This is a genomic window from Acinetobacter sp. YH12052 (assembly GCF_013419835.1).
In the GTDB taxonomy this organism is placed as follows: domain Bacteria; phylum Pseudomonadota; class Gammaproteobacteria; order Pseudomonadales; family Moraxellaceae; genus Acinetobacter; species Acinetobacter amyesii.
Genome location: NZ_VOZI01000021.1, coordinates 1 through 43224, shown reverse-complemented (window position 1 = coordinate 43224; position 43224 = coordinate 1). Strand labels below are relative to the sequence as shown.

Sequence of the window (43224 nt, the reverse complement as noted above, 5' to 3'; positions counted from 1 at the left end):
AGGAATTGCCACAAGATACGATAAGCTAAAACGTAACTATCAAAGCGCTGTTGCTTTAGCTTGTATATTTATATGGTTGCCTCTTTAGCTCAATTTATCGGCTGTAAATGTCAACACACCCTAGTGTTTTTAGTCATTAAACATAAGCGGTTGTTTGTAATAAATCGCTGTTTACGGATTGAAGTAAGGTGCCGACATCGTACAAGCCTTGATTGAGAGCTGTGGTACTTTCACCGACCACTTGAACGAGATCACCGACCACAGGAAGTTCAGTGGCAATCGATGTAATCGGTGCAATGTCATCCAGTAAGGCATCTAAAGTGCCTGAAACATCTTGCACGACACCACCCACACTTGCTAAAGGATCGTTCAGGACGGATGTTAATAATTCGGTAGGATCAATACTGGCTACATAGTCGCCCGTTTCAGCCAACAAGCCAGTTAAATTACCCGTAGTTTCGCCTACTGCATTCAATAGCCCGCCAAGCAATGGCAGGTCAGAAAGTGCGTCTGTGATTGGTGCAGCAACACCACCTATATGATCAACCAAACCTGCAACTTCAGTCACAGTTTGACCGACCACACCAGTTACGCCATTGAGAGCGGTCTGTACACCGCCGAGAAGATCACCTGTCGCTAGTTGATCAGCTACAGCATGTAAGCCGTCACCTAAGGTGCCGACCAACTGATTTTCAACCGTGAGTACTTTTTCGATGGTCCCGCCAATGAGTGGTAGTTCAGTCAGTGCATCTGTTAAGGGCGCTGTTAAGCTATTCACGGTCTCTAAAACGCTGTCTACAGTATCCAAAACAGTATTTAAAACCAGTCCAACCGCTTTACTGATCCCTTGTAAAGTCAGGCTGAGTACACCGCTGATTTTTCCTGTAAATAAGTTCAACATGTCAGGTTCTCCAAGTTTTTAAATTATGATGTGTTATGTATTTGGCAGATTTGTTTTAGCAAAAGGGGACTGATGAAAACAAATTATGAAAGTATAGAAAGAATGAGATAAATCATGTAATTCTGCTAGAAAATCTAGAGAGATCAAAACCTTAGTCGAATAAAAATATAAATGTGTATTAATGTAATTAAAATGAGTTAAATCAAAGATATAAATGTACTTAAAAGGTGCGATTTTATTTTTTTAGACTGTGCAGTGACTATTTTTAAGGCAATAAGGTACTGTTCAAATCTTTAGCGCAAATAAACTGCAAATTCATTGGCACTCTTCAGCCGATCTTTGCACTTGGTCATGCCATAGATTGGGGCAATATCCAGTTACAGAGCGGTTACATCGCTGAATATAATTTAAATCATTAAAATAATTAAGGGTTTATAATTTCATGTGCGGACGAATTCTTAGTTTGAGGGAGGTATTGGGAATGGTTTTAGGTAATAAGCCACGTTGTAATAATTCTTCAAAGACCAAAACAGGGGCATAAGCATCGGCAGCGGCATAACGAATTTGCTCCGGACTTATGCGCTTTTTGGCCCAATTGGAGGTGCTGACCGATTTAGATTTTGGAAAATTCACACGAAAAAGCAGTGCCATGGCATTTTTTAAACCGACGGGTTGGCTTAAGCCAAAAGAAGCAAAGCACTTGGAGAGTTCCAATACACTATTCAGTTCGATGCCTTTTTTACGAAATAAATGCGCATCATTTTTTAAGCCAAAACCCACTTTAATTTGATCACGATTACTCAAGATTGGTCTTAAAAAATCCCAAGTGCATTCGTTCATTTGAAACAACCACGCCTGTTGCGCCGTCGCAAGTTGGATTAAATGTGGACCGGTAGAGACCTCACCTTTACGAAAAGTCGGCTTAGATTCAGAGTCGAAACCGAATAAGGCAGTCGTCTGCAATTCATCGGCCCAGTGTTGGCATTGTTCTGCATTGTGAATGACATGGATCTGCTCTGGCACTAAATTTTGGAACAATGGAAAATTTTTAATCTGTTCTTTTGTTGGCAAAATAGGTGTCGGTAGAGCATCAGTCATTGTGATTTAATTCAAAGGCTTGTTGTTGCAGCCTAGAGCGTTTAGTAGGGAAATGCAAATACCGAGATGCGGCGTTGAGCATGAGCCTTTGACTCACCTGCCTGTCATAGCGCGTTGCTATGACAGTGACGAGGGCACTTAAACACAGTGACCAAGAGGTTTAAAGACAGTAACTTAAAACAGAAAACGCGCAGTAAATAATACATTTACCAAGATCAGTAAGAATAAACCGATAAAGAGAAAGGCGAGAACCACCTCCCATGTTTTGGATGCACGTGGCTCACCATATTGATTGGCATTTGCAGACCCGGGGATGAGCATCAGCGCAATGCACATGACGATATTGAGCAACGGAATCAGCTCTAAGAGTGCAAACCAGCCTGAGAGATTAAAGTCATGCAAACGACGCACTGAAAAAATCATCAAAGGGATCAGCATTAAAATATTTAGGATCAATCCAATCACTTGCGTCATTGGATTTTCAGCATGAGCTATTAGGGCATTGAGGGTATTGGGCATCATGCTGACGATCAGTAGCATCAATATGCTCAGCATGAGGCCATAGAAGACATTCCAACCGATAAAAGACATGCGATTAAAACGACCGTCACGGTTCCAACCAGAGTTTATATTGGGTGAATTATTCATATTAAATGATCTTAAATTATCGTAAAAAGTATAGTTATCATTCATTTTTAGCCGCAAAAAAATTGAGCTAAAAACGACATAAAAATGTGAAAAAGTACAGGATTTGATCCTGAACATAAAAAGCGCGTTGATTATAAAGGTAAAGTACAAAAAAAGCCCACATGTGTGAGCTTGTTTGAGTAGATGTATTGCTGTTTAGAGCGATCTAGGCGGCATTTAATGATTTATCATTATTGTTGTTGAATCGTGGTTTGCTGAGAGCGGATCACATAGTTTTGGTAAGACGGAATCATGATCGCAGCAAGTATCCCGACTATAAACACCACGATATACAAAACAGCCAGCACGGTTTCCCAGCCTTTGGTCGGGCGTGGTTGTCCAAAGCTATTACTACCGCTATTACCCGGTGCAAATAACACATAGAGCGCAAATAATATATTCACTACAGGAACTAAGATCAGCAGTGCAAGCCATCCAGAATGGTCTCGGTCATGTAAACGACGGATTAAGAAAATGACGCTGTAATAAATGACGATGGCATACATGATAAAGAAAATAATCATGAGTGGCGTCGACATAGCACCCTCAGTCAGCGCATTTTGCGCGCCGGGTATGAGCAGGCCGACTACAACAGCAATTAGCGTAAAAATAATGCCGAGAAGTAGATTCCATGCAAGATATGCGCGCCGGCTAAAGCGACCACTGGCTTGGGTCGGTGAGTCAGATGTGAAGGTATTCATTATTATTCCTAGGCTTTGGTATTTTTATAAGTAGGCAAATTCTAAAATGAATATGTAGAAAATAAAAGGATGAAAAATAAACAGTACAAAAAGGCCCGCAAGGAGCGGGCTTTTTTGCGGTGAAGGAATTTTAAATATCCCATTCCACAAAGTTTTTCAGCAATTGCAGACCGGCTGTATGACTTTTTTCTGGGTGAAATTGTGTCGCAAACAAGTTTTCCTTGTGAATTGCGGTACAAAATTCCAAACCATAGTCACAGGTAGCAGCGACAATGCTTGAATCTTGCGGCTCTACATAGAAGCTATGTACGAAATAGAAACGAGCATCTTGCTCAATGTTTTTCCACATCGGGTGGCTAGGGTCTGCCTGATGCACTTGGTTCCAGCCCATGTGCGGCACTTTTAATCCCTCTACATCAGGAAAGCGTTTAACCGAACCTTCAAAAATACCCAATGCATCTGCACCGCCATTTTCTTCGGAATGCTGCATTAAAGCTTGCATGCCGACACAGATCGCAAGCACAGGTTTATTAAATGCCGCTTTACGGACCACATCATCAATGCCTGCATCATGCATGCCTTGCATACAGTCACGCATTGCTCCCACACCGGGGAACACAATTTTATCTGCTTGTGCAATCAGCTTAGGATCATTGGTGACATCAACAGTTGCACCCACGTGTTCGAGGGCTTTTGCTGCTGAGTGAAGATTTCCCATGCCATAGTCAAGAAGGGCAATACGGGTCATTACAATGTTCCTTTGGTAGACGCAACAGTATTTTCGGCACGCGGGTCAACTTCACACGCCATACGTAATGCACGGGCAAAGGCTTTAAATACGCTTTCAATTTGGTGGTGGCTGTTTTTACCTTTTAGGTTGTCGATGTGCAGCGTCATTAACGCATGGTTCACAAAACCTTGGAAAAATTCAGAGAAAAGATCCACATCAAAAGTCCCGATGCGCGCGCGAGTGAATGGAATATCCATCCAAAGACCCGGACGGCCAGATAAATCCACCACAACACGACTCAGTGATTCATCGAGCGGCGCATAGAAGTGACCGTAGCGACGTAAGCCTTTTTTATTGCCCAGTGCTTGAGCAAAGGCTTGGCCCAGTGTAATCCCACAGTCTTCTACGGTATGATGATCGTCAATTTCAAGATCGCCATCACAATGAATATCAATATCAAACAGACCATGTCGCTTGATTTGATCAATCATATGATCTAAAAATGGAACACCAGTGTTTAAAGTGCCTTGACCAGTACCATCAAGATTCACACGAACTCGAATTTTGGTTTCGTTGGTGTTTCTTACCACTTCACTGATACGATCTGTCATAGACACGTTCCTCAAATACGTCAAAATGATTGATGTAAAAATATTTTCGCTGTGACGAAAAGTCACCGCATATTAGATTGCTCAGGAGGGTTTATCAATGCCTATTACCGTACATGCCTATACTTCTTTAGAAAATGATGAAGTGCGTAGCCAGCTTGAGCGACTGTATGACACCAGCCCTGAGTTTAGCGACGGTTCCGATGCGATTGAACAACTTGAGCAGAACTTAGCTCAGTATACCTTAGTTTATACTGCAGAATTTAATACAAAATTGATTGGTGCGATTTGGTGTACAGGCCAAGGTGAAAGCAAAACCCTTGAATATATTGTGGTACACCCTGCAAATCGTGGGCGTGGTGTTGCAGAGCGCTTGGTCAGTGAGACCACCCGTATGGAAGAAGAAAAAGGGGTGAAAACTTTTGAACCAGGTTGTGGCGCGATCCACCGCTGTTTGGCACACATTGGAAAAATTACTGCGGCTGAATAACCTGCCCTCCAATAATAAAGCAGCCATTGAGCTGCTTTTTTGTTGGATAAATACAGTTTCGTCACTGTAATTTCAGCTGTGGAAATTTGAAATCACTCAAAAAATAAGCAAATAGTGTGAAATATTGATTTAAAAATAAACATTTGCACAAAAAAGCGCAACGGATGCTTGACGCCATGAGACTGAAATTGTTTAATACGCCCCATCGGCGTGATAGCTCAGTAGGTAGAGCAACGGATTGAAAATCCGTGTGTCCCCAGTTCGATCCTGGGTCTCGCCACCATATTCAAAACTGATTTTTCAGTTTATCAATCCCTGATCCCATCAGGGATTTTTTTTGCCTAAAAAATATGCATACGAAAAATATTTTTATAAATATGATTGACTAATTAACTGAGATGCGGCTTAATACACCGCATCGGCGTGATAGCTCAGTAGGTAGAGCAACGGATTGAAAATCCGTGTGTCCCCAGTTCGATCCTGGGTCTCGCCACCATATTCGAAAAAACCTCAAACCATTGTTTGAGGTTTTTTTTCGTCTGCTGTTTTTCAGGTGTTGATATTTCGCACAGTTTAACTGCTACAATCCATGCCAGATGATGAGCCCAATGGCTATAAGAAAATTATTAAAAAATAAGGGTTAAGGTTGTGAAGAAAATATTATTTCCTGTTTTGATCGGTATGAGTGTCTTGCTGAGCGCATGTGGTGGCGGGGGCGGCAGTAATGTCGATTCTTCCTATTCTAAAACCATTATTCAAAATGGTGTGACCTATGAATGTAAAAGTGAAAATGCAGCAGCGCTTTGTGATAATGGCAATTGTTCTTCTTGTGAATCATCGCTCGATAAAATAATCACAGCATCATGCAGCACCAGTATTTCCGCAGGGCAAACAATTTTTGCCGTGACCAAAACGGGCTGTGTATCCAATATGAAATCGGGCAGCAGAATAACTGCAGCATGTGATAATGGTCTGCTTAAATTAAAAGTTGGATCTAACTTTAGCTTAAATCAGGTGATTAACACGGGTACGACGATGAGCTCTGGTGAATATATTGTCGGCACAGAAGTGCTCCGCTGTAGGCTTTAATCAAATGAACATAGATTCGTGGAGTGACAGTTGAAGCGACTTCAATATGCGGCGATTGGACTGCTCTGTTTTGCACTGGGCTATATTGCGGCATCGTGGAATGACCAACCAAGCTTGACGTCGCCGCCACCTGAGCACTCGCTTGTAACTTTGGCGACGAGTAATCCTGTGGCACTCTTGGCTTTAGATCAAGATGCCTCGGATCAACCTCATTCTAAAGATATACAGCAACAACTCAAAAGCCAACATCGTCAGCTAAAGAGCATTATTCAGCAGACTTCAGATCAACAATTGGGGCGATATTTACAGCAGGCATTTCCCAATTACAGTTTTGCAGGGATTCAAAATAAGCAACAGTTTGCGCAGCAGATGTTAGACGAGTTTCTGCAAGCTAAAAATGATCCGCAGCAGCGATTGGCAGGGCAGGCCTATGTGACAGAACAATCACAGTTAGATGTAGATCAGGTTTTACCTCGTGAAATCTATGTCACACAGCCGCTATATGCACATTTTGATACCTTGGGTAAAGTTCCAAACAATACGCAAGTCATGGTGCGTTGGATGCATCGTGATAGCGGTGAAGTGCTGCTCTTTACGCCACGCAAAGTCAGTGAGCAACAGCAACAAAACTGGGTGAGTTTCTATCCTATGACTGGATGGAAAACTGGTCATTATGATGTGAAATATTATCAAATGAATGATCAATTAAGCCCGATTGCGCAGACCAGTTTTTATATACAGCATGTGATTGAGTAAATATTTGAAGCTCAAATTTTATCGCTGAAGCTATGACTTAAGTGCTAGTTTCCGACCCTAAAAATTCGATTAAAGTGATAAAAAAACAACCAATGAATCCCCGCAATGAAAGATCTTTTCTCTACAGGGAGTGCGCTGTATCAACAAGCACGTCCAAGTTACTCTGCTGAAGTCGTTGATAGCATCTTGCAGCATGTTGCCGTGCGTGAACTGGCATGGGACTGCGGTGCAGGTTCAGGTCAATTTACCAAAGGTTTGGCACCCTATTTTCAACAGGTTTTAGCGGCAGATCTGAGTGCTGAGCAATTGGCACAAGCACCCAATTTAGATAATGTGCGTTATGAGCAAGCTAGCGCCGAACATTGTCCGCTTACCGACCATTCAGCGGATTTAATCACAGTCGCGCAAGCGATTCATTGGTTCGATTTTGCTGCATTTTATGCAGAAGTACGACGCGTATTGAAACCCCAAGGTCATATCGCCATTGTGGGTTATGGTCTGATTCAATTTGAACACGCGGAATTGAACCAGCTTTTACAGGATCTGTATTTTGTCACGTTAAAAGGCTATTGGGATGCTGAACGTCGTTACATCGACGAAGAATATCGTAGTATTCCGTTTCCATTTCAGGAGTTAGCAGTCCCTCAGCTGTTTTTAAATTACAGGTGGAGTGCACAGCAAATTTTGGACTATTTGCAAACGTGGTCTGGGCTTAAACACTATCAACAGCGGCATCCGACACTTCAGCCGTGTGCAGCTTTGCAGGATTTCTTTAGCCGACATCCGCAGCAAGAGTTTGCTTTGTCATTTCCTGTACTATTAAGAATTGGAACAGTATAAAAGAGAAAAAGCAGCGGCAATGCAGATAGGTAAAGGATGATATCTCAAGTCCAGAATGAGCAAAGTGAGGTTTAAATAAGCTGTGCTCTCCTGCCGTTTGTCGGGGTTAAATCTGGTAAATTGATTAATTGTTGTACAATAATAGCAGTGTAAATTTTTTCAATTTTCAATTTTTAAATCTCTCGGAATGAACATGATAAATCTCCCTAAATCTGTTTCCGTTTTGGTTTTTGTTAGTGCAGCAATGACGGCTATGAGTACATTGGCTGCGGAAAAAGCCACTACAAAAGCTGATGAAACCGAACAACAAGCTATTCAGATGCCTGCTTTAACCATTATGGCAGAGCGTGAAATGCGTGCAGAGACGGGCATTGTTGAGTATCAAGAGCAGGTGGATCGCCGTAAAGCCTTACAGCAACGGGTGATGCAACTTGAGCGTGATACTCAAAACAAAGGTGTCGATGCAACAATCGTGTCAAATATTGATATCTTACCTGCCACAGCAGTGCCAGATATGTCGAATTTATCGCCTTTGATGCAACAGCATGTTTTAAATATTGCCGCAGGTTTGCAGTCTTCTGACCCACGCAATGGTTTATATATTATGTTGCAACCCTTTGGGATTGACCGTAATGCGACCAATGTGCAAATCAGTCGTGAGCAAATCAATCTCGGAAACATCGACCGTCAGTTAAATACCAATCCGATCAAGACCCCATAATCGAATACACCTCTACAGCAAATTGAATGCGAAAATTCATGCTTTATCCATGAATTTTCGTTTTGATGGCATGCGTAATTTAGGTCTTTCTACATTGATGAAGTTAAATAGCATCGCTAAAAAACATGGCTATTTTATCGTCAATCTTCAAACTTTTCGTTAAACTGAATAAAAGAGGGTTCGGAGCTCATTATGCCGCGTATCTTTGTTGTCTTGGCCAGTGCTACGGTATTGGTCTTTGGATGGATGTTTTATCAATATTCAGTACAGCAAAAAGAAGCTGTGCAACTCTCGACCTATGAAACGGTTTTGCGCGAAAAAACCGAGCAAATTTTTCAGCAAGCTCAGCACTGGGAAGAACCGATACAACTTAATGTGACAGATGCACGGCTAACGGGTGATTATAAAATCATGTCGGATTTTATTTTGAGCCAAATGCTGCAGCGTGCAGAAGCGCGAAATCAATATATTCGTGATCTTAAAGCACTGAATTGGGATAAATTTCTCGACATCGATCGCTTGTTGCAAGATAAAAAAAACCAATATCAAGAGACTGAGCAAATGCTGCAACAGGTGCATGCAGTGGTCGATGCTTATGAGCAAAAAACCACACAGCAAGAGGAAAATGGTTTAGCTCAGGCCAAACAGTTGACGGTCAAACAGGTGTTTCGTCAGCAAATTGCCCAGAGTTTAAGAGACAGTCGTGATAGTGATGAGTCGCATGCTTTATTTGAGTTAGAAAAGCAAAGCTTGGCGAAGGCTGATGAGCTCTTTGCTGTGCTGAAAGCCAATAAATGGGAAAAGAAAAATAAATTATTTATGTTCTATGAAGATGCGCCTTTAAAGCAGTTTAATCAGCTTTATACAGAGATGTTAGCGCTCAATGCGCAAATGGATGAGATCCGCCAAAAGAACCGTTCAGAGTTGAAACAAAAGCTTTAACTGACTGTCATCTCTCTTTCAAAATTGCGCGATAAAGTGGCTTATAGCAAGGTTTTACATCATATAGAGGTCCATGCTCATGCGAGCTATTCAGATTTTTGATGATATTCAGCAGGTCTATATCGACTTTATCGCGAACCGCCAATATCCACGTTTGGAAAGTTTAAACAATTGGGGCAAGAACCGTTTTTTCTTCAGTCAGTATTTTCGCATGATTGAAGATTGGCATCTGACTGAACAGATTGTGATTGAATTTAATCAACAATTTTATAGTTTGGATACAGGGACGGCGCCTGACTTTATGGATCAAGACAAATACATGGCTTGGTTGATGGAACAATTACAAATATTAAAATAAGTCCTTTTCATTCAAATTATTCAGCACAGCTTCGAGATATGTTATGCAATTCAAAGCCATCCTTTAGCGGATGGCTTTTTTTGTTGCTAGCGAACTTAATTGGGGGGAGCGTGGTCTGAGCTAGTATGAATGGCGCAGAAAACGTGAGCCCTAAAATTGTCCTGAGGCATTGGATTTGCAAATTTAATACAACTATCAACCAATAGTGTGACTTAAATCACTTAAAATACGCCGAAAATTTAAACATAAATTTTTAGCCAGCAGCCCATAACTCATAAGAAGCTGAGCTGTATTGAACTTGCAAAAATTCTAACCTTAGACCGATTGGCTTTGAATGAAAGGTTTATCGCCATTTTTAGAGACGATTTTTTTAGCGTATGAAAAAATTAATACTGCTATGGCTTGCCATATGTGCGGTTTCATTGGTGTCGATAGGCTATACCTATGAATTATTCATTAGCCCTGTTTGGGTGGTAAATGCATTCGCTGCCTATGGCATGGTTTTAATGCGAAAGCATTTAAGTCACGATTTACTGATCGTGCTCTATGCTTTTAGTGCGATCTTTGTGGCCTCGCTGATGGTCGATCCCGCCAAAACTTTAGAAGATAAATTTCTCCTGTGTGCGATTTCGGCATTTCAAATTTGGGTATTTATTAAAGCCTATTTGGCACTGAGCCATTTAAAAAAGCGCCGCTTTAAACGAACCTTGATGCTAACTGTTCCGAGTATCGTGAGTGCTTTTGCAGGCAGTCTGTTGTTCGTGGCATGCTTTCAGATGGACAACCAATACTTTGCCTTTGTTGATTATTTTCTAGAGCAATTTGCAACAAGTTTGGCTGTGGTGTGTTTATTATTTGGTGTTCAGCGCTGGATGAATGTACCGTGGATAGATTATGGCTATCTGATCGTGGCATTGGCCGTGCAATATGTGATCTCAAATGATCAGATCTTCTATGCCTGCATGGTCTTGCCTTTATTGATGTGTTATTACGCGATCAAATACGACCTCAAAACCTTTTGCTGGCTGATTGGCTTAATGACGCTGATCTGTGGCTGGTATGGTGCCATGCCATTGGCTGGGGAATATTGGTCGGATGCACAAGTACATATGCTCTCGCGGATCAGTTCTTATCGTTTGGCATTGGGTATTTATCTGATCATTTTTCTATTTATTTGTGAGCTATATGCACGAAATAAACGCCTGTATTTGGCTTTGCAACGTGTAAGTTTTTGCGATGAGTTTACGGGGCTGAAAAATCGCCATGCTTTTAAAGAACAAATATTTATAGAGGGTGCGGTTGATAAAGGCTGTGTCATTTTGCTCGATGTCGATAATTTTAAAAAAATTAATGACCAATATGGACACCAAATGGGGGACAGTGTTTTGGTGCATTTAGCAAAAATCTTAAAAAATTGTAGTCCACGCGCGAGTTTTATCAGTCGCTGGGGCGGTGAAGAATTTTTAATTTTGCTCGAAGGTGCCGATTTGGAGCAGGGTAAAATGTTGTGTGAAACAATTTTGGAACGCTGCGAACATGTACCGTTTCGAAAAGATCAATTAAGGCTAGATGTCAGCTTTAGTATGGGCTTGGCCGAGTTTCAACAGTTGAGTTTGTCTAATTACTCCACGACTCTACAGCATGTCGATGCCTGCCTATATCAGGCGAAATCACAAGGGAAAAATCAGTTTGTTTATCAAAAGATTATTCCGTTGTCAGAAAGCAGTATTGCAGTCTAAATGGGCAAAAAAAAGATGCCGTGAAGGCATCTTTTTTTTGCATTTAATCAACGATTAAGCTGCTTTTTTGAACCAAGAAAAGAAACCTTTTTTCTCAGCTTTAGCTGCTTCAGCTTTTTTCTCTGCACATTTTTTAGCGCAGTCTTTTTTCGCTTCAGCTTTTACTTCTTCAGTTTTAGTTTCAACAGCTTCTTTTGCATCAGTTGCTTTTTCTACAGCTGCATCTTTTGCTTCAACAGTTTTTGCAACGACAGCATCTTTAGTTGCTACAGTTTTTGCTACAGTCGCGTCTTTTGCTGCAACAGTGTTCGCAACAACAGCGTCTTTAGCCGCTACAGTTTTTGCTACAGTTGCATCTTTTGCTGCAACTGCAGTTTCTTTAGTTGCTGCTGCTTTTTCTACAACTGCTTTTTTCATGTCAGCAGTTTTTGCTTTAGTGGTTTCTTTCACTGTTAAAGTTTTAGTTTGAGTCGCTTTTTCTGCAACAGCCACTTGAGTTTTAGCAGCATCTTTAGTTGCTTGAGCAGCAGCTACAGTTGCAGTTTTCGCTTGTGCAGCTTGAGCTTTTACAGCTTCAACAGCAGTCGCAGGTTTTTGTTCTACAGCAGTAGTTGCCATAGCAGAAGTTGTAGCAGCAACTAAAGCAACAGCTAAAGTAGTTTTGATCGCGTTCATAGTCATCACTCTATAAAACTTAGTTAAAATAAGGCATTGTAAATTTTATGCCTTATCAACAGCGCTTAGGTTACACGGCACAGAGTGAGGGATTTGATTGTGTGAATATTCCACTAATGTTGCAAACGGATAACATGGTGTTACGCAGAAAAACAAACAAAAACAGCGTGCATTGCACAGCATTCGAAATTTTCAATTTAAAGCTGATTTAAAATCACTATTAAAGCCGTTATGGTGAATATACATTTCCGCCATTGGTATGGCATAAAAATAAAGTCGCATGAGGGATAACATCAGATGCAGCAGCTTATTTGTTATAAACAGCTCCCTGTGTGGACGCAGCAGTCGATTCCACAAGGTTTTAAACAACAGCACAATACCAAAGCAGGCACTTGGGCAAAACTCACCGTACTGCAAGGTGAAGTGAACTTTGCCATGTTAGATGCGTCTGGAAATATCCTTTCCACGCATGTATTTAGCCCAGATCAGCCACCGCCGTTTATCGAACCGCAGGCGTGGCACAAGATTGTGTCTGCGAGTGACGATGTGCAATGTCAGTTGAGTTTTTATTGCTTAGCACAGGACTATTTTTATAAGAAGTATCAGCTCAGTCCAACACATTCAGAAATTTTGGCAGCAACACCATATTTGCAAGGTGGTCGTGCTTTGGATGTCGGCTGTGGGCAGGGGCGTAATTCGCTGTACTTAAGTCAGCTGTCTGAGCAGCGCTTTGAGGTGGATGCATGGGATGTCAATCCACACAGTTTGCACAAGCTGCAAGAGGTGATCGCTGCGGAAGGTATTGAAAATATTCATGTACAGCAGCGTGATTTAAATGCAGACCAAAGCATTACGGGGAAATATGATTTTATTTGCTGTACCGTGGTGATGATGTTTTTAGAGGCCAAGACAGTGAAGCCACTGATTCAGCAGATGCAGCAAGCGACAAGTGTAAATGGCTATAACCTGATAGTTTGCGCTATGGATACACCTGATTTACCTGCGCAGCCTGACTTTCCATTTAGCTTTAAAGCAGGAGAGTTAAGTGCGTTGTATGAAGGCTGGAATATTGTGAAATACAATGAAAATGTCGGTGAGCTGCATCGGGTGGATGCTGAAGGGCAGCGGATTCAACAGCATTTTGCGACTTTGTTGGCGCAGAAAATTTAAGCCAAGAATTGTAGGATGTTGAGTTGAAGGATTGGTGATCAACTCAACACTTACTTTACTTAAATTGGAAAAAGGGAACCATTTTTGAGCTAGTCAGGGTGTATGTGTACTTAGAAAATTCAACCAATTGAATATGATCATACTCTGATTTAAGGCTGATAAATAAAGCCTAAAGCTTTTAAAGGCAATTGAATGATGTCGATTGTGAGTGTTAAAGGCAATAGTGGTAATTCTGCCAATTTTTCCTGCCCTGACTTTTTGACATAGCCACTTTGGTCTTCGTAATGCTGGATACGGATCTTATAGGGATGGCTTAAGGGCTTTAAATCTGCGGCATTCGCAACTTTTGGGTAAACCGTACCTGCAATTTCTAAGTTAAAGAGATGATCTTGCTGTTCTGCCTTTGAACAATCACATGGTGCTACGCCATATTGGTTGAATAATGCCCTTTCCGTAGGACTTAGTGTTCCATTGGGAGGCGCATAATAAAATTTAAAGCTTCCGCTAAATTTAGTGCTGTTCGGGCTCGGAGAATTAAAGTCAAGTTCTCGATGGAGACGAATATATTGTGGATTGAGTTGGCTAATCAGTTGAATAAAATCAGCACCGCCTTTATTAATCACATAGCTGTATTTATTGCCTGCGACTACGATGCTATCGATTGGTTCATTGGGTATTGCTTTAGCGGGTTTGCCAAATGCGATCACATCATCTTCAAGGATTGTTCTCCATGCATATTTTGTTTCGTATTTTTGAAACAGATCACGGGAGAGTTCACCGATTTGATTATTTGTAACGCAAGCTGTAAGAAAAATAAAAGTGCTTAGGCAGCTCATCTTTAAGAGGTAGTGAAGTCGTTTATTTATCATTATTATGCATATTTAAGTTTTGGTTCAGGCCTTACCATAATTCAAAAATCGCTGAAAATCGAGAATTAACGTATTAACTTTAAAAATATGCTGAGGCGTTTTTACGGTTTGTTTAGCACGGTTTTTTGTTGAAGATTTTTGAACAAAATTTATTGCACTATGAAATTTCCCTCTCCTTTTAAGGAGACTTGCGCAGAATACCGCTCAGGGATAGGATTTATATGAAAAATTTCCCCTCATCCTCTTGTGGTGCATGCTGCTCACCCCAGAGGGAGAAGGGGCTTCTAGTATTATTCATGCGAGTTTAGTTAACAAATAAAAAACCCCGCACTAAACGGGGTTTCTTTTATCTCAGTATTTAACTAAATATTAAACACGTTCGATAATGGTCGCGATACCTTGACCCAAACCGATACACATAGTCGCAAGACCGATTTGCGTATCTTGCTGTTCCATTACGTTCAACAATGTTGTTGTGATACGCGCACCAGAACAACCCAATGGGTGACCCAATGCAATTGCACCACCGTTCAAGTTCACACGGTCTTGTTGATCATAAATGCCTAAGCCTTTAAGAACAGACAAACCTTGTGCTGCGAACGCTTCGTTCAATTCAAAAGTTTGAATATCAGCAATCGATAAGCCAGCACGTTTAAGTGCTTTTTGCGTTGCTGGTACAGGACCATAACCCATGATCGCAGCATCACAGCCTGCAACTGCCATAGAGCGGATGACAGCACGTGGCTTAAGACCTAAAGCTTGAGCACGTTCAGCAGACATCAGCAACATTGCAGACGCACCATCAGACAACGCTGAAGATGTTGCAGCAGTTACTGTACCGCCTTTCGGATCGAATACTGGACGTAAAGCTTGGAATGCTTCAAGGTTTGCATCAGGACGAATCACTTCATCAATATCGCACAGAATTTTGAAGCCATTTGCATCGTGACCTTCAACGCCCACGATTTCATTTTTGAAACGACCTTCTTGTGTTGCAGCCCAAGCACGGCGGTGTGATTCAACACCAAACGCATCTTGTTCTTCACGAGAAATACCGTTCATACGACCTAACATTTCAGCCGTTAAGCCCATCATGTTAGACGCTTTTGCATAGTGCTTAGACGCTTCAGGGTTGATGTCGATGCCGTGCATCATGCCAACGTGACCCATGTGTTCTACACCACCAATGATGAAGATATCACCTTGGTTGGTTGCAATTTGCGCAGCCGCTGTGTGGATTGCTTGCATAGAAGAACCACAAAGACGGTTCACTGTTTGACCTGCAACAGTACGTGGTAGGTCTGCTAACAATGCAATGTTACGACCAATGTTCATACCTTGCTCTAGGGTTTGGTTTACACAGCCCCAGATAACGTCTTCAACTTCATTGGTATCAAACTGGTTACGAGCAACAAGCGCGCGTACTAATTCAGCAGATAAGCTGTCAGCACGTACGTTACGGAACATACCATTTTTGGTTTTACCCATTGCTGAACGTACGCCATCAACGATGACAACGTCACGTGGATTTAAAGTAGCCATTCACGTTGCTCCTTAACCGTAGAATTTTTTGTTGTTAGCAGCCATGTCACGCAACATTTGTGGCGCTTCATAAGCCTTACCTAAATACGCATATTTGTCGCAAAGCGCTACGTATTCAGCGACACCTGTTTGGTCGATGTAACGGCATGGACCACCACGGAATGGAGGGAAACCTACACCCATGATCATCGCCATATCTGCTTCAGCAGCAGTCGCTACGATGTTGTCTTCTAGGCAACGAACAGTTTCGTTACAGAAAGTCAGCATCATACGGTCAATGATTTCTTGAGCGTCAAATTCACGTTTTTCCGCAGTTGCAACAGAAGCCACAAGTTCGTAAGCCACAGGATCAACCACTTTGGCTTTCTTACCTTTACGGTCAAGTTCGTATTTGTAGAAACCAACGTCGTTCTTTTGACCAAGACGTTTGTTTTCGTACATGGTTAAAGTTGCGCCTTTGTAGTCTGGCTTCATGCGGTCAGGGAAACCTTCTGCCATTACTTCCGCACCGTGTACGCCTGTGTCGATACCCACAACGTCGATGAGGTAAGCAGGACCCATTGGCCAGCCGAATTTTTCCATGACTTTGTCGACTTGCTGGAAGTCAGCACCGTCTTTCAGTAGAAGGTCAAATGCACCGAAGTAAGGGAATAGTACGCGGTTTACCAAGAAGCCTGGGCAGTCGTTAACCACGATTGGTGTTTTACCCATTTTCTGAGCAAGAACCACAGTTGTCGCGATTGCTTCAGCAGATGTTTTCTCACCGCGGATCACTTCTACCAATGGCATCATGTGAACAGGGTTAAAGAAGTGCATACCTACGAAGTTTTCAGGACGTTGTAGGTTTTCAGCCAAACGTGTGATTGAAATTGTTGAAGTATTTGAAGCAATGATCGTATTGTCACGAACATTTTTCTCAGTTTCAGCAAGTACAATGCCTTTTACTTTTGGATTTTCAGTCACCGCTTCAATCACGATGTCCACTTCTTTAAACTCGTCATAGCTTAAAGTTGGACGGATGCGCGCAAGAGTTTCACCCATTTGAGCAGGTTTCATCTTCTTACGTTCAACTTGTTTGGTCAGTAAGCCATTTGCTTCTTTCATACCCAAAGCAAGTTGTGGATTACCAATGTCTTTCATGATGATCGGTGTGCCTTTGCTTGCCGCTTGGTAAGCAATACCACCACCCATGATACCCGCGCCTAATACAGCTGCTTGGTTGACAGGGTGTGCACCTTTTTCATATTTCTTCGAAGTTTTCTTCACAATTTGGTCGTTAAGGAATAAACCAATTAACGCACCTGCTTGTGGAGTCACAGCCGCTTTAGCAAAACCTTGCGCTTCGATTTTCAATGCTTCATCACGTGGAAGGCTTGCACCTGCTTGTAATGAGTCTAGAAGAAGTTTTGGCGCTGGGTATTGAGCAGGATTTGCTTTTGCAAGAACTGCACCTTTCGCTGTATTGAATGCCATCATTTGTTCAAGCATGTTCAATTTAACAGGATCTAATTTTTCTTGACGTTTTGCTTTCCAGTCTACACGGCCAGCAATCGCTTGTTTTACAAGGTCAATTGCAGCGTCTTGTAGTTTGTCTGCAGCAACAACTGCATCAACAGCACCGTCTTTGAGCGCAGCAGCTGGCTTTTTCGGTGCAGCCATTGCCATCCATTCAACCGCATTGTCGATACCAATCACGCGGCTTAAACGAACCGTACCACCAAAACCAGGGTAGATACCCAGTTTGATTTCTGGAAGGCCAACTTGTGCAGCATCTGACATCACACGATAGTCACACACTAAGCACATTTCAAAACCGCCGCCCAATGCCATACCATTGATTGCAGCAACTTTAGGAACGTTTAGATCTTCAAACGCATTGAAGATGTCGTGAACAGGCAATGCCCAATCCACAATCGCTTGTTCGCCTTGAGCGAAGTTGTCACCGAATTCAGTGATATCTGCACCCACGATAAATGTAGATTTACCTGAAGTAACGATTAAACCTTTGATGTCACCGTTTGCTTTAACAGCGTCAATTGCAGCTTTAAAATCTTCAATTGTTGCGCGGTTAAATTTGTTGACCGACTCACCTTGTAAGTCAAAGCGGAATTCTGCAATTCCGTCCGAAAGCATTTGGACGGTAATGGCATTGCCAGCGTGGATCATGCCTGATCTCCTTTATTTTGGAGGACTTCTAAGTTGATGTTGTGAAGCGAGTACGCGGTTCCTGCGTACACTTTATGCCTCGCTAATCTTACGATAACTATATCTAAAAAGAACATAACAAGTTGTATCAAGCCGTGACGCTAGGGTCATCAAAATTTCTTTTGGAAATAGCCTTTGGATCTGCCTTTAATCGCTATCGCTCTAATTAAATATGTTGAAGCTTATGTTTCAGTTCACATTTTTTTATAAATGTAAGCTATAGATTGAGATGCGAAAGAAAAATTCAAGAAAAAAGCAAGTGTATTTTTCGGCAGAATGGTCAATTCACTTTTGGCATGGTTATCCATCTTTGATGAGACACAGTGATCTATGCTGCTGATTTAAGCATCACTGAGCACGATGTAAGATTCGAAGCACTCTCAAAAATGTCATCTTATTAACTGATGTTACGCAGTAACATCAGAAGTGCAATTTGACGCAAATAAAAAACGATACACGGTAACGCCATCCGCGAGTAGGTTTTCTTACGAAGCACGCTTCTCATTTTGCCAAATGAGAAACAACGTTTCGTAAGAGTACCTCCAGTCGAAGGCTAATCCCTTTATTCAAACCCTAAATGTAAGACCCTGTCGAATAAACTTAAAATTCATTTTAAAAATGCGAAATTACTTTTACACACATAACATCAGTTATTAAGTACCACGCTTAATTTTAAAGCTTTAAAAGTCTGAGATGAAAACGGGGAAATGATTTGTGATGAAGCATAGGCTTTATGTAAAAGGCGGTATCAAAGCATTTCGTACTGATGATGACCAATGTCATGACTGCTGCGAGTTCACAGAATAAAAGTGGTGATAAAACAGGTGGCTTAAATACAGTGGTTGGCTATGTCTATCAAATTCGCATAAAAGCCAAAGCCTTGAAAAAACAATCGTTCACTGTATTACTTTTTAAAGATGTCCCTGATGTTGGGGCTTTTCTTCCTGATTTTTGTACGTCCATATTTATTTTAAAAGTGGAATAAATATTGAAAAAATGCGCCCTTAGGGGCGTTTTTTTATGCTGACAGTCAGCAAAATATCAGTTATCGTGCAAGCAGAATAAAATAATCATGCAGAGCAAATCAGCCAAAAGCAGAAAGAATATTAGCCAGAATAAGCCAGAAAAAGTGAACCAATATACGAGGAATATGATGTTGACGTTCGAGCCTAAGCCTATGCAAAACCGTTGAGCTGAAAGAAAAATCGTCATCATCAATGATAGCCAAAGCCCAAGGGTGAAAACGGTGGAAGCTTTGCTGCAGGCATGAAGACCTACTGCATAGAAACCCTGTGTAAACGCCTGATGGGGTTGATTTGGCGGGAAGGGGATCCGATTCATGAAAGCAACCAACCAAACATTGATGCATCAAATGCATATTTCGATGCAAGATATAGAACGACGTAAACAGTTGCTTGGCTTGACTGATTTAGAGCTGGCGGAACTGGCTTCGATTGGTGGAATTGTGGCGCCGATCCTCGACAGTATGGTCGATGAATTTTATGAAAATCAGACCTCAATTCCAGAAATTGCCACTTTGATTGGTGATCTTGATACCTTGAAGCGTTTGCAACGCGCGCAGCATCAATATTTATTGGATTTATTTTCCGGGCGCTATGACAGCGCGTATGTGAATAACCGTTTACGGATTGGTTTGGTTCATAAGCGGATAGGTGTAGAGCCGAAGTTGTATCTCTCTGCGGTGCATACCCTAAAGACCATGTTGTTTCGCTTAATTCAGCGTACCTTTAATGATACGGAACAATATCAGCGGATTATTAACACCTTGGAAAAGCTCTTTATGTTCGACACTACATTGGTGGTGGAAACCTATGTGTGGAGTTTGATTAATGAGGTGAAGATCTCCCGTGAAAAAATGGAACAGTATGCGCATGCGCTAGAGTTTCGTGCACAAGAAATGGAAGAACTTTCACAGCGCGATCCATTAACAGGACTCTTAAATGTCCGGCATTTATCGATCTTATTGACCAGTATTTTATATACCGCACAGCGTAATCATGAACCCGTAACAGTAGTGTTTATTGATATCAATGATTTTAAAAAGATCAATGATGAACAAGGTCATCCACGTGGAGATCAGGTACTACAAACGGTTGCTGCGGCCATAAAGTCGGTTGCACGTTTAGATGATCATTGCTTCCGTTATGGCGGAGACGAATTTTGTTTGGTCTTGCCGGGATGTAGTGAAAAGCATGTGGAAGCGAGTTTTATCCCGCGTTTATTAGAAGCGGTGGCTGAAATGGAAGCAGGCTTAAGTTTAAGTATTGGGCTGTGCCAAACAGACCATCAGCAAGGCTATGTAGATGCCATGAGCTTGGTACAACAAGCCGATGCTAAAATGTATCGAGAGAAAAAGAATTATAAACGTTTGCAGGAACAACCTATGTCGAAAGAAGCGTGATCCGAGCGTAAATAACGCCAAAAATAACAATAGATGACTAGCGAAACTTGAGCGAAATGGATCTCCATATTCTTGAAAATAATGTGATAAGTATGCTTATTTCCTGCAAAAATAAAGCTGAAATAGCAGATGCATCCTGCAAAATCTTGTATAGAATAAAAGCAGTTGATGGGGGATAAGATGCAAGTTTTTCGTTCAAAAAAAGATTGGTGGGTGGTGGCGTTTATTGTTTGTATGAGCGGTTTACTCATTCAATTATTACTCACCATGCAAGCCAAAGGCACGATGCAGCAATATCCTCTTCATACCGCGGTGTATATTTTAACGGTATTACTGCTGTGGTGGCCAATATTCAATACACGTTATCAAATTTCCGCTACAGAATTAAACATCCGTAGCATGTTTCTACGTTGGCAGATTCCTTTGCAGGATATCCAACGCATCAGTGCAAGTCAGGATTTGTCTGCGGCACCTGCGCTTTCCATTAAACGTTTAAAAATTGAATATCTTCGAGATGGCAAAACCAAATTTGTCATGGTTTCACCGAAAGATCCGCAAGCTTTTGCTAAAGCGATTGGTGTTCCAATCCAATAAATATAAGAATGCTGAATAAAGGTATGTGAGCATGCCTTTTAAAGACCAGTGAATTATTTAATAATAACCAATTGTCTAAGTTGTGCATCTAGGTGTATTTTAGTTTGTTCGGGATGATTCAAAAAATACACCGCCAAAATAGGTTCAAGTTCAACCCGTATTTTTCGTGCTAAATGCCGTGCGCCATACCGAATATCATGATTCTGATAAAAATGTGCTTTGGCTGCATCTGTGAGTTTGATGCTGCGTTTTTGATGCTGTAGGCGTTGATTAAGTTTTTCCAGCTCAATTTCGACCAAACGAGGTAAAGCATCATCTTGAACGGGTTGATATTGTAGTACACGGTCAATACGATTAATAAATTCAGGGTCGAATTTACGTTGCATAACTTTTTCAATGATGCTGCTGACCGGCACGCGCTTGAGACAAACCTTTTGTATTTTTTCGGGCAAAAAATTTAACTTATCTAGATATTGCTGTGCCGCTTGTGCACCGACATTGCTGGTCATAAAGATCATACAATTACGAAAGTCGATGGTTTTTGTACCTGAGGTTAGGGTTAATTTTCCGCTATCTAGCACATTCATTAAGCCGCGAAGCACTTCGGTTGACGCTTTTTCCAGTTCATCAAAAAGCACGATGCCCGGACGGGTATGACTACCTGCAATGGCAACTTCATCAAATAAACTATGGCCTTCTTTAGAACCGACATAGCCCGGAGGCGCACCAGTAATGGCAGCCGCATAATGTTCCTGTGCGAGCGTGTTCATATCAATACGGCAAAAGGCATCAGGTCGGCCATAAATCACTTCACTGATTAAACGCACAGTTTCGGTTTTACCAACACCTGTCGGTCCAAGCATTAAGGTTACGGAGAGCGGTCGTTCAGGACTGGAAAAATCAGCCTTGACCACATGCAGCATTTTTTCAATTTCGTCTAATGCTGCTTCTTGTCCAATGATCCGTTGCTTTAAGCGTTGCATAACGTCATGCGGTTCAAAATGAAAACGCGGCTTACCCATCAAACGGTTTTTTTCAGCAGTGCTCTGCGTCGAAGTTGTCGGGTGTACGACATGGATGGCGGGATTGGCGTTCGTCATGCATCATGTTCCTAAAGCGGGATGTTTTGAGCATAGCAAATTTAGAATTTTGCATTAATAGCTTTTAGCAATCAGATCATTGCTATGAGCAACAATAAATTTGCGGGATTGCTTGAAAATGCAGGTAAAAGCATCACATCATGTCAAAGAGCAATATCGAAGATGGAACAAGGCAAAAGTGAACGAAAACGCACGCGAACATATTGAAAAAATTCTTGCCAATATGACGACTCTACCCGGTGTTTACCGCATGCTGGGTAAAGACGGTGAGTTGCTGTATGTGGGTAAAGCAAAGAATTTAAAAAATCGTGTGTCGAGTTATTTTGTCAAAACCATTGAGCATCCCAAGACGCAAGCCTTGGTCGCCCGTATTTATGATATTGAAAGTTTGGTGGTGCGTTCTGAAACGGAAGCCTTATTGCTCGAACAAAACCTGATTAAGCTGCATCGTCCACCGTATAACATCATGCTGCGTGATGATAAGTCTTATGTTTATATCTTTATTTCAGCCGATAAACCCTATCCACGAATTGCCGCAGGGCGAGGCAAAGCGAAGCATCAGGCCGGTAAGTTTTTCGGGCCTTATCCGAGTGCTTATAACGCGCGTGACACTTTGGTGGTGCTGCAAAAACTGTTTAATGTGCGTCAGTGTGAAAATAGCTATTTTTCGCAGCGCAAACGACCATGCTTGCAATACCAAATTAAACGCTGTTCCGCGCCTTGTGTGGGTTTGATCTCACCCGAAGATTACAAAGAAGATGTCAATAACTCGATTCGGTTTTTACAAGGCGACACTAAAGAGCTTAATCAAGAGCTGATTGGGAAAATGGAAGCTGCGGCCAAAGCACTCGAGTTTGAAAAGGCGGTGTTTTATCGTGATCGTATGGCACTGCTGCGTGATGTACAAACCCAGCAAGCGATTTATAAAGTCAAAGGTGAGGCCGATATCATTGCCATTGCTTATCAAGCCGGTGTGACCTGTGTGCAGATTATGCATGTGCGCAATGGTAAAATGCTCGGCGGAAAGAGTTATTTTCCTGACATGTTGGGCGATGATTTGGGGCAAATGCTCTCAGATTTTATTGCCAATTTTTACTTTCAGGTGGCAGACGAAATCCCTGCGGAACTCATCATTAATGTCGATATTCCAGATCGTAAAGACATGGAAGATGCGTTGTACCAACACTTTGAAAAGCGGATTCAAATCAAACATAAAGTGCGTGAAACCCGTGCAGAGTGGCAAGAATTGGCACAGATGAATGTACAACATGCGATTAAAGGTAAATTGGCTGATCATTTTGAATTGAATGAGCGCTTTCATCAGTTAGAGCAAGTCGTTGGGCGGCCGATTGACAGTATTGAGTGTTTTGATATTTCTCATACCATGGGGGAGGCAACCATCGCGTCTTGTGTGGTCTTTGATGCGGGCGGCGCAAGAAAGCGTGACTATCGCCAATTTTCCATCAATGATATTACCGAAGGCGATGATTATGCTGCCATGCGTCAAGCGCTGACCCGCCGCTATAAAAAGCATATGCTGCCCGATTTGCTATTAATTGACGGGGGTAAAGGTCAATTACACATGGCGATGGAAGTCATGCAAGAACTTGAGCTCGATGCCTTTATGGTCGGGGTGTCCAAAGGTGAGGGGCGTAAACCGGGTCTGGAAACCTTGCACTTTACCGATGGTGAAAAAATCCAATTGCCCGAAGACCATAAAGCCCTGCATTTGATTCAACAGGTTCGTGATGAAGCCCACCGCTTTGCTATTACTAAACATCGAGCGAAACGAGATAAAAAGCGTGGCTCATCGGTACTTGAGGTGATTCCGGGCTTAGGGCCAAAACGTCGTCGGGATCTGTTGACCCATTTTGGTGGCATTCAGGGGGTACTCAAAGCTTCGGAAAATGATTTAAAACTTGTACCGGGATTAGGCGATGTGATGGCGCGCACCATTTATAAAATCCTGCATGAATAGCGCGAACTAAGCCCAATCGATGACGCGTCAATCCTGAATTTGCCAAAATGCTCATTGACGCATGAGTCACAGATCATTCACATCATTTAATTTTTATACAATGATATAAAAATCAAAAATATGATCAGGGATGATGATGTCACTCGCACAGTTGTATCAACATATTGAACACAATGAATGGGTTGAGATTCCAGAAGGATGGTTGCAAGGACGTACGATCTATGGCGGCTTAGTGGCTGGCATGATGATGCTCAAAGCCGTTGCCACCATTGCAGATCCGCAGCGACGTTTACTCAGTTGTAATGTGACCTTTGTTGGGCCAGTACAATTGGCGCCCGTGCGTTTAAGTGCTGAAATTTTAAGACAGGGCAAATCCGTCACCACCATCGAAGTTCGACTTTGGCAAGATGATGCCGTACAAAGCATTTTATTGGCGAGCTTTGGTGTTCCACGTGAATCAAGCATTGCCGTCAATCAGGAGCGTCAAGCACCCGATTTTCCTGAAGTGAGCAGCTTAAAGATTGCCGAACATCATCCACTTGCACCACAGTGCTTTCAGCAAATGGATTTGGCCTGGGTAGATGGGCAGTATCCGTGTACTGCAAGCAAAAAGCCTGACTTTAGTGGTTGGATGCGTTTTAACCCAGAACGTCATGATAACCGTAAGATGACAGTAGCCGATTTACTGGTCTCGATGGATATGTGGCCGCCCGGCGTGCTGCCTATGTACAAAACCATGGCGCCTGCGAGTTCTTTAACATGGACATTGACCTATGTGCATCCCTTGCAATCAAGCTTGCGTAATTGGTTTAAATATAAAGTATTTACCGACTATGCCGCGGATGGCTACGCCACGGAATATGCTCATTTATGGGATGAAAATAACCAGTTGATAGCGATTGCGCGACAGACTGTTACGGTGTTTGCCTAGTGACACTGAGGGGCATTTCGTATAAAGTGAGTGCAACTAACGATGGATAAATCCTCAAATTATTTTGCATTTTCATCGTGCATGAGGGGAAAACTGGGGTGTCTATGACAACAGGTCGAATCCTGAATATTCCTAATATTTTAACATTGGCACGAATTGCTTTAATTCCTGTGTTTTTGTTGGTGGCGTACTGGCCACCTGCAATGGGCGTGGGTGAGCATGCTGCAAGCATGTCACGTCATATATTGCTGACCGCTATTTTTGTGATCGCAGCTGTCACTGACTGGTTTGATGGCTACCTTGCGAGAAGTTTAAATCAGACTTCAGCATTTGGACGTTTTCTCGATCCTGTAGCAGATAAGCTGATGGTCGCAACTGCGTTGATCGTCTTGGTGCAATGGCAACCGACCATTTCGATGGCCTTTGCAGCGATTGTGATTATTTCACGTGAAATTACAGTGTCTGCGCTACGTGAATGGATGGCTGAATTAGGCGCACGTACCAGTGTTGCGGTTTCAACCGTTGGTAAATATAAAACAGCATTTCAGATGATTGCGATCTCAGTATTTTTGCTGAATTGGCAACCCCTTGAAATGTTGGCGTATGGATTGCTCTATACAGCAGTGGTTTTAACTTTATGGTCGATGTTTATATATTTGAAAGCCGCATGGCCGTATTTAAAACAGCCTTGATGAAAAAATGTAGATTATTAAAAGCTCCGTTATCGGGGCTTTTTTATTGCCTAGCTTTTAGAAAAAATTGAGGGTTTGTCTAGTTTGAACAACGCTTCATTTGAATAGAGCTTGAAGTTAAATGTGAGACGTTAGCGCAAATTTTGGATAAAAAAATTCCCAGATTTTGGGGGAAATCTGGGAAGGAAAATCGGGGTTACTTATCGCTATTATGGAAGATGTTTCCATCTCCTTGATTGCTAGTATAGGAAAGCAGACTTAGAAATACATGGAGTTTCTTGTAGTGTAATGTTGTGTTTTATTGAGAAATGTATCACAAATTTACATTAAGAATTTTTGATACAAATTGGTCGATAACTTTGGTAGGTTTTGTTTGGATTTAAACGATAAAAATCGATATATGTAATGGAAAAAATACAATTAACATTATTTAAATAATAAATTCATTTATTTAAGTTTAAATAAAATTGATCAATGGATAAAAGATATTCCAGCAATGATGAAGATCATTTCCCAATGAAAGCTTACACAGACGTCATCTTTGTTTTGTGAAAATAACAGTGCTTCTAAATTTATAAAAGGAGCCCCTTTGGACTCTTTTATGACATTTGAAACTACGCGCTTCGCTTGTCTTGCATCATTTGTAGAGTAGTAAAAAAGAATCCCCAAACTTGGAGATTCTTTTCAATTAAAGCCCACGCGCAGCATAGCTGCTTGTCTTGCGGCGTGGCGGAGTATAAAAAAAGGAGCCCCTTTGGACTCCTTCATGACATTTGAAACTACGCGCTTCGCTTGTCTTGCGTAAAACTTAAAGCAATGCTTTAAGTTTTACTCAGGCTTTAGGCCTTCGGCTTTTTCTAAAGATTCATCATTGCTGAAGAATTTTTCACGTTGCTCTTCAAGGAACTTTTTCGCGTCAGCTTCAAACACGTTTAAACGTTTTTCATTGATCAACGTGGTTTGGTGTTTTAGCCATTCTTGCCAAGCTTGTTTAGATATCGTATCAAACAATTCTTGTCCCTTTGCACCCGGGAATGGTGCAAAGTCTAAACCTTCCATTTCAGCCTGATATTTACGGCAAAAAACTTGTCGAGACATATCAATACTCCATTTAACTTGAAAAAGTTATGCGTAAAGTTTTTCTAAACGTGCGTGCGCGCGTTCAATTGCTGCTTCAACTTGAGCAGGTGCAGTACCACCAATGTGGTTACGTGCATTGACAGATGCTTCGAGTGTTAAAGCTTTTTTGAAGACATCGGCCTGAATCAAGTCAGAGAACTGTTGAAGTTGCTCAAGGGTTAATTCTGAAAGATCTTTGCCTTCTTGAACACCGAGAGCAACTGCTTTACCCACAATCTCATGTGCATCACGGAATGCCACGCCATTTTTAACTAGGTAGTCGGCAAGGTCAGTTGCAGTTGAGAAGCCACGCAGCGCTGCTTCACGCATGATGTCAATGTTTGGCACTAGTGCAGGGATCATGTCGGCAAATGCCATGAGTGAGCCACGAACAGTATCGATTGCATCGAATAGTGGTTCTTTATCTTCTTGGTTGTCTTTGTTGTATGCCAATGGTTGACCTTTCATCAGGGTCAATAGGCTCATCAAGTCACCATATACACGGCCAGTTTTACCACGGATCAACTCAGGAACGTCTGGGTTTTTCTTTTGCGGCATGATTGAAGAGCCAGTGCAGAAACGGTCAGGAATGTTCACAAATTTGAACTGAGCCGATGTCCAAAGAATCATTTCTTCTGACATACGTGATAAATGCATCATGATGAGTGATGCTGCAGCATTGAATTCAATACCAAAATCACGGTCAGATACAGCGTCTAAAGAGTTTTCAGCTACAGCTTCGAAACCTAGTAGTTCTGCAGTGAATGCACGGTCGATTGGGTAGGTTGTTCCAGCAAGTGCAGCAGAACCTAAAGGCATACGGTTGGTCCGTTTACGGCAGTCAATTAAACGCTCTGAGTCACGTACTAACATTTCAAACCATGCCATTAAATGGTGACCAAAAGTCACTGGCTGTGCAGTTTGTAAATGCGTGAAGCCCGGCATGATGGTATTGGTATTTTTCGCTGCTAAGCCTAGGATGCCTTTTTGTAATTTTTTCAATAATTCTAAAATCGCATCGATTTCGTCGCGAACATACAGACGGATATCGGTTGCAACTTGGTCATTACGACTACGACCGGTGTGTAGTTTTTTACCTGTAATACCGATACGTTGAGTCAAGCGTGACTCAATATTCATGTGCACATCTTCTAGGTCAATGCGCCATTCGAAGTTACCCGCTTCAATTTCTGCTTTAATAGTGTTTAAGCCATTAATAATATCGTCACGCTCTTGTTCAGTTAGAACGCCAACTTTTGCAAGCATGGTTGCATGTGCAATTGAACCTGCAATATCTTGTTTATAAAAGCGTTGGTCAAACTGTACAGATGCTGTAAATTCAGCAACAAAAGCGTCAGTAGCTTCGGAAAAACGACCGCCCCACATGCCTGAAGTTTGGGCTTGTGACGGATTTGAGGAATTAGAAGATGTGGTCATGTCGGCTCAATAAGATAAAAAGCATAGAACTGAACAAGAGTATAGCAAATTCGAACCCAGTTGCCGAAGGGCAAGTTGATCAAACTTTTAGACAAGGTTTGGGCCTATGACAATTTCTGTATTTTCAAGAAAAATGGGCCGTTGGCATTATTTGTGGGAGCTTTTTCTTGCGGGCAATATTGTGGCGTTGGTCTTGGCTTTGGCACAAGCTCAATCGTGGCAAGCCTTAAGTGTTTACAGTGTCATGCAGCATGTGTTGTTTATTAACTGGATATTATTGGCATTTGCAGCATTTTCAGAGCTTTTGCAGAGCAAGACGCGTGGTTTAAGCATGAAAATGCTCATGTTTAGCGGGTTTGTTTTATTGCAAGCTTTGGTGTTATTCACCACCTTAATTTTAAATGTTTTGATCTATTTTGGTGAAAATTTCAGTTTAGCTGGTTTGAGTGCAGATGTTTTAACTGCTAGTGTGGTTTTAAATCTGAGCTATGGGGTATTACTTGGGGCATTTTGTTTTCGATATTTATATTTAAGAGAACAGTGGGGTCGACAACATCATAGTGAATTAAACTCACGCATTCAGGCTATGCAAGCTCGGATTCATCCACATTTTTTATTTAATAGCTTAAACAATGTGATTAGCTTGATTGCGATTGACCCAGATAAAGCGGAGCAAATGCTACTGAATTTATCTCGATTGTTCCGTGCGAGTTTTCAAGAATTGAAACTGGTGAGTCTCAAAGATGAGATCGATTTGTGTCAGCGTTATTTGGCCATCGAACAAATGCGATTGGGCGATCGGCTCAATGTGGAGTGGAAACTGGCCGACATTGAACAGTACGCTCAAGTACAAATTCCACTATTAACTTTACAACCTTTATTAGAAAATAGTATTTTTCATGGAGTCGAAAAGATTTTGACAAAGAGTACGATAAATATATTGATTGAAATATTACAAAATCAAATTAATATCGTTATTACAAATCCTTATACACAGGATACAATTAAATTACGTCAGGGGAATGGTATTGCCATCGAAAATGTGAAACAGCGACTTGAGGCATATTATGGTCAGCATGTCACTTTTCAAACCTACGCAGGCGAGGGAATGTATACGACTGTGGTGCAATATCAATATAAATAGAAATCTCAGTTGACCAATAAAAATAAATGACGTTAACGAGATAAGGAGGAGAAATGGACATCCTGATCTGTGATGATGAGCCTCTAGCAGTAGAGCGATTGTCACGTTTAGTCACTCAACTTGGACATCAAGTGGTTGCGAAAGCCTCACATGGTCAACAAGCGATTGACTTGGCTCAAAGCCTCGAGCCTGATGTCATCTTACTAGATATACAAATGCCTGAAATGGATGGGCTGACTTGCGCTAAATTGTTGCGTGAATTAGACCCCATGCCCGCTATTATTTTTTGTACTGCATATGATCATCATGCACTTGATGCATTTAAGTCGAATGCAGAGGGATATTTACTAAAACCGGTTATGCAACAGGAATTGCAGCAGGTTTTAGATCATTTAACTAAATTAACCCAAGCTCAATTGAGCACGATAAAACAAAAAGAAAATATGGACGAAATTAAAATCAGCCGCCATCAAATCGCGGCAAAGACTTATCGTGGTGTAGAACTGGTCCCTGTGGAAAATATTTATTATTTTCTTGCAGATCAGAAATATGTCACTGTTCGGCATAAAAATGGCAATGTACTTATTGATGAAACGCTGAAGGATTTAGAGCATGAATTTGGTGATCGCTTTATACGTATTCATCGAAATGCCTTGGTGTCTGTGAGCTTTTTAGAAGGTTTAGAAGTCGTAAGCTCGGGGCAGTATCAGGTGCGTTGTCGAGATTTAGAAGAGCGTTTGGCGGTCAGCCGTCGACATTTACCGAATTTACGTGAGCGAATACAAAAATTATAGGGCAAGTGTCAAAGCACATTGCGAATTAAGCTTGCATTTTCAACTGAGCAAGTTAAGTTTAGAATAATAGCCCTATAGACTGTATTTTAAAATTTATGAATATCCTTAAGATCGCAACTCGACAAAGCCCGCTTGCACTTTGGCAGGCGGAACATATTCGTGCACGCTTAGAAGCACTTCATGCAAATTTGAAAGTTGAGTTGGTGACCTTTGTGACCCAAGGTGACAAGATTCTAGATACCCCTTTAGCCAAAATTGGGGGGAAAGGATTATTTGTAAAAGAGTTAGAAGCGGCGTTGTTGGATGGTCGTGCAGACTTGGCAGTTCATTCGATGAAAGATGTGCCAATGGCTTTGCCTGAAGGTTTAAGCTTGGCCGTGATTTGTGAGCGTGAAGACCCATTAGATGCTTTCGTTTCAAATACTTATAACAGTTTTGATGATTTACCCCAGGGTGCGAAGGTTGGAACGTCGAGCTTGCGCCGCAAATGCCAAATTTTAAAACAACGTCCAGACCTTGAAATTATTGATCTGCGTGGCAATGTGGGTACGCGTTTATCTAAACTCGATGCGGGTAACTATGATGCGATTATTTTGGCGAGTGCAGGGCTGAAGCGTTTGGGCTTAGCAGAGCGTATTCGTCATACTCTTGAGCCTGTTGTGAGTTTACCTGCAGTTGGACAAGGTGCATTGGGCCTAGAATGTCGTAGCCAAGATCAAGCTGTATTGGATTTAATTTTGCCCTTAATGCATGCAGAGACCAATTCTTGTGTACGTGCAGAACGTGCTTTTAATGCATATCTAGAAGGTGGCTGTCAAGTACCGATTGCAGGTTATGCAACCTTAGAAAATGGTCAGATTCATTTGGAAGGTCGAGTCGGTAGTGTTGACGGTCAAACCTTGTTGAAAGCACAGCAAGTAGGTCTTCCCGAACAGGCTGAACAGCTCGGTGTCAAATTGGCCCAAGACTTGTTAACCCAAGGTGCCGGTGAAATTTTAAAGGCACTGTATTAATACATGCTTTTTATCAATACACGTCCGACAGATCGTGCAGCGCAGCTTAGCTTGACGCTGCGCTCTGCGGGTGTTGCTGTGGCTGAGCTTCCATTACTTGAGCTCAAGCCGCGGGCATGGTCAGAAGCATTGGCAGCGTGCTACGCCCGGTTGAGTGCTGCGGATGTATTGGTTGTGGTGAGCCCCTCTGCGGTCACCTTTGGTATACAAGGTCTGCGTAAGGCAGGCATTTCACTTGAACAGCTCGAACATACTCAATGGATTGCAGTCGGTGACGCAACCGCAGCAAAGCTGGCTGATTATGGCATTCACAGTGTTGTGCCGCAGGTGGAAACCTCAGAGGGAATGCTCACCTTAAGCCATTTAGAACAATTAGAGGCCGGGGCTTGTGTAGCGTTTTGGCGCGGTGAAGGTGGTCGTCAATTTATGATGCAGCAGTTGCTAGCACGTGGCATTCAGATTCTCAATTTTGTGCTATACGAACGGCATCTACCGGAAGAGACCACTCAAAAAGTAAAAACACTCATTTCTGAACATCAGTTGTCATCTCCGTATTGTATGTTGATCACCAGTGAGGCCAGTTGGCTCAATTGGCTTGACTTGATTCAGTCGCATTTATCAGTGCTGAGTCATGCACATTTTTTAGTTTTAGGTGTAAGGTTGTTCGAGCTACTTGAGCAAAGTCGTATAACACTGAACAAAGATTTTAAAATTATTCAACTCGAAGATTTAAACGCGACACACATATTGCAGCATGTGCAAGTCGTGCAGGGAAATACATGAAGAAGTTGTTTGTCGTTGTGGTCATTGTCGCCGTACTTTGGTTGGCTAAACTCAGTTTTGACTTGTTTCAGGTCAATGCTCAACAAACCGAACTGATGCAACAACAAACTTTATTGCAACAGCGCAATGCAGGTTTGAATGATCAGGTCGTGGCTTTGAAACGCCAGTTGAATGGCACAACGACCGAGATGTCGGCTGCAACGACATCGAATGCTTCGATTGCTGCTGAGGCGACCCATAGTATTGAGCCAATGATGGTTGTGGGCCAGCAACTTGATTTGGTTGAATTTGCCATGCAGCAACAACAATTTGCTGTCGCTTTAGAAAAATTAAACCAATTAGACCAACAATTAGATCAGTTGAGCTTGGCACCTGCACTGCGTATGAGTTTGCATCAGGTGATTCAAAAAGACCGTGAGACCTTAAAGCAATATGTGACAGAGCGTCAGTTGCAATCTGATAAAGTGAAAAATACCCTGCAATCCATCGATCAATTGTTAGAAAAAGAAATATTAAAGCCATACAGTTCAAAAGAGCAGCAAAAAGGTCTTTCTTTTTGGCAAAAATGGATTCAAGTCGAATCAGTCGAACAACCGAGTCCCGTATTAATGCAGCGTAGCTTGGTATTAAAAGAAATGCAGTTACGTTTAATTTTGGCTCAGCAAGTTTTAAATCAAGGACAATATCCTCAATTTCAACAAGAAATCACTGAAATTATGCAAATTATGCAGCAATTGCCAGATGCTTCATTAAAACCGATACGCCAACGTCTAGAACAATTAAAGGACATTCCGGTTATTTCTGTACCGCTATTAAATACTCGGGCACTCATAGGATAATCGACTATGAAACATATTTTATTGGCCTATTTATTTATTAGCTTATTGGTTGTTGCCATTATTAGTTTGCTGAGTTTTGGACATGGTGCAGGCTATGTCTATTTATACTGGCGTGAATGGCAAGTTCAATCCAATATTTGGTTTTTAGCATTATTGCTGGCACTACTGAGTTTGTTCGTGCAAATGCTTTGGTATGCGGTTAAACGCTATTTAAGTCGAGAGCAGCGTAAATCTGAAACAGTCTTTAGTTTTAATAAACTGCATCCCTATGAACAATTGGCTGTCATTTGGCTTTTAAATGCTGCGCAAGATCAAAAAAACTTTATTCAGCAAGCTTTTACTGAGTCTGGATTATTAAAAGGGGTGATTGATGCGCGTTTATATTGGATTCAGCAACAATATGAAACAGCATTAAATGCATTAACTCAGACCAATCCAATGGCTTTTGAACTCGCAGAATTGCAACGGATTGAAATTTATTTATCCCAACAAGAGGGTGAAAAGGCTTTAACGCATCTCGAATTTTTGAATCAACATGAATTATCGCCATGGTTGCAAAAAGTCAGCACTGCCTATGAGCAGCGTTTAACCACGCTATGGGGCATGTTTGCGTTGCAGTTTCCTTGGTTGTATTTGCGTTCGACACGTTATGGACATTTAGATGAGCTGACAAAACAAGCTTGGTTGGAGCAATTATTATCTGCATTTGATCAAGCTGATGTCGATGACTTACAGCATTTAAAGCAGCGTTATTTGGATTTGCAAGATCAAATAACAGAGCGTAAATATGCGGTCAAAGTGTTGTGGTTAAAAGTCTTGTCTCGTATGCCAGAGATGAGTCAGGAACATGAGCAATTGGCTATTCATTTACTTGAACAGCAATTTAACAAAGAAGTGTTCTTTTTGTGGTTCCAGCAAAAAATGTTGAAGCAAAACCCTGACTATGTGGCTGTAGAACAGCAGATTCAACGTTGGGAAGAAAAGTATCCTGCACTACCTGTTTTTAGTTTTGCAAAATGGAATATTTACCAAGCGACAGAACGCCAAGCTGAGGCGGATGCATTATTAGAATTATATCCAGATGATGTATTAATGAGTTATTTACGTATCAAGTCAGCTTTAAATCAGCAGGAATATTTGACCAAACAATTAAATTTAATATTTGAAAATAATGCTAATTTTATGGAAATTCGAATATAAGGACATAATATGCAAAAAGATTTAGCTCAATATTCATTGATTCATACTCAACACGTAGCTTGGGGGGATATGGATGCTTTTGGTCATGTAAATAACGTGCATTATTATCGTTATATGGAAAGTGCGCGGATTGGTTATTTAGATCAGTTGGATATATTTAATCAGTCTGTGGTTACGGTTGTTGCTTCAAGCCAGTGTAAATATTTAAGCCCCGTGGTTTATCCTGATATTTTAAAAGTGGCAACGCGCGTTGAAGAATTAAGAAATAGTGCATTTCGTATGGGTTATATATTATGGAGTGAACAGCAACAAAAAATCGTTGCAACAGGCGATGCGGTTATTGTGTGCGTGGATAAAATGACCCTGCAAAAAACCTCTATTCCAGAAAATATTAAAACCAAAATAAAAGCCTTAGAAAATTCAGTGGGAAATAATATTTAAATACAATTTAACTTTATATATTTTAAGGAGTCGTGTTAAAATATTGTAGTAAAATGAAAATTATTTATTGAATAAAAATTTTATTATAATATTATGAGCGAGTTTTCATAAGCATTATTAAAATGAAATTTCGGAGTTAAAGATTATGCCTGATATTAGTAATTTATCAGTTGAAGAGTTAAAGAAGCTTCAAGTAGAAGCTGAAGCACTGATTGCATCTAAAAAAGATCAAGCGATTGAAGATGCGTATAACCGTATTGTTGAAATTGCAGAAAATTTAGATTTAAGCGTTGAACAAATTCTTGAATTTGGTTTAAGCAAACGTAAAAAATCAACGCGTAAAGCGGTTGAGCCACGTTACCGTAGCAAAACCAATGCAGATGACACGTGGACTGGTCGTGGTAAACAACCACGTTGGTTAGTGGCTGAGTTAGAAAAAGGCGCGAAACTAGAAGACTTCTTAATTTAAGAACAATTCATGAAATCGTCATATCCTGAGTTCAGGATAATTAAACCAGGCAAATGCCTGGTTTTTTTATCTCTTTGAATTGGCTATGCAGAAAAAGTATGCATAATGTGTCTATAAAGAAAAATGTTTAAATGATGGAAAAAAATTGATGGATCGGTTGTGGTGGGATGATCAATAAAACTAATAATATTCGGTGGCTCATTTTTGCTGCGATCAGTTTTTTAATTTTCGTTATGCTGCAAGTGCCAGCAGCGTGGCTCATTACAAAGTTTTATAAAAATAACCAAATGCTACATAACGTCAGTGGCAATATTTGGCATGGGCAAGCAGATTGGACACGAGGAAATTTGAAAGGCTCGTTAAACTGGAACACACGCCCGTGGGATTTGATTTTATTACGCTTGGGTGCAAATGTTGAAATTCATAGTGGCAATACCAAACTACAAGGTGTGATGGGGTATGGTTTTGGTAAAAGTATTAGTATTAAAAACTTAGAGGGTCAAATTGCTCCTGAAACCTTAAAAAGTTTTGCCGATTGGCAATGGCCAATGAATGCCATTCAATTAAAAGATGTGCAGTTTAAATATAAGCCACAACAGGGATTTAGTCGTTCATCAGGCGAGATACAGTGGGCAGGTGGGGATTTATCATTTAGCTTTGCACAGCGTCAAGAGTCAATGAATGTGCCTGCCATGTTGGCTCAATTAAAAGACGATAATGGCAAATTGTCGATTGATGTTCGAGATCAACGTGAACAAAAAATGATGAACATGTCACTTGAGCCAGACCTCATGTTGGATGTGCAATTAACCCAGCGCTTTTTGATGAATGTTGCTTCCTATGAAGGTAAGGCAGGATTAGATACGTATGTGATTAGTTCGCGTCAACCCCTATTGAGTGGGGTGAACTGATGGCTGACTATTTCGAAAAAATCCGCGAGATCAATTGGAAGCAAACAGATCGACTTGCACCTGTGGTCTTGGTTTTAATAATTTTGTACCTGTGCTGGAAGTTAGCCGCTTTATTTTGGTTATTGATTGCACCGCCACAAGCCATGCAGTTAGACCGAGTTGAATTGGGTTCACAGCAAACGCAAGTTCCTAATATTAGCTCTTTTGCCTTGTTTCAGGAAAACCGCAGTTCAGCAGCTGACGCGCAGTTAAATATGGTGTTACAAGGTGTGGTGGTTGGACAGCCAAGTCGCTACTCGTCGGCAGTGATTAAGGTCAATGAGAGTTCAGATCGCTACTTGGTTGGAGAAACCATTCAAGGTTCATCATATCAACTGGCTGAAGTTTATTGGGATAAGGTGATTTTAACGCAGGGTAATGGTGCACGGCGTGAATTAGCGTTCCAAGGTATTGAAAACGGATTAGATCAACCGATTGTCCCTACAGCCAATGCAACATCAGGCGGATCTTTGCAAAATAACAGCATGCAAAATGCAGCTAATCCTGCAAATTCAGGGCAAGGCACGACGCAGTCCGCGATTGGTCAGGCCGTACAACGCATGACAGAAAATCGTGAGCAATATCTGCAGGAAATGGGGGTGAATCCATCAGGTAATGGTGGGTTTGAGATTTCAAATCGAACACCTGCTGCCTTGAGAAATAAATTGGGTTTGCAACCGGGTGACCGCATCATGTCTTTAAATGGGCAGGCAGTCGGTGCAGGACAATCTGAGGCGCAATTATTAGAACAAGCCCGCCGTGAAGGGCAGGTGAAACTTGAAGTCAAACGTGGTGATCAAGTGATGACCATACAACAGGATTTTTAGTGATGTTTCATCACTTTATAGGGTTAGGAAACACAGGCGTATATGGCTTTATTTAATAATAACCGTTCAACTTTAGCTGCCTATGCCATGGTGCCCTTGGTTGCTATGGTCAGCACAGCAAGTTATGCACAAACATGGAAAATCAATTTACGTGATGCAGATCTTACGGCATTCATTAATGAAGTCGCAGATATCACGGGGAAAAATTTTGCAGTTGATCCACGGGTACGAGGAAATGTAACGGTTATTTCCAATAAGCCTTTAAATAAAAATGAAGTCTATGACCTGTTTCTCGGTGTATTGAATGTCAATGGCGTGGTGGCGATTCCATCGGGCAACACCATTAAACTGGTTCCAGACAGTAATGTAAAAAGCTCGGGCATTCCTTATGATGCGCGCCACCGTGCGTCTGGAGACCAAATTGTCACCCGAGTAATTTGGCTTGATAACACCAATGCCAACGACTTAATTCCAGCCCTACGTCCACTGATGCCGCAATTTGCACATTTGTCAGCAGTGGCGGGGACCAATGCGCTGATCGTCTCAGACCGTGCTAGTAATATTTACCAGCTCGAAACGATTATTCGTAATTTAGATGGAACGGGTCAAAATGATATCGAAGCCGTGACGCTGCAATCGAGTCAGGCCGAAGAAATGATTGGGCTGTTAGAGTCGATGAGTTCGACCGGCGCATCAAAAGACCCGAAAGGTTCACGAATTCGTATTATTGCGGACAATCGAACCAATCGTATTATCATTAAAGGTGATACAGCGACACGTAAGCGTATTCGTAAGATTATTGAGACCTTAGATGTGCCTGCTGCAGATCGATTGGGTGGATTGAAAGTTTTTCGTCTAAAGTATGCAAGTGCCAAAAACTTGTCAGAAATCTTACAAGGCTTGGTCACAGGGCAGGCCGTTTCGAGTACAAATTCATCGAATAGCTCAAATAGCAGCACGATGAACAGTTTAATGAATGATAGTAATAGTTCAAATGCACAGTCATTCAGTTCACAAAATAACACCAGTTCAGGTATTAACCTCAACAGTAATAACTCTTCCAATAATACGCAAAACGGTATCTCAAGTTTTAATGCCAATGGCGTGAGTATTATTGCCGATGCCACACAAAATGCACTGATTGTGAAAGCAGATCCGCAGCTCATGCGTGAAATTGAGTCTGCGATTCAGCAGCTCGATATTCGTCGTCAGCAAGTGCTGATCGAAGCGGCGATTATTGAAGTTGAAGGCACGGATACCGATCAGCTCGGTGTGCAATGGGCGTTGGGTGATATCAGTAGTGGTATCGGCTTAATTAACTTTGATAACTTTGGTTCTAGTTTAAAGAATATTGCCGCAGGTTATTTAACTGGTGGCGCTGCGGGTGCGGGTAGCGCGGTGAGTGCGGGTACTTCTTTGGTCCTTGGTGACTATCGTGAAGGCAGTGATGGTTCACGTAAACTCTATGGTGCGATGATTCAGGCCTTAAAAGAAAAAACTAAATCGAATCTATTATCTACACCGTCTATTGTGACGATGGACAACGAAGAAGCCTATATTGTGGTGGGTGAAAACGTTCCATTTGTGACAGGTTCGGTCACCACCAATGGTGGTACAGCCAATCCGTATACATCGATTGAGCGTAAAGATGTCGGTGTTACTTTGAAAGTTGTGCCGCATATTGGTGATGGCGGCTCGGTGCGTTTAGAGGTCGAGCAAGAAGTTTCTGATGTAAAAGACAATAAAGGTCAAGCGTCGGATTTGGTTACGACTAAACGCGCGATCAAAACCTCGATCTTGGCAGAGCATGGTCAAACAATTGTGTTGGGTGGTTTGATCTCGGACAATACATTGCATGGACGTCAATCGGTTCCGGGGCTCGGGGCTATTCCTGTACTGGGCAAACTTTTTAGCTCGGAAGGAAAATCCAACAGTAAACGCAATTTGCTGATCTTTATTCATCCGACCATTGTTGGAAATTCTGCTGATGTGAAGAAAATGTCTCAGCAACGTTACAGTCAGCTCTATAGTCTGCAACTGGCACTGGATAATGACGGTAATTTTGCGAAATTACCTGAAAATGTGGACGATGTGTATCAGCAGCGCATACCTGTTTCAAAAGGTACAGCACCTGCGCCTGTGTATAAGACGGTACCGACAGCACCACAAACGACACAGCCAGCGGCAGTGGTCTCCACGCCAGTAGCCATTGAACCTACGGTGAAGCGCCAAACCATTACCGTACCGAATGGCAAAGTGGCGGGCATGCCTTAGGTTAGACAGCAGAGTGGTTTAGCTTTGAAACCACTGCATGCTATGATGAAAAAAACGAGCAATAGAGAATTAACTTCATGACTTGGAAAATTCAAGCAATTTCTGGTGATTTAACAGGACAAGAAATTAGTATTGAGCGAGATATGTTGGTGGGTCGTCATCAACAAGCAGATATTGTTTTACAAGAATCTGATGTATCGCGTAAACATGCTGCCTTTGTACTGAAAGATCAGGCACTCTGGTTGCAAGATCTCAATTCATCCAATGGGACGTTTATTAATGATGTCCGTTTGACTGGTGAATCACTTTTAAAAGAAGGTGATATTGTACAGTTTGCCAGTGTGAAGTTTAGTTTATTGGCTCCAGCTAAAGCTGTTCAGATCCCAGCGGATATTGAACAAAGCGTTGAAGCGTTGCAAACAGAAGAAATTACACCTGTTCAGCAGCCGTCTGAAGCTGTTGCGGTTTCTGAAACTGCGGCACAAGAGTCTGTAGCAAACACGTCTGAAACTGAGACACAAGAGCCTATCGTTAAAACTGCAGCACAACAAATGAATGATCAAGGGATGCCAGAGTTGAAAGAGCGCGATGGCTCGGTTCAATTGACTCGTGATGGTATGCCGACCAATGTGGGTGTGCCTAAACCTGCGCCAATCCCTGAGGGAATTGACATTACTGCTGCTCCGAAAAATGAAGCATGTGATGTAGAAATTCCAGCGACATGTGTAGAGCAAGAGCGTGAAGCGCAAAAAAATGCCTCTGTAGGCTTAATCTCAGTCATTGTTTTAATCATTCTTGCAATTATTGCATGGGTGTTGTTTAAATAAACCGAGACATTCCTCAAAAGGCATGCATGGGCATGCCTTTTTTATGGGGAAAATTTACAAAAAAATAGAGGGACATTATGTTTGAAGTTCGTTTAGCAGAACGCCAAATGATTTTATTTGATCTGGATGGAACGCTAGTCGATTCAGCATCTGACTTACATCGTGCGATGAATATGAGTCTAAATACGTTGCAATTACCTTTGGTCACAGAAGAGCAGGTGCGAAACTGGATTGGGAAAGGAACTTCATTGTTTTGTCATAGCGTACTTGAATACTTGACCGGAAAGGTGGATGCCGCACAGCACCATCTTTTACTGGAAACTTTTCTAAAGATTTACAATGCAGATCCTTGTGTTTTGACGCAGCCCTTTGATGGCATTCTAGAGTTCTTGGATTGGGCAAAAGCAGAAGAGAAAATTCTGATTTGTGTGACCAATAAACCAGAGCAACCGGCACGCAGTATTGTGCAAGCACTGGGTATGCATGATTACTTTGATGATGTGATAGGCGGAGATCGTTTTGAAGAGCGGAAACCACATCCCAAGCAGCTAGAGTATTGTGCGGAACATTATGCCTTACCAAAACAGCAAATTTTGATGGTGGGTGATTCTGTCAATGATGTAGAGGCAGCACGTCGTGCGGGTATTGATTGTATTGTGGTCAGCTATGGCTATAATCATGGTGAAAATATTCGAGATTGTCAGCCGCAGCACGTGGTTGATAACTTAAAAGAATTATTGGGTTGAAATAAGTAGGGTTAAGGAAGTGAAAATGAGCAAGTGTGTAGTATTTCGATGGCGTCACTCAATCAGCATGAGAAGAAATTAACTGAAATTGACCACGCGAAATATAGAGAAACCCAAATGACTACACAAACTCAATTTGAACAACTGAAAACTGCTGGATATAACTTGATTCCGGTATATCGTCAGCGCTTGGCAGATACAGAAACTCCGCTGTCTGTCTTTGCGCGATTAAAACAACATAAACAAGCCTATTTATTTGAATCTGTAGAGGGTGGCGAAAACTGGGCGCGTTACTCCATTATTGGCTTGGGCGAGTCCACCGTATTTTCGTGTAATGAAGGGCAGTTGACCGTTCAACATGCTGATGGCTCGGTTGAAAAACAACAATGTGCTGACCCATTTCAATACATTCGTGACTTCCAAGCACAATATAAAGTGCCTACACAGCAAGATTTGCCAGCGTTGCCGAGCTTTACCGGTGGATTGGTTGGATACTTTGGTTATGATGCTGTACGTTATATCGAACCAAAGCTCAATAACGTTCCAGAAGCTGACCCGGTCGGGATTCCGGATATTTGGATGATGCTATCAAAAACCGTCATCGTCTTTGATAACCTTAAGGATACCTTATTCTTAATTGTGCATGCCGATGTAAATGATGCTGAGGCCTATACCAAGGCGCAGCAGCAATTGGATGAGCTAGAAGAACTTTTGGCAACCCCAATTGCACTCAAAGCAAATAAGCATACTGCACCACAGTTTGAATCCATCACTGGACATGACAACTTTATTGACTCTATTGCGAAAGTAAAAGAGTACATTAAGGCCGGTGATGTGATGCAGGTTGTGCCGGGCCATCGTATGGTATCCGATTTTGATGGTGAGCCTTTGCAGGTCTATCGTGCACTACGTCACCTCAATCCATCGCCATATTTGTTCTTGGTGCAAGGGCAGACACTAGAAAATGACATTCCTTTTCATATCGTCGGTTCATCACCTGAAATTTTGTCCCGTTTAGAAAATGGTGTGGCAACAGTTCGTCCTTTGGCGGGAACGCGACCACGGGGTAAAACAAAAGAAGAAGATTTAGCGCTAGAAAAAGATTTGCTATCTGATGAAAAAGAAATTGCAGAGCATTTGATGTTGATCGATTTGGGGCGAAATGATGTTGGACGCGTTTCTAAAATCGGTAAAGTTCACGTGACTGATCAAATGGTGATCGAACGTTATTCGCATGTCATGCACATTGTGTCAAATGTGCAAGGTGAAGTACGTGATGATGTCGATGCTTTGGATGTTTTTAAAGCAACATTCCCTGCGGGCACACTTTCAGGCGCACCAAAAATCCGCGCTATGGAAATTATTGACGAAGTTGAACCAGTAAAACGTGGAATTTTTGGTGGTGCTGTTGGTTATTTAGGCTGGCATGGTGAAATGGACATGTCGATTGCGATTCGTACCTGTGTAATTCGAGAAAATAAGGTCTATGTTCAAGCTGGAGCAGGGGTGGTGTATGACTCTAATCCTGAATCAGAGTGGAATGAAACCCAAATAAAAGCTCGCGCAGTGATCAAAGCGGTTGAATTATCATCAAATGGATTGATTTTATGAGTTTTTCACGTTTTTTTTAGAAAAAACACTTGCAAGGATTTCAAGATTTGCTAAACTGCACACCGTTCCGATACGAAACGTACGAAACACTAGGAAACGCCGGCATAGCTCAGTTGGTAGAGCAACTGACTTGTAATCAGTAGGTCCACAGTTCGAATCCGTGTGCCGGCACCATCTTAGAAAGTTTGAGAGTGAGTAGAAAGAACAACACTGAAGTAAGTGTAAAATGGTGAGGTTCCCGAGCGGTCAAAGGGGGCGGACTGTAACTCCGCTACGAAAGTTTCGAAGGTTCGAATCCTTCCCTCACCACCAATTTTAAGACTTCAATAAGTGGTTTGTACCAACATCGTGCGGGAGTAGCTCAGTTGGTAGAGCGGTAGCCTTCCAAGCTACATGTCGCGAGTTCGACCCTCGTCTCCCGCTCCATATCTATTGAAGTGCTTATATTTGCTCTTATAGCTCAGTGGTAGAGCACTCCCTTGGTAAGGGAGAGGTCTCGAGTTCAAATCTCGATAAGAGCTCCAGATTTTACAGTTTAGCAACTTTAAATGTTGCGCAAGATTCCAGAAGCAGGCTTTTTAGTCTGCTTTTCAAGTATTGGGTGTTTATTTTTTTTTAGGCGATATGTCGGAGCTGGGTTTTACTCAGAATTGTGTTCGACGTAAACGAGGAAGAAAAGCATGGCTAAGGCTAAGTTTGAACGTAATAAGCCGCACGTTAACGTGGGCACAATCGGTCACGTTGACCATGGTAAAACGACTTTAACAGCTGCGATTGCAACTGTGTGTGCAAAAAAATTCGGTGGTGAAGCGAAAGATTACGCTGCAATCGACTCTGCACCAGAAGAAAAAGCACGTGGTATTACAATTAATACTTCACACGTAGAATACGATTCTCCAATCCGTCACTACG

The 43224-nt window shown here is 41.8% G+C and carries 41 protein-coding genes, 6 tRNA genes and 3 pseudogenes; 37 read left to right on the top strand and 13 right to left on the bottom strand.

The features are described from left to right. Positions 1-88 (top strand): annotated as a pseudogene (locus tag FTU06_RS14430) (IS5/IS1182 family transposase); the annotation flags it as partial. 48 nt (positions 89-136) lie between these two features. Here the strand turns inward: FTU06_RS14430 and FTU06_RS14425 are convergent. The 6 genes from FTU06_RS14425 to hisB all read right to left on the bottom strand — a co-directional run bounded on the left by FTU06_RS14425 (position 137) and on the right by hisB (position 4728). Further along, positions 137-901: a hypothetical protein gene (locus FTU06_RS14425; RefSeq protein ID WP_180147274.1), complete on the bottom strand. Its 765-nt coding sequence runs from the start codon at positions 899-901 to the stop codon at positions 137-139. A gap of 432 nt (positions 902-1333) precedes the next feature. Continuing rightward, the gene (locus FTU06_RS14420; protein ID WP_180063001.1) at positions 1334-1999 is read right to left on the bottom strand and encodes a 3'-5' exonuclease; all 666 of its coding nucleotides are present in this window, start codon (positions 1997-1999) and stop codon (positions 1334-1336) included. Positions 2000-2173: 174 nt separating this feature from the next. Next, on the bottom strand, positions 2174-2647 hold the full coding sequence (locus tag FTU06_RS14415) for a DUF805 domain-containing protein (protein ID WP_180109644.1): 474 nt from the start codon (positions 2645-2647) through the stop codon (positions 2174-2176). A gap of 230 nt (positions 2648-2877) precedes the next feature. Further along, complete coding sequence (locus tag FTU06_RS14410) at positions 2878-3387, bottom strand: DUF805 domain-containing protein (protein ID WP_180009276.1); 510 nt, start codon at positions 3385-3387, stop codon at positions 2878-2880. Positions 3388-3517: 130 nt separating this feature from the next. Beyond that, positions 3518-4135, bottom strand: a complete 618-nt coding sequence (hisH, locus tag FTU06_RS14405) for an imidazole glycerol phosphate synthase subunit HisH (RefSeq protein ID WP_180002797.1) — start codon at positions 4133-4135, stop codon at positions 3518-3520. Then, on the bottom strand, positions 4135-4728 hold the full coding sequence (gene hisB / locus FTU06_RS14400) for an imidazoleglycerol-phosphate dehydratase HisB (protein ID WP_078190487.1): 594 nt from the start codon (positions 4726-4728) through the stop codon (positions 4135-4137). Before hisB ends, hisH begins: the two co-directional genes overlap by 1 nt. 97 nt (positions 4729-4825) lie before the next feature. Between hisB and FTU06_RS14395 the strand changes: the two genes are divergently transcribed. The 10 genes from FTU06_RS14395 (at position 4826) to FTU06_RS14350 (ending at position 11660) form a co-directional block, all read left to right on the top strand. Continuing rightward, complete coding sequence (locus FTU06_RS14395) at positions 4826-5215, top strand: GNAT family N-acetyltransferase (RefSeq protein WP_180002798.1); 390 nt, start codon at positions 4826-4828, stop codon at positions 5213-5215. 207 nt (positions 5216-5422) lie between these two features. Then, a tRNA-Phe gene (locus FTU06_RS14390) sits at positions 5423-5498 on the top strand. A gap of 137 nt (positions 5499-5635) precedes the next feature. Continuing rightward, a tRNA-Phe gene (locus FTU06_RS14385) sits at positions 5636-5711 on the top strand. A gap of 152 nt (positions 5712-5863) precedes the next feature. After that, the gene (locus FTU06_RS14380; protein WP_257245672.1) at positions 5864-6304 is read left to right on the top strand and encodes a hypothetical protein; all 441 of its coding nucleotides are present in this window, start codon (positions 5864-5866) and stop codon (positions 6302-6304) included. A 30-nt stretch (positions 6305-6334) separates the two neighbouring features. Further along, positions 6335-7060: a hypothetical protein gene (locus FTU06_RS14375; protein ID WP_180147271.1), complete on the top strand. Its 726-nt coding sequence runs from the start codon at positions 6335-6337 to the stop codon at positions 7058-7060. Between the two features lie 105 nt (positions 7061-7165). Continuing rightward, entirely contained in the window at positions 7166-7900 is a 735-nt protein-coding gene (locus FTU06_RS14370; protein ID WP_180147268.1) for a class I SAM-dependent methyltransferase, read from the top strand. A 193-nt stretch (positions 7901-8093) separates the two neighbouring features. Next, positions 8094-8621, top strand: coding sequence for a hypothetical protein (locus FTU06_RS14365; RefSeq protein WP_257234440.1), 528 nt, complete (start codon positions 8094-8096; stop codon positions 8619-8621). Positions 8622-8813: 192 nt separating this feature from the next. After that, positions 8814-9563, top strand: coding sequence for a hypothetical protein (locus tag FTU06_RS14360; RefSeq protein ID WP_180147265.1), 750 nt, complete (start codon positions 8814-8816; stop codon positions 9561-9563). Between the two features lie 79 nt (positions 9564-9642). Beyond that, complete coding sequence (locus FTU06_RS14355; RefSeq protein WP_078190480.1) at positions 9643-9921, top strand: hypothetical protein; 279 nt, start codon at positions 9643-9645, stop codon at positions 9919-9921. A gap of 377 nt (positions 9922-10298) precedes the next feature. Further along, positions 10299-11660, top strand: a complete 1362-nt coding sequence (locus tag FTU06_RS14350) for a GGDEF domain-containing protein (protein ID WP_180147262.1) — start codon at positions 10299-10301, stop codon at positions 11658-11660. A 54-nt stretch (positions 11661-11714) separates the two neighbouring features. On the opposite strand, the gene FTU06_RS14345 is transcribed toward FTU06_RS14350, so the two are convergent. After that, a complete protein-coding gene (locus FTU06_RS14345) occupies positions 11715-12335 on the bottom strand; it encodes a hypothetical protein (RefSeq protein WP_180010565.1) in 621 nt (206 codons plus the stop codon). A 297-nt stretch (positions 12336-12632) separates the two neighbouring features. Here FTU06_RS14345 and tehB point away from each other — a divergent pair, with 297 nt between their 5' ends. After that, a complete protein-coding gene (gene tehB / locus FTU06_RS14340) occupies positions 12633-13505 on the top strand; it encodes an SAM-dependent methyltransferase TehB (protein WP_180062998.1) in 873 nt (290 codons plus the stop codon). Between the two features lie 149 nt (positions 13506-13654). Here tehB and FTU06_RS14335 read toward each other — a convergent pair whose 3' ends face one another. From FTU06_RS14335 to fadB, 3 genes are all read right to left on the bottom strand, one after another. Next, entirely contained in the window at positions 13655-14374 is a 720-nt protein-coding gene (locus FTU06_RS14335; protein WP_168379007.1) for a hypothetical protein, read from the bottom strand. A gap of 369 nt (positions 14375-14743) precedes the next feature. Beyond that, positions 14744-15916, bottom strand: a complete 1173-nt coding sequence (gene fadA / locus FTU06_RS14330) for an acetyl-CoA C-acyltransferase FadA (RefSeq protein WP_180010561.1) — start codon at positions 15914-15916, stop codon at positions 14744-14746. Positions 15917-15928: 12 nt separating this feature from the next. After that, a complete protein-coding gene (gene fadB / locus FTU06_RS14325) occupies positions 15929-18082 on the bottom strand; it encodes a fatty acid oxidation complex subunit alpha FadB (protein ID WP_180066930.1) in 2154 nt (717 codons plus the stop codon). A gap of 814 nt (positions 18083-18896) precedes the next feature. On the opposite strand from fadB, the pseudogene FTU06_RS14320 reads away from it, so the two are divergent. The 3 genes and pseudogenes from FTU06_RS14320 to FTU06_RS14310 all read left to right on the top strand — a co-directional run. Beyond that, positions 18897-19095: pseudogene (locus FTU06_RS14320) on the top strand (lipid A hydroxylase LpxO); the annotation flags it as partial. A 365-nt stretch (positions 19096-19460) separates the two neighbouring features. Further along, entirely contained in the window at positions 19461-20543 is a 1083-nt protein-coding gene (locus FTU06_RS14315) for a diguanylate cyclase domain-containing protein (protein ID WP_180147259.1), read from the top strand. A gap of 180 nt (positions 20544-20723) precedes the next feature. Next, positions 20724-21137: a PH domain-containing protein gene (locus FTU06_RS14310; RefSeq protein WP_168379012.1), complete on the top strand. Its 414-nt coding sequence runs from the start codon at positions 20724-20726 to the stop codon at positions 21135-21137. A gap of 53 nt (positions 21138-21190) precedes the next feature. On the opposite strand, the gene FTU06_RS14305 is transcribed toward FTU06_RS14310, so the two are convergent. Continuing rightward, the gene (locus FTU06_RS14305) at positions 21191-22237 is read right to left on the bottom strand and encodes an AAA family ATPase (protein ID WP_180147257.1); all 1047 of its coding nucleotides are present in this window, start codon (positions 22235-22237) and stop codon (positions 21191-21193) included. A 178-nt stretch (positions 22238-22415) separates the two neighbouring features. On the opposite strand from FTU06_RS14305, the gene uvrC reads away from it, so the two are divergent. The 3 genes from uvrC to pgsA all read left to right on the top strand — a co-directional run bounded on the left by uvrC (position 22416) and on the right by pgsA (position 25838). After that, positions 22416-24215 (top strand): excinuclease ABC subunit UvrC, encoded by a 1800-nt coding sequence (gene uvrC, locus FTU06_RS14300; protein ID WP_180147277.1) that lies wholly within the window; start codon positions 22416-22418, stop codon positions 24213-24215. Positions 24216-24351: 136 nt separating this feature from the next. Beyond that, positions 24352-25146 (top strand): thioesterase family protein, encoded by a 795-nt coding sequence (locus tag FTU06_RS14295; protein WP_180089652.1) that lies wholly within the window; start codon positions 24352-24354, stop codon positions 25144-25146. 104 nt (positions 25147-25250) lie between these two features. Continuing rightward, positions 25251-25838, top strand: coding sequence for a CDP-diacylglycerol--glycerol-3-phosphate 3-phosphatidyltransferase (gene pgsA, locus FTU06_RS14290; RefSeq protein ID WP_078190467.1), 588 nt, complete (start codon positions 25251-25253; stop codon positions 25836-25838). Between the two features lie 828 nt (positions 25839-26666). Here pgsA and FTU06_RS14285 read toward each other — a convergent pair. Then, on the bottom strand, positions 26667-26936 hold the full coding sequence (locus FTU06_RS14285; protein ID WP_180007019.1) for an oxidative damage protection protein: 270 nt from the start codon (positions 26934-26936) through the stop codon (positions 26667-26669). Positions 26937-26963: 27 nt separating this feature from the next. Beyond that, positions 26964-28394 carry an argininosuccinate lyase gene (gene argH / locus FTU06_RS14280; protein ID WP_180007020.1) on the bottom strand — a complete coding sequence of 477 codons (1431 nt, stop codon included), beginning with the start codon at positions 28392-28394 and terminating at the stop codon, positions 26964-26966. On the opposite strand from argH, the pseudogene FTU06_RS14275 reads away from it, so the two are divergent. From FTU06_RS14275 to FTU06_RS14185, 19 genes and pseudogenes are all read left to right on the top strand, one after another. Then, positions 28385-29538 (top strand): annotated as a pseudogene (locus tag FTU06_RS14275) (sensor histidine kinase). The gene argH and the pseudogene FTU06_RS14275 overlap by 10 nt on opposite strands. Before the next feature lie 53 nt (positions 29539-29591). Beyond that, the gene (locus FTU06_RS14270; RefSeq protein ID WP_180002830.1) at positions 29592-30332 is read left to right on the top strand and encodes a LytTR family DNA-binding domain-containing protein; all 741 of its coding nucleotides are present in this window, start codon (positions 29592-29594) and stop codon (positions 30330-30332) included. A gap of 95 nt (positions 30333-30427) precedes the next feature. Continuing rightward, the gene (gene hemC, locus FTU06_RS14265) at positions 30428-31345 is read left to right on the top strand and encodes a hydroxymethylbilane synthase (protein ID WP_218945470.1); all 918 of its coding nucleotides are present in this window, start codon (positions 30428-30430) and stop codon (positions 31343-31345) included. 3 nt (positions 31346-31348) lie between these two features. After that, complete coding sequence (locus FTU06_RS14260; RefSeq protein ID WP_180147255.1) at positions 31349-32128, top strand: uroporphyrinogen-III synthase; 780 nt, start codon at positions 31349-31351, stop codon at positions 32126-32128. After that, a complete protein-coding gene (locus tag FTU06_RS14255; protein WP_180007023.1) occupies positions 32125-32967 on the top strand; it encodes a hypothetical protein in 843 nt (280 codons plus the stop codon). The genes FTU06_RS14260 and FTU06_RS14255 overlap by 4 nt, the downstream gene beginning before the upstream one ends. 6 nt (positions 32968-32973) lie before the next feature. Next, positions 32974-34167 (top strand): heme biosynthesis protein HemY, encoded by a 1194-nt coding sequence (locus FTU06_RS14250; RefSeq protein ID WP_180007025.1) that lies wholly within the window; start codon positions 32974-32976, stop codon positions 34165-34167. 9 nt (positions 34168-34176) lie between these two features. Then, complete coding sequence (locus tag FTU06_RS14245) at positions 34177-34608, top strand: thioesterase family protein (RefSeq protein WP_180007027.1); 432 nt, start codon at positions 34177-34179, stop codon at positions 34606-34608. Between the two features lie 142 nt (positions 34609-34750). Then, positions 34751-35077 carry an H-NS family nucleoid-associated regulatory protein gene (locus tag FTU06_RS14240; RefSeq protein WP_180007248.1) on the top strand — a complete coding sequence of 109 codons (327 nt, stop codon included), beginning with the start codon at positions 34751-34753 and terminating at the stop codon, positions 35075-35077. Positions 35078-35244: 167 nt separating this feature from the next. Then, the gene (gene gspN / locus FTU06_RS14235) at positions 35245-35988 is read left to right on the top strand and encodes a type II secretion system protein N (protein WP_168379021.1); all 744 of its coding nucleotides are present in this window, start codon (positions 35245-35247) and stop codon (positions 35986-35988) included. After that, complete coding sequence (locus tag FTU06_RS14230) at positions 35988-36854, top strand: type II secretion system protein N (protein ID WP_180007029.1); 867 nt, start codon at positions 35988-35990, stop codon at positions 36852-36854. Before gspN ends, FTU06_RS14230 begins: the two co-directional genes overlap by 1 nt. Before the next feature lie 42 nt (positions 36855-36896). Then, the gene (gene gspD, locus FTU06_RS14225) at positions 36897-39128 is read left to right on the top strand and encodes a type II secretion system secretin GspD (RefSeq protein ID WP_180147253.1); all 2232 of its coding nucleotides are present in this window, start codon (positions 36897-36899) and stop codon (positions 39126-39128) included. A gap of 77 nt (positions 39129-39205) precedes the next feature. Then, entirely contained in the window at positions 39206-39955 is a 750-nt protein-coding gene (locus tag FTU06_RS14220) for an FHA domain-containing protein (RefSeq protein WP_180147251.1), read from the top strand. Positions 39956-40032: 77 nt separating this feature from the next. Further along, positions 40033-40701 (top strand): phosphoglycolate phosphatase, encoded by a 669-nt coding sequence (locus tag FTU06_RS14215; protein ID WP_180147249.1) that lies wholly within the window; start codon positions 40033-40035, stop codon positions 40699-40701. Positions 40702-40818: 117 nt separating this feature from the next. Next, entirely contained in the window at positions 40819-42312 is a 1494-nt protein-coding gene (gene trpE, locus FTU06_RS14210; protein WP_078193306.1) for an anthranilate synthase component I, read from the top strand. A 98-nt stretch (positions 42313-42410) separates the two neighbouring features. Continuing rightward, positions 42411-42486 (top strand) — tRNA-Thr (locus FTU06_RS14205). Positions 42487-42540: 54 nt separating this feature from the next. After that, positions 42541-42624, top strand: a tRNA-Tyr gene (locus FTU06_RS14200). A 38-nt stretch (positions 42625-42662) separates the two neighbouring features. Further along, positions 42663-42738: transfer RNA gene (locus FTU06_RS14195), tRNA-Gly, on the top strand. Between the two features lie 23 nt (positions 42739-42761). Continuing rightward, positions 42762-42836, top strand: a tRNA-Thr gene (locus FTU06_RS14190). A 156-nt stretch (positions 42837-42992) separates the two neighbouring features. After that, positions 42993-43224, top strand: a 232-nt coding sequence (locus tag FTU06_RS14185; protein WP_249680400.1) for a GTP-binding protein, incomplete at its 3' end; no start/stop codon positions are given.

Bases quoted from the DNA above. Each gene is read 5' to 3' on its own strand.
- FTU06_RS14425 (WP_180147274.1), bottom strand. From the start codon at position 901: ATGTTGAACTTATTTACAGGAAAAATCAGCGGTGTACTCAGCCTGACT.
- FTU06_RS14420 (WP_180063001.1), bottom strand. From the start codon at position 1,999: ATGACTGATGCTCTACCGACACCTATTTTGCCAACAAAAGAACAGATT.
- FTU06_RS14415 (WP_180109644.1), bottom strand. From the start codon at position 2,647: ATGAATAATTCACCCAATATAAACTCTGGTTGGAACCGTGACGGTCGT.
- FTU06_RS14410 (WP_180009276.1), bottom strand. From the start codon at position 3,387: ATGAATACCTTCACATCTGACTCACCGACCCAAGCCAGTGGTCGCTTT.
- hisH (WP_180002797.1), bottom strand. From the start codon at position 4,135: ATGACCCGTATTGCCCTTCTTGACTATGGCATGGGAAATCTTCACTCA.
- hisB (WP_078190487.1), bottom strand. From the start codon at position 4,728: ATGACAGATCGTATCAGTGAAGTGGTAAGAAACACCAACGAAACCAAA.
- FTU06_RS14395 (WP_180002798.1), top strand. From the start codon at position 4,826: ATGCCTATTACCGTACATGCCTATACTTCTTTAGAAAATGATGAAGTG.
- FTU06_RS14370 (WP_180147268.1), top strand. From the start codon at position 7,166: ATGAAAGATCTTTTCTCTACAGGGAGTGCGCTGTATCAACAAGCACGT.
- FTU06_RS14365 (WP_257234440.1), top strand. From the start codon at position 8,094: ATGATAAATCTCCCTAAATCTGTTTCCGTTTTGGTTTTTGTTAGTGCA.
- FTU06_RS14360 (WP_180147265.1), top strand. From the start codon at position 8,814: ATGCCGCGTATCTTTGTTGTCTTGGCCAGTGCTACGGTATTGGTCTTT.
- FTU06_RS14355 (WP_078190480.1), top strand. From the start codon at position 9,643: ATGCGAGCTATTCAGATTTTTGATGATATTCAGCAGGTCTATATCGAC.
- FTU06_RS14350 (WP_180147262.1), top strand. From the start codon at position 10,299: ATGAAAAAATTAATACTGCTATGGCTTGCCATATGTGCGGTTTCATTG.
- FTU06_RS14345 (WP_180010565.1), bottom strand. From the start codon at position 12,335: ATGAACGCGATCAAAACTACTTTAGCTGTTGCTTTAGTTGCTGCTACA.
- tehB (WP_180062998.1), top strand. From the start codon at position 12,633: ATGCAGCAGCTTATTTGTTATAAACAGCTCCCTGTGTGGACGCAGCAG.
- FTU06_RS14335 (WP_168379007.1), bottom strand. From the start codon at position 14,374: ATGATAAATAAACGACTTCACTACCTCTTAAAGATGAGCTGCCTAAGC.
- fadA (WP_180010561.1), bottom strand. From the start codon at position 15,916: ATGGCTACTTTAAATCCACGTGACGTTGTCATCGTTGATGGCGTACGT.
- fadB (WP_180066930.1), bottom strand. From the start codon at position 18,082: ATGATCCACGCTGGCAATGCCATTACCGTCCAAATGCTTTCGGACGGA.
- FTU06_RS14315 (WP_180147259.1), top strand. From the start codon at position 19,461: ATGAAAGCAACCAACCAAACATTGATGCATCAAATGCATATTTCGATG.
- FTU06_RS14310 (WP_168379012.1), top strand. From the start codon at position 20,724: ATGCAAGTTTTTCGTTCAAAAAAAGATTGGTGGGTGGTGGCGTTTATT.
- FTU06_RS14305 (WP_180147257.1), bottom strand. From the start codon at position 22,237: ATGACGAACGCCAATCCCGCCATCCATGTCGTACACCCGACAACTTCG.
- FTU06_RS14295 (WP_180089652.1), top strand. From the start codon at position 24,352: ATGTCACTCGCACAGTTGTATCAACATATTGAACACAATGAATGGGTT.
- pgsA (WP_078190467.1), top strand. From the start codon at position 25,251: ATGACAACAGGTCGAATCCTGAATATTCCTAATATTTTAACATTGGCA.
- FTU06_RS14285 (WP_180007019.1), bottom strand. From the start codon at position 26,936: ATGTCTCGACAAGTTTTTTGCCGTAAATATCAGGCTGAAATGGAAGGT.
- argH (WP_180007020.1), bottom strand. From the start codon at position 28,394: ATGACCACATCTTCTAATTCCTCAAATCCGTCACAAGCCCAAACTTCA.
- FTU06_RS14270 (WP_180002830.1), top strand. From the start codon at position 29,592: ATGGACATCCTGATCTGTGATGATGAGCCTCTAGCAGTAGAGCGATTG.
- hemC (WP_218945470.1), top strand. From the start codon at position 30,428: ATGAATATCCTTAAGATCGCAACTCGACAAAGCCCGCTTGCACTTTGG.
- FTU06_RS14260 (WP_180147255.1), top strand. From the start codon at position 31,349: ATGCTTTTTATCAATACACGTCCGACAGATCGTGCAGCGCAGCTTAGC.
- FTU06_RS14255 (WP_180007023.1), top strand. From the start codon at position 32,125: ATGAAGAAGTTGTTTGTCGTTGTGGTCATTGTCGCCGTACTTTGGTTG.
- FTU06_RS14250 (WP_180007025.1), top strand. From the start codon at position 32,974: ATGAAACATATTTTATTGGCCTATTTATTTATTAGCTTATTGGTTGTT.
- FTU06_RS14245 (WP_180007027.1), top strand. From the start codon at position 34,177: ATGCAAAAAGATTTAGCTCAATATTCATTGATTCATACTCAACACGTA.
- gspN (WP_168379021.1), top strand. From the start codon at position 35,245: ATGATCAATAAAACTAATAATATTCGGTGGCTCATTTTTGCTGCGATC.
- FTU06_RS14230 (WP_180007029.1), top strand. From the start codon at position 35,988: ATGGCTGACTATTTCGAAAAAATCCGCGAGATCAATTGGAAGCAAACA.
- gspD (WP_180147253.1), top strand. From the start codon at position 36,897: ATGGCTTTATTTAATAATAACCGTTCAACTTTAGCTGCCTATGCCATG.
- FTU06_RS14220 (WP_180147251.1), top strand. From the start codon at position 39,206: ATGACTTGGAAAATTCAAGCAATTTCTGGTGATTTAACAGGACAAGAA.
- FTU06_RS14215 (WP_180147249.1), top strand. From the start codon at position 40,033: ATGTTTGAAGTTCGTTTAGCAGAACGCCAAATGATTTTATTTGATCTG.
- trpE (WP_078193306.1), top strand. From the start codon at position 40,819: ATGACTACACAAACTCAATTTGAACAACTGAAAACTGCTGGATATAAC.